General features: G+C 69.4%; 64 protein-coding genes, 1 pseudogene and 1 riboswitch (2 of these 66 only partly in view). Of the genes and pseudogenes, 26 read left to right on the forward strand and 39 right to left on the reverse strand.

What is annotated here, in order from left to right; translation table 11 throughout:
- A protein-coding gene (locus BST38_RS17955; protein WP_083144779.1) for an alpha/beta fold hydrolase crosses the window boundary here: on the reverse strand, positions 1-440 show its 5' portion. Its footprint begins 343 nt before the window's first position; only the first 440 of its 783 coding nucleotides appear in the window; its start codon is at positions 438-440; its stop codon lies off the left edge, out of view.
- Between the two features lie 116 nt (positions 441-556).
- On the opposite strand from BST38_RS17955, the gene BST38_RS17960 reads away from it, so the two are divergent.
- Complete coding sequence (locus BST38_RS17960; protein WP_083144780.1) at positions 557-1,417, forward strand: PDDEXK-like endonuclease domain-containing protein; 861 nt, start codon at positions 557-559, stop codon at positions 1,415-1,417.
- Here the strand turns inward: BST38_RS17960 and BST38_RS17965 are convergent.
- From BST38_RS17965 to BST38_RS18065, 21 genes and pseudogenes are all read right to left on the reverse strand, one after another.
- Complete coding sequence (locus BST38_RS17965) at positions 1,404-2,144, reverse strand: DJ-1/PfpI family protein (RefSeq protein WP_083144782.1); 741 nt, start codon at positions 2,142-2,144, stop codon at positions 1,404-1,406. The genes BST38_RS17960 and BST38_RS17965 overlap by 14 nt on opposite strands.
- An 18-nt stretch (positions 2,145-2,162) precedes the next feature.
- A pseudogene (locus BST38_RS17970) lies at positions 2,163-3,063 on the reverse strand (GlxA family transcriptional regulator).
- A 53-nt stretch (positions 3,064-3,116) separates the two neighbouring features.
- Positions 3,117-4,091, reverse strand: coding sequence for an o-succinylbenzoate synthase (locus BST38_RS17975; RefSeq protein WP_272818854.1), 975 nt, complete (start codon positions 4,089-4,091; stop codon positions 3,117-3,119).
- Positions 4,088-4,432, reverse strand: a complete 345-nt coding sequence (locus BST38_RS17980; RefSeq protein WP_083144785.1) for a DMT family transporter — start codon at positions 4,430-4,432, stop codon at positions 4,088-4,090. The genes BST38_RS17975 and BST38_RS17980 overlap by 4 nt, the downstream gene beginning before the upstream one ends.
- A 1-nt stretch (position 4,433) precedes the next feature.
- On the reverse strand, positions 4,434-4,748 hold the full coding sequence (locus BST38_RS17985) for a DMT family transporter (RefSeq protein WP_083144787.1): 315 nt from the start codon (positions 4,746-4,748) through the stop codon (positions 4,434-4,436).
- Positions 4,749-4,758: 10 nt separating this feature from the next.
- Positions 4,759-4,824: riboswitch (guanidine-III (ykkC-III) riboswitch) on the reverse strand.
- Between the two features lie 141 nt (positions 4,825-4,965).
- Entirely contained in the window at positions 4,966-6,528 is a 1,563-nt protein-coding gene (locus BST38_RS17990; RefSeq protein ID WP_083144788.1) for a long-chain-fatty-acid--CoA ligase, read from the reverse strand.
- Positions 6,529-6,579: 51 nt separating this feature from the next.
- On the reverse strand, positions 6,580-7,167 hold the full coding sequence (locus tag BST38_RS17995; protein ID WP_083144790.1) for a TetR/AcrR family transcriptional regulator: 588 nt from the start codon (positions 7,165-7,167) through the stop codon (positions 6,580-6,582).
- A gap of 3 nt (positions 7,168-7,170) precedes the next feature.
- The gene (locus tag BST38_RS18000) at positions 7,171-8,130 is read right to left on the reverse strand and encodes an oxygenase MpaB family protein (RefSeq protein ID WP_083144792.1); all 960 of its coding nucleotides are present in this window, start codon (positions 8,128-8,130) and stop codon (positions 7,171-7,173) included.
- An 83-nt stretch (positions 8,131-8,213) separates the two neighbouring features.
- Positions 8,214-8,795: a hypothetical protein gene (locus BST38_RS18005; protein ID WP_083144794.1), complete on the reverse strand. Its 582-nt coding sequence runs from the start codon at positions 8,793-8,795 to the stop codon at positions 8,214-8,216.
- Between the two features lie 2 nt (positions 8,796-8,797).
- Positions 8,798-9,604 carry a DUF3298 domain-containing protein gene (locus BST38_RS18010; protein WP_110781783.1) on the reverse strand — a complete coding sequence of 269 codons (807 nt, stop codon included), beginning with the start codon at positions 9,602-9,604 and terminating at the stop codon, positions 8,798-8,800.
- On the reverse strand, positions 9,604-10,227 hold the full coding sequence (locus BST38_RS18015) for an Rv1363c family protein (protein ID WP_083144896.1): 624 nt from the start codon (positions 10,225-10,227) through the stop codon (positions 9,604-9,606). Before BST38_RS18015 ends, BST38_RS18010 begins: the two co-directional genes overlap by 1 nt.
- Positions 10,228-10,252: 25 nt before the next feature.
- Positions 10,253-11,503 carry an MlaD family protein gene (locus tag BST38_RS18020; protein WP_083144796.1) on the reverse strand — a complete coding sequence of 417 codons (1,251 nt, stop codon included), beginning with the start codon at positions 11,501-11,503 and terminating at the stop codon, positions 10,253-10,255.
- On the reverse strand, positions 11,500-12,714 hold the full coding sequence (locus BST38_RS18025) for an MCE family protein (RefSeq protein ID WP_083144798.1): 1,215 nt from the start codon (positions 12,712-12,714) through the stop codon (positions 11,500-11,502). The genes BST38_RS18020 and BST38_RS18025 overlap by 4 nt, the downstream gene beginning before the upstream one ends.
- A complete protein-coding gene (locus BST38_RS18030; RefSeq protein WP_083144800.1) occupies positions 12,714-13,838 on the reverse strand; it encodes an MCE family protein in 1,125 nt (374 codons plus the stop codon). Before BST38_RS18030 ends, BST38_RS18025 begins: the two co-directional genes overlap by 1 nt.
- The gene (locus tag BST38_RS18035) at positions 13,835-14,881 is read right to left on the reverse strand and encodes an MlaD family protein (protein ID WP_083144802.1); all 1,047 of its coding nucleotides are present in this window, start codon (positions 14,879-14,881) and stop codon (positions 13,835-13,837) included. The genes BST38_RS18030 and BST38_RS18035 overlap by 4 nt, the downstream gene beginning before the upstream one ends.
- Positions 14,874-15,929: an MlaD family protein gene (locus BST38_RS18040; protein WP_083144804.1), complete on the reverse strand. Its 1,056-nt coding sequence runs from the start codon at positions 15,927-15,929 to the stop codon at positions 14,874-14,876. Before BST38_RS18040 ends, BST38_RS18035 begins: the two co-directional genes overlap by 8 nt.
- Entirely contained in the window at positions 15,926-17,581 is a 1,656-nt protein-coding gene (locus BST38_RS18045; RefSeq protein WP_083144806.1) for an MlaD family protein, read from the reverse strand. Before BST38_RS18045 ends, BST38_RS18040 begins: the two co-directional genes overlap by 4 nt.
- Positions 17,582-18,436 carry an ABC transporter permease gene (locus tag BST38_RS18050; RefSeq protein ID WP_083144807.1) on the reverse strand — a complete coding sequence of 285 codons (855 nt, stop codon included), beginning with the start codon at positions 18,434-18,436 and terminating at the stop codon, positions 17,582-17,584.
- A gap of 1 nt (position 18,437) precedes the next feature.
- Entirely contained in the window at positions 18,438-19,295 is an 858-nt protein-coding gene (locus tag BST38_RS18055; protein ID WP_083144809.1) for an MlaE family ABC transporter permease, read from the reverse strand.
- A gap of 268 nt (positions 19,296-19,563) precedes the next feature.
- Positions 19,564-20,787, reverse strand: coding sequence for a TetR/AcrR family transcriptional regulator (locus BST38_RS18060; RefSeq protein WP_083144811.1), 1,224 nt, complete (start codon positions 20,785-20,787; stop codon positions 19,564-19,566).
- Positions 20,788-20,904: 117 nt separating this feature from the next.
- A complete protein-coding gene (locus tag BST38_RS18065) occupies positions 20,905-21,840 on the reverse strand; it encodes an oxygenase MpaB family protein (RefSeq protein ID WP_083144813.1) in 936 nt (311 codons plus the stop codon).
- A 91-nt stretch (positions 21,841-21,931) separates the two neighbouring features.
- Between BST38_RS18065 and BST38_RS18070 the strand changes: the two genes are divergently transcribed.
- From BST38_RS18070 to fadD8, 3 genes are all read left to right on the forward strand, one after another.
- The gene (locus tag BST38_RS18070; protein ID WP_181791999.1) at positions 21,932-22,582 is read left to right on the forward strand and encodes a TetR/AcrR family transcriptional regulator; all 651 of its coding nucleotides are present in this window, start codon (positions 21,932-21,934) and stop codon (positions 22,580-22,582) included.
- Between the two features lie 4 nt (positions 22,583-22,586).
- Complete coding sequence (locus tag BST38_RS18075) at positions 22,587-22,880, forward strand: hypothetical protein (RefSeq protein WP_083144816.1); 294 nt, start codon at positions 22,587-22,589, stop codon at positions 22,878-22,880.
- Positions 22,881-22,944: 64 nt separating this feature from the next.
- Entirely contained in the window at positions 22,945-24,753 is a 1,809-nt protein-coding gene (gene fadD8 / locus BST38_RS18080) for a fatty-acid--CoA ligase FadD8 (protein WP_237160830.1), read from the forward strand.
- Between the two features lie 93 nt (positions 24,754-24,846).
- Here fadD8 and BST38_RS18085 read toward each other — a convergent pair whose 3' ends face one another.
- A complete protein-coding gene (locus BST38_RS18085) occupies positions 24,847-25,515 on the reverse strand; it encodes a FadR/GntR family transcriptional regulator (protein ID WP_083144818.1) in 669 nt (222 codons plus the stop codon).
- Between the two features lie 47 nt (positions 25,516-25,562).
- Between BST38_RS18085 and BST38_RS18090 the strand changes: the two genes are divergently transcribed.
- Together BST38_RS18090 and BST38_RS18095 are read left to right on the forward strand one after the other, a co-directional pair.
- Positions 25,563-26,786 carry a CynX/NimT family MFS transporter gene (locus BST38_RS18090; protein ID WP_083144820.1) on the forward strand — a complete coding sequence of 408 codons (1,224 nt, stop codon included), beginning with the start codon at positions 25,563-25,565 and terminating at the stop codon, positions 26,784-26,786.
- Positions 26,787-26,810: 24 nt separating this feature from the next.
- A complete protein-coding gene (locus tag BST38_RS18095) occupies positions 26,811-28,061 on the forward strand; it encodes a hypothetical protein (RefSeq protein ID WP_083144822.1) in 1,251 nt (416 codons plus the stop codon).
- 7 nt (positions 28,062-28,068) lie between these two features.
- Here the strand turns inward: BST38_RS18095 and BST38_RS18100 are convergent, their stop codons facing one another.
- From BST38_RS18100 to BST38_RS18115, 4 genes are read right to left on the reverse strand one after another with little or no spacing between them, the layout of a single operon-like run.
- Positions 28,069-28,656, reverse strand: a complete 588-nt coding sequence (locus BST38_RS18100) for a class I SAM-dependent methyltransferase (RefSeq protein ID WP_083144824.1) — start codon at positions 28,654-28,656, stop codon at positions 28,069-28,071.
- 32 nt (positions 28,657-28,688) lie between these two features.
- On the reverse strand, positions 28,689-29,441 hold the full coding sequence (locus tag BST38_RS18105; protein WP_083144826.1) for a PIG-L deacetylase family protein: 753 nt from the start codon (positions 29,439-29,441) through the stop codon (positions 28,689-28,691).
- Entirely contained in the window at positions 29,438-30,379 is a 942-nt protein-coding gene (locus BST38_RS18110; protein ID WP_083144829.1) for an acyl-CoA dehydrogenase family protein, read from the reverse strand. Before BST38_RS18110 ends, BST38_RS18105 begins: the two co-directional genes overlap by 4 nt.
- On the reverse strand, positions 30,376-31,092 hold the full coding sequence (locus tag BST38_RS18115; protein ID WP_083144830.1) for a glycosyltransferase family 2 protein: 717 nt from the start codon (positions 31,090-31,092) through the stop codon (positions 30,376-30,378). Before BST38_RS18115 ends, BST38_RS18110 begins: the two co-directional genes overlap by 4 nt.
- 53 nt (positions 31,093-31,145) lie before the next feature.
- Here BST38_RS18115 and BST38_RS18120 point away from each other — a divergent pair, with 53 nt between their 5' ends.
- From BST38_RS18120 to BST38_RS18130, 3 genes are read left to right on the forward strand one after another with little or no spacing between them, the layout of a single operon-like run.
- On the forward strand, positions 31,146-31,832 hold the full coding sequence (locus BST38_RS18120; RefSeq protein ID WP_083144898.1) for an HAD family hydrolase: 687 nt from the start codon (positions 31,146-31,148) through the stop codon (positions 31,830-31,832).
- Between the two features lie 10 nt (positions 31,833-31,842).
- Complete coding sequence (locus BST38_RS18125) at positions 31,843-32,292, forward strand: nitroreductase family deazaflavin-dependent oxidoreductase (protein WP_083144832.1); 450 nt, start codon at positions 31,843-31,845, stop codon at positions 32,290-32,292.
- Positions 32,293-32,295: 3 nt separating this feature from the next.
- A complete protein-coding gene (locus BST38_RS18130; RefSeq protein ID WP_083144834.1) occupies positions 32,296-33,207 on the forward strand; it encodes a 1,4-dihydroxy-2-naphthoyl-CoA synthase in 912 nt (303 codons plus the stop codon).
- A gap of 38 nt (positions 33,208-33,245) precedes the next feature.
- Here the strand turns inward: BST38_RS18130 and BST38_RS18135 are convergent, their stop codons facing one another.
- Positions 33,246-34,187 carry an AraC family transcriptional regulator gene (locus BST38_RS18135; protein WP_083144836.1) on the reverse strand — a complete coding sequence of 314 codons (942 nt, stop codon included), beginning with the start codon at positions 34,185-34,187 and terminating at the stop codon, positions 33,246-33,248.
- Positions 34,188-34,242: 55 nt separating this feature from the next.
- Here BST38_RS18135 and BST38_RS18140 point away from each other — a divergent pair, with 55 nt between their 5' ends.
- The 4 genes from BST38_RS18140 to BST38_RS18155 all read left to right on the forward strand — a co-directional run bounded on the left by BST38_RS18140 (position 34,243) and on the right by BST38_RS18155 (position 37,666).
- Positions 34,243-34,746, forward strand: a complete 504-nt coding sequence (locus BST38_RS18140; RefSeq protein ID WP_083144838.1) for an SDR family NAD(P)-dependent oxidoreductase — start codon at positions 34,243-34,245, stop codon at positions 34,744-34,746.
- An 85-nt stretch (positions 34,747-34,831) separates the two neighbouring features.
- Positions 34,832-35,713: an SDR family oxidoreductase gene (locus tag BST38_RS18145; RefSeq protein WP_083144840.1), complete on the forward strand. Its 882-nt coding sequence runs from the start codon at positions 34,832-34,834 to the stop codon at positions 35,711-35,713.
- A gap of 6 nt (positions 35,714-35,719) precedes the next feature.
- Positions 35,720-37,255 (forward strand): long-chain-fatty-acid--CoA ligase, encoded by a 1,536-nt coding sequence (locus BST38_RS18150; protein WP_083144842.1) that lies wholly within the window; start codon positions 35,720-35,722, stop codon positions 37,253-37,255.
- 24 nt (positions 37,256-37,279) lie between these two features.
- Positions 37,280-37,666 carry a VOC family protein gene (locus BST38_RS18155; RefSeq protein ID WP_083144843.1) on the forward strand — a complete coding sequence of 129 codons (387 nt, stop codon included), beginning with the start codon at positions 37,280-37,282 and terminating at the stop codon, positions 37,664-37,666.
- 20 nt (positions 37,667-37,686) lie between these two features.
- Here the strand turns inward: BST38_RS18155 and BST38_RS18160 are convergent, their stop codons facing one another.
- The 3 genes from BST38_RS18160 to BST38_RS18170 are packed head-to-tail and all read right to left on the reverse strand — an operon-like array spanning position 37,687 to position 39,578.
- Entirely contained in the window at positions 37,687-37,986 is a 300-nt protein-coding gene (locus BST38_RS18160) for a DUF3349 domain-containing protein (protein WP_083144845.1), read from the reverse strand.
- Between the two features lie 9 nt (positions 37,987-37,995).
- Positions 37,996-38,283, reverse strand: coding sequence for a hypothetical protein (locus tag BST38_RS18165; RefSeq protein WP_083144847.1), 288 nt, complete (start codon positions 38,281-38,283; stop codon positions 37,996-37,998).
- A gap of 23 nt (positions 38,284-38,306) precedes the next feature.
- Positions 38,307-39,578, reverse strand: a complete 1,272-nt coding sequence (locus tag BST38_RS18170) for an inorganic phosphate transporter (RefSeq protein WP_083144849.1) — start codon at positions 39,576-39,578, stop codon at positions 38,307-38,309.
- Between the two features lie 225 nt (positions 39,579-39,803).
- On the opposite strand from BST38_RS18170, the gene BST38_RS18175 reads away from it, so the two are divergent.
- The 5 genes from BST38_RS18175 (at position 39,804) to BST38_RS18195 (ending at position 43,723) form a co-directional block, all read left to right on the forward strand.
- Positions 39,804-40,127 (forward strand): DUF3349 domain-containing protein, encoded by a 324-nt coding sequence (locus BST38_RS18175; RefSeq protein ID WP_083144852.1) that lies wholly within the window; start codon positions 39,804-39,806, stop codon positions 40,125-40,127.
- 50 nt (positions 40,128-40,177) lie between these two features.
- A complete protein-coding gene (gene menE / locus BST38_RS18180) occupies positions 40,178-41,281 on the forward strand; it encodes an o-succinylbenzoate--CoA ligase (RefSeq protein ID WP_083144854.1) in 1,104 nt (367 codons plus the stop codon).
- Between the two features lie 43 nt (positions 41,282-41,324).
- Positions 41,325-41,939, forward strand: a complete 615-nt coding sequence (locus BST38_RS18185; protein ID WP_083144899.1) for a pyridoxamine 5'-phosphate oxidase family protein — start codon at positions 41,325-41,327, stop codon at positions 41,937-41,939.
- Between the two features lie 67 nt (positions 41,940-42,006).
- On the forward strand, positions 42,007-42,714 hold the full coding sequence (locus BST38_RS18190) for a response regulator transcription factor (protein ID WP_181791998.1): 708 nt from the start codon (positions 42,007-42,009) through the stop codon (positions 42,712-42,714).
- Positions 42,701-43,723, forward strand: a complete 1,023-nt coding sequence (locus tag BST38_RS18195) for a sensor histidine kinase (RefSeq protein WP_083144858.1) — start codon at positions 42,701-42,703, stop codon at positions 43,721-43,723. Before BST38_RS18190 ends, BST38_RS18195 begins: the two co-directional genes overlap by 14 nt.
- A gap of 98 nt (positions 43,724-43,821) precedes the next feature.
- Here BST38_RS18195 and BST38_RS18200 read toward each other — a convergent pair whose 3' ends face one another.
- From BST38_RS18200 to BST38_RS18210, 3 genes are read right to left on the reverse strand one after another with little or no spacing between them, the layout of a single operon-like run.
- Complete coding sequence (locus tag BST38_RS18200) at positions 43,822-44,952, reverse strand: NAD(P)H-dependent flavin oxidoreductase (protein WP_083144859.1); 1,131 nt, start codon at positions 44,950-44,952, stop codon at positions 43,822-43,824.
- Between the two features lie 51 nt (positions 44,953-45,003).
- The gene (locus BST38_RS18205) at positions 45,004-45,780 is read right to left on the reverse strand and encodes an S-methyl-5'-thioadenosine phosphorylase (protein ID WP_083144860.1); all 777 of its coding nucleotides are present in this window, start codon (positions 45,778-45,780) and stop codon (positions 45,004-45,006) included.
- Positions 45,781-45,783: 3 nt separating this feature from the next.
- Positions 45,784-45,996 carry a hypothetical protein gene (locus BST38_RS18210; protein WP_083144861.1) on the reverse strand — a complete coding sequence of 71 codons (213 nt, stop codon included), beginning with the start codon at positions 45,994-45,996 and terminating at the stop codon, positions 45,784-45,786.
- Positions 45,997-46,038: 42 nt separating this feature from the next.
- On the opposite strand from BST38_RS18210, the gene BST38_RS18215 reads away from it, so the two are divergent.
- Positions 46,039-46,908, forward strand: coding sequence for a 1,4-dihydroxy-2-naphthoate polyprenyltransferase (locus BST38_RS18215; RefSeq protein ID WP_083144862.1), 870 nt, complete (start codon positions 46,039-46,041; stop codon positions 46,906-46,908).
- Positions 46,909-46,918: 10 nt separating this feature from the next.
- Here BST38_RS18215 and BST38_RS18220 read toward each other — a convergent pair whose 3' ends face one another.
- Positions 46,919-47,473, reverse strand: a complete 555-nt coding sequence (locus tag BST38_RS18220) for a Clp protease N-terminal domain-containing protein (protein ID WP_083144863.1) — start codon at positions 47,471-47,473, stop codon at positions 46,919-46,921.
- Positions 47,474-47,475: 2 nt separating this feature from the next.
- Positions 47,476-47,685, reverse strand: coding sequence for a helix-turn-helix domain-containing protein (locus tag BST38_RS18225; RefSeq protein WP_083144864.1), 210 nt, complete (start codon positions 47,683-47,685; stop codon positions 47,476-47,478).
- A gap of 125 nt (positions 47,686-47,810) precedes the next feature.
- Here BST38_RS18225 and BST38_RS18230 point away from each other — a divergent pair, with 125 nt between their 5' ends.
- The 6 genes from BST38_RS18230 to BST38_RS18255 are packed head-to-tail and all read left to right on the forward strand — an operon-like array spanning position 47,811 to position 52,728.
- A complete protein-coding gene (locus BST38_RS18230) occupies positions 47,811-48,812 on the forward strand; it encodes an AAA family ATPase (protein WP_083144865.1) in 1,002 nt (333 codons plus the stop codon).
- A 10-nt stretch (positions 48,813-48,822) separates the two neighbouring features.
- The gene (locus tag BST38_RS18235; protein ID WP_083144866.1) at positions 48,823-49,683 is read left to right on the forward strand and encodes a DUF58 domain-containing protein; all 861 of its coding nucleotides are present in this window, start codon (positions 48,823-48,825) and stop codon (positions 49,681-49,683) included.
- Positions 49,673-50,146, forward strand: a complete 474-nt coding sequence (locus BST38_RS18240; RefSeq protein ID WP_083144867.1) for a hypothetical protein — start codon at positions 49,673-49,675, stop codon at positions 50,144-50,146. Before BST38_RS18235 ends, BST38_RS18240 begins: the two co-directional genes overlap by 11 nt.
- Positions 50,137-51,093, forward strand: a complete 957-nt coding sequence (locus tag BST38_RS18245; RefSeq protein WP_083144868.1) for a hypothetical protein — start codon at positions 50,137-50,139, stop codon at positions 51,091-51,093. The genes BST38_RS18240 and BST38_RS18245 overlap by 10 nt, the downstream gene beginning before the upstream one ends.
- Positions 51,090-51,995 carry a vWA domain-containing protein gene (locus tag BST38_RS18250; RefSeq protein WP_083144869.1) on the forward strand — a complete coding sequence of 302 codons (906 nt, stop codon included), beginning with the start codon at positions 51,090-51,092 and terminating at the stop codon, positions 51,993-51,995. Before BST38_RS18245 ends, BST38_RS18250 begins: the two co-directional genes overlap by 4 nt.
- A 22-nt stretch (positions 51,996-52,017) precedes the next feature.
- The gene (locus tag BST38_RS18255) at positions 52,018-52,728 is read left to right on the forward strand and encodes a hypothetical protein (RefSeq protein ID WP_083144870.1); all 711 of its coding nucleotides are present in this window, start codon (positions 52,018-52,020) and stop codon (positions 52,726-52,728) included.
- On the opposite strand, the gene BST38_RS18260 is transcribed toward BST38_RS18255, so the two are convergent.
- Positions 52,725-53,138: an ester cyclase gene (locus BST38_RS18260; RefSeq protein ID WP_083144871.1), complete on the reverse strand. Its 414-nt coding sequence runs from the start codon at positions 53,136-53,138 to the stop codon at positions 52,725-52,727. The genes BST38_RS18255 and BST38_RS18260 overlap by 4 nt on opposite strands.
- A gap of 62 nt (positions 53,139-53,200) precedes the next feature.
- Entirely contained in the window at positions 53,201-53,542 is a 342-nt protein-coding gene (locus BST38_RS18265; protein WP_083144872.1) for a DUF4229 domain-containing protein, read from the reverse strand.
- Between the two features lie 48 nt (positions 53,543-53,590).
- On the opposite strand from BST38_RS18265, the gene BST38_RS29675 reads away from it, so the two are divergent.
- On the forward strand, positions 53,591-53,755 hold the full coding sequence (locus BST38_RS29675; RefSeq protein ID WP_104861890.1) for a hypothetical protein: 165 nt from the start codon (positions 53,591-53,593) through the stop codon (positions 53,753-53,755).
- Between the two features lie 24 nt (positions 53,756-53,779).
- Here BST38_RS29675 and BST38_RS18270 read toward each other — a convergent pair whose 3' ends face one another.
- Positions 53,780-54,112, reverse strand: partial view of a MinD/ParA family ATP-binding protein gene (locus BST38_RS18270; protein WP_083144873.1) — the end only. Its footprint extends 732 nt past the window's final position; 333 of the gene's 1,065 nt are visible here — the last part of the coding sequence; its start codon lies beyond the right edge, outside the window — the gene reads right to left on this strand; the stop codon is at positions 53,780-53,782.

Raw genomic sequence — 54,112 nt, forward strand, 5'->3', positions numbered from 1 at the left:
AGCAAACGCACTTTGGCGTCGAACTCGGCGGGCAGGTCGATACCGGAGTCGGCCAGCGCCCGCTCTCCCTGCCAGAAGAACTCGCGGGTGCGGTCGTGGCGGCCACGGGTGGCCATCAGCACCGCCGAGCGCACCAGCTCGGGGCGGGCGACCATCAGTTCCTGCGCGATGAACGATCCCATCGACACCCCGACGATGCGCACCGGCGCCAGGTCGAGCTTCTCGATCAGCGCGGCGGTGTCGGCGACCATCGTCTCGGTGGTGAACCCGTCGGCGTTCTCGGTGGCGCCGATGCCCCGGTTGTCGAACGTCACACATCGGTAGCCGGCGCGGGCGAACACCGGCACCTGGTGCAGGTGCCAGGTGCGTCCCGCACCCCCACGACCTGCGATGAAGAGCACCGGATCGCCGGTACCGCGCTCGTCGTATGCCAAATTCACCCCGCCGACGGTACTCAGTTGTGAATCGGGCGCGCTAATCCACCCTGAACGTCGCTTTGCGCGCCGAATCCGCAGGGGATGGAACCGTGGGGCCCGTTCACTGCGTCCGAACGGACATGATGAACGACTATCTGCGGCACCAGGACGGCGTGATCACGCTTGACCAGGCTCGTGCCTCGGGCTTGAGCGCACGCGCCGTGCAACTGCGGGTGCGCTCAGGTCAGTGGAAGCGCTGCGGGCGGGGTGTGTACTTCGCCGACGACCGACTCTTCACCGACGAGGCCCGGATCCGGGCGACCGTATGGAGTTACGGGGTGCACGCGGCTGCCAGCGGGCTGACCGCGGCCCGGTGGCACGGGTTGACGCAATTCACTCCGGAAGTGCTGGAGGTGACAGTGCCTCGCGACAGCCACGGGCGCCGGCACCCCGGCAGCCGAGTGCGCCGGCGCGACCTCGACCCAGTCGACGTCGTGGAGAAGCGCGGGGTGCGCGTGACGGCGATGCCACTGACCGTCGTCGAGGCTTCCGCGCGGTCCCAGAGCGGGATGAAACTCATGGACAACGCGTTGCAACGACACGTCGACCTGAACAGCCTGTGGTGGTCTCATCTGCGAAACAAGGGACGCACGGGTGCCCCACGTGCGCGGCGGCTGCTCCAGACGGCCTCCGGCGGCGCCCGCTCACACGCCGAGCGATTGCTGCACAAACTCCTGCGCGAGGCGGGCATCACCGGCTGGAAAAGCAACTATCGGGTTGCTGGTTATCGCGTCGACGTTGGGTTCCCGGGCCCGCGAGTCGCCATCGAGGTCGACGGGTACGCGTTCCACAGTGGCGCGGAAGCATTCCAGATCGACCGCGAGCGCCAGAACGCAATCGTGATCCGCGACTGGCAGGTCCTGCGATTCACCTGGCTGGACCTCACCGAGTACCCCGAACGGGTGATCGCGGTAGTCCGCGCGGCAATTACGGCGCGCTAAGCGACGCGTGACGTCGTTTTCCGCGCCGGATCCGCTTCAGGGCGGCATCCCACAGCAGGCCCCCCGACGCGGCCAGCGCGCTCGGATTGGCCAGTTCCTTGCCCATCATCGCGGTGGCCAGCGCTTTCGTGCTCGCCGACGCCTTGGACAGGTGGCCGGAGTCGAACGGCGGCTGCGGGTCGTACTCGATGGACAGCTGGATGGCTTTCGCCTTGGCTTCTCCGGCGATGCGCCCGGCCAGCCACAGCCCGAGGTCGATACCCGCCGACACTCCGGCCGCGGTCACCGTCTTCGGGTCGGCCTCGACGATGCGCTGGTCGGCGACCGGGATCGCGCCGAGCGTCTTGAGAACGGGCAGCGCCGCCCAGTGCGAGGTCGCGCGCTTGCCGTCCAGCACGCCCGCGGCGGCGAGGATCACCGATCCCGAGCACACCGACGTCGTCCACGTCGACGTCTCGTGTGCCCGGCGCACCCAGTCGAGCACCTTCTCGTCACGCGAGTGCTCGATGGTCGCGAAGCCGCCCGGAATCAGGATGATGTCCGGCGACGGCGTCTCGTCGAACGAGTGCGTGGCCCCGATGAGCAGCACGTGCGAGTCGGCCGCGATCGGTCCCGGCTCGTGCCACACGAACCGGACCTCGGCGTCGGGCAGCCACCGCAGGCTCTCGTAGGGGCCGATGAAGTCCAGCGCGGTGAACCCCGGGTAGAGCATGATCGCGACCTGCATGGTGAATCCTCCTGTGTGTCACGCGAACGTCTTGCGGTAGTGGTCGGGTGAGACGCCGAGACGGCGAACGAAGTTGCGGCGCAACGTCTCCGCCGAACCGAATCCGCACCGCGCAGCGATCACGGTGACGGTGTCGTCGGTCTCCTCCAGCTGGCGCCGCGCCGCCTCGGTCCGGACCCGCTCGACGTACGCGCCGGGCCAGCTCCGGGATGCTGTGCGCACCACCGGGTTCGGCTTCGATGGCCTCCTGCACATCCCGGATCGGGGTACGCCGGGCGCGTGGCATCCACACCGGTGCGGCGAACTGGGTCTGCCCGCCGGGCCTGCGCAGGTACATCACGAGGTGGCGGGCCACCGTCTGCGCGACGTCGGTGCCGTGGTCGTCCTCGACCAGCGCCAGCGCCAGATCGATACCCGCGGTGACACCCGCGGCGGTCCACACCTTCTCCGAGCTGCGGACGAAGATCGGTTCCGGGTCGACGGTCACCGCGGGGAAGTCGGCGGCCATCCGCGCCGCGAACGACCAGTGCGTGGTCGCGACGCACCCGTCGAGCAGCCCCGCCTCGGCGGCCAGCACCGCCCCGCTGCACACGCTGACGACGCGGCGGGCCCGCGGCGCGACGTCGCGGATCCAGTCGATCAGCGTCGGGTCGTTGCGGGCGGTCTCGGTGCCGAAGCCTCCGGGCAGCACGACGGTGTCGACGTCCTCGCCGGGGCCGGGCAGCGCGTCGGCCATCAGGGTCAGCCCGGTGCCGGTGTCGACGGGCGCGGCCGCGGCCGACACGACGCGCACCCGGTATCCGGCGCCGTAGCCCCGCGCGGCGAGCACCATCGACGCGCCGCTGAACACGTCGGCGGGCCCGACCACGTCGAGGGCCTGCACGCCCGCGAAGCCGGCGATCAGCACCGTGCGCACCATGGACTCAGTGTTGGCGACGCCCGCGATGGCGTCTAGGTCATGGACCCCACAGATCAGGACAGCAGCGGGTGGCAGGCCCGGACGCGGTCGATCCACCACTGCCGGCGATCCGGCGGCGCGGCCAACGCGGCGATCCGCACCGGATCCGGCGTCACCGGCGCCGCCGGCAGCGTGCCGTCCACCGGGGTCAGAGGTTCGGCGACATCGTCGACGAACAACCCGCCGGTGCCGAGCCCGCAGGCATGCTCCAGCCGGGGCAGCGCACCGGCCGCGACCAGCCCGGCACCGATACCGACGGCGGTGTCCAGCGCGCTGGACACCACCACCGGGATGTCGATCTGGGCGGCGATGGCGAGCATCGTCTGCACCCCGCCCAGCGGGGCCACCTTGAGCACCGCCACGTCGGCCGCGCCTGCGCGCACGACGTGCAGCGGGTCCTCGGCCTTGCGGATGCTCTCGTCGGCGGCGACGGGGACGTCGACGCGGCGCCGGACCTCGGCCAGTTCGGCGACGGTGCGGCAGGGCTGTTCGAGGTATTCGACCGGGCCGTCGGCGGTCAGGGCCCGCGCCGCGGCGACCGCCTGCTGGACGGTCCAGCCGCCGTTGGCGTCGACCCGGACGGCCAGCCCGGCGGCACGGACGGCGTCGACGCGGGCGACGTCGTCATCGAGGGTCTGGCCGGGTTCGGCGACCTTGACCTTCGCGGTGCGCGCGCCCGGGAACCGGGTGAGCACCTCGGCGACGGCACCGGCCGGGACGGCGGGCACGGTGGCGTTGATCGGGATCCGGGTGCGCCGCACGTCGGGCAGCGGGTGATAGGCGGCCGCGAGCGCGGAGGCCAGCCAGTGCGCGGCCTCCGGCGGTTCGTACTCGACGAAGGCGCCGAACTCGCCCCAGCCGGCGGGGCCGTCGATCAGCGCGACCTCGCGGGTGGTGATGCCGCGGAAGCGCACCCGCATCGGCAGGGCGACCACGTGCAGCCGGTCCAGGATGTCGGCGAGTTCGGGCACGCCCTTATCGTGCGTCAGCGGTCGGCGTCGGCGCGCTCCGGGGCGTCCGGCAGCAGCTTGAGCCCGGCGACGGAGACGATGATGCCTGTCAGGAACACCGCCTTGCCGACCGACGCGTCCTCGTCGCCGCTGAGCATCGCGTAGCCGACGGTCAGCGCGGCGCCGAGGCCGGTCCACACCGCATAGGCCGAGCCGATCGGGATGTGTTTGACGGCCCAGCCCAGGCCGGCGAGGCTGGCCAGCATCGCGACCACGAACACCGCGGTCGGTACCGGCGCGGTGAAGCCGTCGGTCTTGCCGAGCGCGGTGGCCCAGACCGCTTCCAGCACGGCGCTGCAGATCAGCACGAACCACGGCATATCAGCTCACCACCTTCAGTCCCACGACACTGCCCACCAGGACGCACAGCAGCACCACCCGGGCGGTGCTGGCGGCTTCTCTCTTGGTGGCGATCGCCCACACCACGGTCAGCGTCGCGCCGATGCCGACCCAGACCGCGTACGCGGTGCCGGTGGGCAGTTCGGTCATCGCATAGGCCAGCCCGGCCAGGCTGGTGATCATCGCGACGACGAACACCGCGGTGGGCCGCCATCGCCGGAAGTTGTCGGACATGCCGAGCGCGGTGGCCCAGACGGCTTCGAGGACGCCGCTGAGCACCAGGATCAGCCACGCCACAAGACCCTCCTGCGAGTCAGTCTTGTCCTGGCGGGTACTGCTCCCTCGTCCGCCGACGCCCAGAATCGGACGCCGCACCAGCCACGTTACACACGAGTTTCAGGTTGGTCATGTCGCGGAAACATGTGGCGACCGGGCTCTCCATACGACGAATGCACGCTTTCTGACGAGAAGCGCGGGGCTTTTCGTCAGAAAGCGTGCATTCGTTGTCGCGGGGCTAGACGGTCGCGCGGTCGCGGCCCTCCCAGTGCGGCTTGCGCAGCTCCTTCTTCAGGATCTTGCCGGTCGGGTTGCGGGGCAGTTCGTCGGCGATGTCGACGGTCTTCGGGCACTTGTAGGCGGCCAGCCGTTCCCGCGCGAACGCGATGATGTCGGCTTCGGTCACCTCACCCTCGACCACGACGACGGCCTTGACGACCTCGCCCCATTTCTCGTCGGGCACGCCGATCACCGCGACCTCGACGACGGCGTCGTGCTCGGCGAGCACCCGTTCGACCTCGATCGAGTAGATGTTCTCCCCGCCCGAGATGATCATGTCCTTGAGCCGGTCCTCGACGAAGATGTAGCCGCCGTCGTCGACGCGGCCGATGTCACCGGTGCGGAACCAGCCGTCCTCGGTGATCGCCTCGGCGGTGGCCTCCGGCTTGTTGTGGTAGCCCTTCATCAATTGCGGTGAGCGGAACCACAATTCGCCCTGCTCGCCGGGAGCGACGTCCTGCAGCGTGTCCGGGTCGACGACGCGGATCTCGGCGTTGGGTACCAGCGTGCCGGCGCTGGAGAGTCGCTCCTCGCGGCCCGGGTCGCGGTGCGCCTCCGGCAGCAGGTGGCTGATCACACCGCACAGCTCGGTCAGGCCGTACGCCTGCATGAAATCGGTGTTGGGCCAGGCCTTCAGCGCCTGCCGCAGCAGTGGCAGCGGCATCGGCGACGCGCCGTAGGCGAACGTCTTGAGCGAGCCGAACAGCTTCACCGCATCCTCGCCGGCCTCGAGCACCTTGGCCAGCACCGCGGGTACCAGGAAGGTGCGGTTGGCACCCTTGAGGATCGCGCCGGCCAACGTCATGCCGTCCACGTCGCGGGTCATCACACTCGGGAACCCGTCGTGAATCCCGAACTGCACGTATGACGATCCGCCGACATGGAACAGCGGCATCGACACCATGTTCTTGTCACCCTCGTCGAACTCGAAGCCCTCGTGCGCGTTCATGGTGTGCGCGATGACGTTCGCCTGGGTCAGCTCCACGCCTTTGGGGCGGCCGGTGGTGCCCGACGAGTACATGATGATGCACACGTCGTCGGGCTCGACGTCGGCGGAACGGTCCACCGGTGACGCGGCCGCCAGCAGCGCCTCGTACTCGTCGTCGCCCTCCGGTTTGGCGGTGATCACGGTGTCGACCTCGGTCAGCTTGTCGCGGATCTTCGCGATGCCGTCGGCGAACTCGGCGCCGACGATGATCAGCTTGGCCCCGGAATCGTTGAGCACGTAGTCGAGTTCGTCGGCGGCCAGCCGGAAGTTGATGATCGCGTTTGCCGCGCCCAGCGATGCGGCGGCGAAGGTCAGCTCGACACAGGCCGGGTGGTTCTTGTCCAGGAACGCGACGACGTCGCCGCGGCCGATGCCCCTCTCCGTGAGCGCGCCGGCCAGCCGGCGGACCCGGTCGTTCCACTGCGACCAGGTCCAGGACCGATCGAGGTAGTCCATCGCTTCGCCGTCAGGGTTGACGGCGGCCCAGTGGGCCAGTCGCTCGTCGAGGAATCGGGGTGCGCTGCGCTCGGCCATGCCTACAGAGCGTGCCACGATCTGCGCTGCGGCTGACCGGATTTGCTCAACTCACCGCACGAACGGCGCGAGGTAGGTGCGGGCGTAGTGGGCGACGGCATCATCGTCGGTGACGTCGAGAACGCCGGTGCCGACCTGAACCAGGGATGCGGCGAGCCGGATGTGCAGTTCGGCGACGGCGAGCAGGTCGGCGTCGGGCATCGTCGCACCGGCCGCGCGCAGCGCCTTGGCCATCGCGGTCGCGGCGCTGACCAGGAACAGCCTCGCCTCGGCGACCATCTCGGTGGTCGCGGTGAATTCGCCGTCGAGTTGCAGGAATCGGCGCATCACCGGCTCGCCGGTTAGCAGCCGCACGCCCTCCCGGAACGCCGCGACCGCCGCCTGCTGCGGGCCGTCGTCGATCGCGACCGTCTGCAGCCGCGCCATCGCGAAGTCGAAGGTCTGCCGGCCGAGTTCGGTGATCAGCGCGTCGCGGCTCGGGAACCGGCGGTACAGAGTGCTGCGGCTGACGCCGGCCTGGCGCGCCACCACGTCCATGCTGAGCCTGCCGACCCCGACGAGCGCGACCTCCTCGGCAGCAGCCTTCAGGATCGCCGACTCCTGCTGGGTGGGGCTGTCGGTGTTGCGGTTGCGGCGCATCCGCTACCCCACCGGGCAGCGGCCGGCGGGCGGCGCGAACGAGTCCAGCGCCACCGAACGGTGCAGTCGCACCAACTTCTCGTATTCGATCCTGTTCCGCGCCAACGGGATCAGCAGCACCCGGTCGGGCAGCGTGCGCCAGGCCAGCTGCAGCAGGCGTGAGTAGAGCGCGAACTCGACGTCGTGGCGCGGCTCCCACCGGAACCCGGTCAGCTCCCGCACCCCCGGGTGCAGGATGCCGAACGAACACACCGTCAGCACCCGCCCGGCGAGCGGGCGCAGCGCGACCCAGCCCGGCGTCAGCGCCGCCCGCAGTGCGGGCGGCAGTACCAGCGTCGGCAGAGGCAGCTTCGTCAGGTCCCGGGTGACGCGGCGCAGGAACGGATTCGTCGCGAGCTCGTTGTCGACCATGTCGTCGTAGTACTCGACCGCATCGGCATAGGTGGCAGGCAGTTTCGCGTTCTTACCGGGTAGCTCGAGGGCGCGGAAGGCCTCGAGGAGCTGCTGGTAGGCGGCCTCGCGTTCGTCGTCGTTGAGGGTGATGCCGGTGCACGGGGTGAACGAGTTCAGCACCACGAACAGCCCGCTGACCGCGATCCAGTTCCACAGCTTGGGGTCCAGCGCGCTGTAGCGCACATCGGCGAAGTCCCCGGCACCGCGTCCGCGCACCTCGCGGTGCATGGTCTTCAGACGCTGCCCCTCGGCTTCACGGTCGGTGGCGTCCCCCCAGATCGCCAGCAGCGCCGAAAAGCCGCTGCGCACACCGCGGTCGGCGAAGTTGGCGGCGAACCTGCCGGTCTTGTCGACGGCCGCGGCGACCGGCACCAGCGCGACCTCGTCGAACGCGGCCGCCCCGAAGAGACCGCCGAGCACGCTGCCGGAGTGTCGACGGAATTCGTAGAGGACCTTCGGACGGACGTTCGTGGTGACGGAGTCGGTGGACTCCGCGGCGGTCGCGACCATTGCGCCTCCCGACATCGTCGTTGAAACAAAGACTAGCTGTTTGTGTCAACATGTCAACGGGGTGTGCGCCGGCGGCGTCGAGGTCAGGCTCCGCGGCAGACGCCGGAGTCGCGGATCACGGTGCCGTACACGTTGGCCGTGGCGATGTTCGCGTTGATCACCCCGGACGGCATCCGCTGCTTGATCTTGTCGCTGATCTGGGTGAACTGATACCACAGCCGGTAGATCGAATCACCGTGGAACAGTGGCGAATACTCGCTCTGGTCGGGATAGTTGACGATGAACAGTGTGTGGGCCCGCGGATCCAGGAACGCCGCGGACTGGTCCAGGTTCGCGGCGACGATGTCGCCGGCCTCGGTGACGCCGGGGCGCGTCCAGTAGTCGCCCTGCTCGGCGAGGAAGTGCTGGAAGCCGTACACCTGATCCATCAACGGCTGGTATTGGGCGTTGATCCACTGGCAGGCCTCGCGTTCGGCGGTGATCATCTCCGGGGTGACCCTCGACTGCCACAGGTTGTACGGGAACGGGCGGTAGTCGGGCTGCCAGTTCGACGGGTACGGCGTGAACACCGGAAGCGTCGGGGTGGCCGGCTCGGCGTGGCCCACCGGGGCGAGACCCAGCAGGGCGGCCAGTCCGAGCGCGGTCGTCACCGCCCACCGGAACATGGTCAGGCGCCGCCGAATTCGGGACGCAGCACCGGCGCCAACGCCGCGAGCGGGATATGGGCCTGCACGGTTCCGCCGTCCATCGACCACTGCATGAGCCCCGGCGTGAAGTCCGTCGGGCGGTCCCGGCCCACCGGGTAGTCCGGCATGTAGATCACCAGCTCGTCGGGCGTCAGCGCCCACGCCTTGTACGCCCCGGAGTACACCTTGTCCGGGGTCCAGCGGTCCGGGGTGAACGGATAGGTGCCGGGCTGATGCGGCGGTGGTGCCGCATCGAGGGCGGCGACGATGAACGGCCCACCCAGACGCGGGATCTCGGCAAAATGGTCGACGCCGGGCCTGAACAGATCCGCCAGCTGCAACTGCCGCCCGTCGGCGAAGGTGAAAGTGCGGTAGGCGTCGCTGACGATGGGCGCGTTCGGATGCGCCAGGGCGTCGGTACCGACCGTGCCCGAGTACATCTCGTGGAACACGACCGTCATCGCTTCACCATGATGAAAGATCTCGAAGTGCTGCTCGCCGAAGCTGTTCTGCACCATCTTCTTCGCCGCGGTCCGCCAGTTGTTCATCAACGTGGTCAGATACTCCCGAATCACCGGGTTCTCCACGAGGTCGCCGGGCAGTGCCAGTTTGATATCCCGGGTCGCTTTGCGCTCCGACACCACCGATGTCGAACAGAACCGCCCGTCCCACTGCCCGCCCAGCTCGGCGCAGAACGACGGAGCGGACGCCGATACGGGCGATGCGGTGGCCATCGCGACCGTTGCCATCACGGCGACCGCACCGCTGCCGACGACCCGGCGCATCATTACGGGAGCTCGACTTTGCTTGCGCGCCAACGCCCGTCGACGTACTCCATGGTCATCTTGACACGGCTGCGGTCGATCCGCGGGTCGGGCACGTTGGTGTTGGACACCGACTGGTCGACGAACAGCAGCACCACGGCCTTGTCCTTGGACGCCGACTGCACCGCCGACTCCAGCACGACCCCGCGTGCGGTGGCCTTGTTGTCGATCAGCAGCTGGCGCAGCTGCGCGCTCGATTGCGAGTACATGTCCTTGAACTCGCCGGTGGCCCCGTCGAGCACCGCGTCGAAGTTCTCGTCGACCTTCGCCGAGTCGATGCTCGTCAGCACCTGCGCATAACTTTCCGCGGCCTGCCTGGCCTGCTCGCTCGCGTCGGCGATCTGGCGTTCCTGCCACAGCTGCCAGCCCAGGAAACCGACCGCCCCCAGCAGCACCACGAACGCGGTGGCCAGACCCGCGCGCACCGCGATCCGGCCCCGGTTCCGCCCGGCGGGGCGGGCGGGGTCGGCGGCCTCGGACTCGGAAGCCTCGGTGGCAGCCTCGGATTCGGCGGCCTCGGATTCGGTGCCGTCCTCGACCTCCGGCTTGTCGTCGGTGGTCTTGTCGTCGTCGGTGCTCACGGACATCATCATCTCCTAGCGGACATCGGGGTCAGCGGGGCGGCTCGATCGGCAGCGTCGGGCCGCCGTACGGCGTCGGAATCGTGTAGCGCCCCTTCGGGGTCGGATCGGTCTGCCTACCGAGGTCGGCACCCGGCGGCGGGCCTGCGGTGTCGTCGCCGGCCGGCCGTGGCGCGTTCTTGGCCCCGCGCACCAGCACGCCGGGATGCTCGTCGCGGCAGTAGGTGTACATGAACGGCTCGGGGAAGTCCGCCGACGACGGCGGCTGCTTAGGGGTGCCGTAGTCGCAGGTGTAGCGCGGGTAGATCTCTGCGGTGCCCCACAGGCCACCGTCGTGCATCGCGGCGCCGAGCGCGTCGAGCACCGAGGTGCGGTGCGTCGGGAACAGCGCGTTGAGCGCGGGCACCCGCAGGTACAGCAGCCGTGATGTGGTGGTCAGGTTGCCGAGCAACTGCACCATGGTGTCGGAGTTGTCGGCGAACAGGTTGTCGACGTTGCCCAACACGCCCGGGGTCTGGTCGGTGAGCCTGCGGTATCCGTCGCGCATCGTGTTGATGCCGTCGAAGGTCTCGGTGAGATTGTCCGACGCCACGTCGATTCCGGCGTTCTTGTCGGCGACCATCGTGAACACCACCCGGCTGCTGCGCAGCAGCGACGAGGTCTCGGGCAGCACCGAATCCAGGGTTGAGAGCAGGAACGTACCGCCGTCGACGATGTCGGCCAGCTTCTGCGGGCCGGCGTCACTCATGCTCAGCTCCCGGCGCATGATCTCGAGCTTCTCGGTATCGGCCTGCGCCAGCGCCCCGTCGGCGTCGGCCAACAGGGTGGCCAGGCTGACCGGCACGGTGGTGTCGCGCTGACCGATCACCGCACCGTCGGCCAAAAACGGTCCGCCGTCCACTCCGGGGACGAAGTCGATGTACTGTTCACCGGCCGGGGACAGCCCGGACACCCGCACCTCGGACGCCTCCGGGATCTGCACGGTGGACTTCACGTTCACGATCGCATTGACCCCGGACGGGGTGATGTCGAGCCGCTCCACCCGGCCGATCTGCACGCCGCGCAACGTGACGTCCTGATTCGGCAGCAGCCCAGCAGATTCCGGCAGCTCGACGGTGAGTCGGTAACTGGACGCCAGCGGGTTCACCCGCAGCGCCCCGAACAGCAGGTACGCGGTGGCCACCACGAGCACCATGACCAGACCGAGCGCCGAGAGCCAGGCCCGGCGGCGGTAGCCGTACCGGACGATCCCGACGACGCGGTCTGCCGCGGCGCCGATCATCGCGGTGCCTCGGGAAGCGGCGGGACGGGAGCAGGCGGCGGGGCCGGGATGATCGCGCCGGGCTCGGTCGGGCTCGGAATCACCGGTAGCTGCGGCACATCCGGCCCCTTACCGACGACACGCTCCTGCAGACGCCACAGCGTGTACTTCAACGTGCCGACCAACTGGTGCCAGTCGTGTCGCTTCGGCCCGTGCAGACCGGGGTCGCCGGCGAATCCGATGTCCGGGATGGAGCCGAGCACCAGCCGGTCGACGCTGGCGTCGAGCGCGATCGACGTGGAGGTCATGGTCTTGATGAACGGCGGCATCAGCCGGTTCAGCGCGTACAGCGTCGCATCGGGGGCGACCGCGACGTCGTTCCACGCCCTCGCCACGGTGTTCGCGTCGGCGATGACGCTGCGTCCGCTGGTGTCGGTGCCCGCGATCGACGGGAACTTGCGCAGCTGCCCGGAGACGTCGCCGAGTTGCGTTACCAGGTCGGCGATCTGGGTGGTCTGCGACGACAGCGTGTCGGTGGCCGGGCGGGCCTGCGCCATCACGTCGCTGATCACCTGGTTCTTGGCCGAGATCTCCTGCGCCAGCCGCGACGTCTCGTGCATCGCGGTCGAGATCTCCTCCGAGCGCGCGTTGAGCTTGCCGAGGGTGGTGTTCGTCTTGTTGATCAGATTGCCGAATGCCTCGCCCTGGTCGCCGGTCGCCTTGCCGAGCCCGTTGATGAGGTTGGTGAAGTTACGGACCGCGCCGCCGTTGACCAGGATCGCCGCCGAGCCGAGGACCGATTCCACCGTCGCCGCGGCGGTCGTCGATTCCAGCCCTATCGTGTCGCCGTCCCGGAGCAGCGGGGTGCCCGGCGCGGCGTCGGGCGGCGGTTTGATCGCGACGAACACGTCACCCAGCGGGGTGGCGGAACGTAATTCGGCGGTGCTGCCCTGCGGCAGTCGCACTCCGTCCATGATCCGCAGGGTGGTCACGGCGGTGTAGTTGCGGGCCACCATGGACTCCATCTGCCCGACATCGGCGCCGGCCAGTTTGACCTTCGCGTTGGCGGGCAGGTTCAGCGCGTTCGAGAACACCGCGGTCAGCTGGTATCCGCCGGAACCCACACCCGGGGCCGGCAGGGGCAGGCTGGCCAGCCCGTCACTGGCGCAGCCGGATGCGCTCAGGCACACCGTCAGCGCCAGTGCGGCGCCGAATCGTCTGCGCACGGCCATCACTTCTGTCCCATCGCCGCGAGTCCGTCGAGCATGTAGGTCAACCCGAAATCCGGGCCGAAGTCCTGCAATGTTCCGGTGCTGCAACCGAGTTGGCGCAGGCCCATCATGTTGCAGACCTCCTTGATCAACTGGTTGTCGAACAGGACCTTGTCGGTGACGACCTTGACGCGCAGCGCCCCGTTTCTCTGGTCGGCGACGTTGTACAGGTTGTCCAGCGTCATCGGCGCGACGTCGAGCAGTTCCATCAGGTCACGTTCGTGGTCCTTGGCGACGGTGTTCAGCACGATGTCGCCGTTGGCGACCAGCGCCTTGATCGATTCCCGGTGCTTGTCCAGCACCTCGCCGGTGTTGGTCAGCACCTCGTTGATCTTGCGGCCGGTGGTGCCGCTGCCGAGGTCCTCGTCGGCCAGGATCTGGCTCAGCGCCCGCACAGAACTGCCGAACTCGCGCATCAACTCGTCGTTGCGCGCGGCGGCGTCCGACAGCGAGCTGACGTTGCGCACGATGGTGGTCAGCTGGTCCTTGGTGACCGCACCCCGATCGGAGCTGAGCCGCAACGCGTTCGACAGTTCGCCCAGCGCGTCCTTGATCTGCTGGCCTCGGCCGTCGACGACGGCGGCGCCGCCGTCGAGGACGTCGGCGATCGGACCGTTGCCCTTGCCGTCGCCGCGCAGCGACACCGCGAGTTTGTCGAGGGTGTCGAGCACACGGGCGAATTCGACCGGGGTGCGGGTGCGGTTGAGCCCGATGGTGTCGTGGTTCTGCAGTGTCGGGCCGTCCCCCCGGTAGGGCGGTGTCAGCTCGATCTGGCGGTCGGTCAAAATCGAGTTCGAGATGGTGGCGGCCTGGACATCGGCCGGAACCTTCACGTCGCCATCGACGGTGAAGTCGACCTCGACGTAGCCGTTCTTCGGCGTGATCTTGGTGACCTTGCCGACCGGCATCCCGAGCACCGCGACCACGTTGCCCTCGTAAAGCCCTGCTGCACTGTCGAACTGCGCAGTGACCGTGATGGTGTCGAGTTTGTCCTTGGCGTAGCCAACCAGTACGACGGCGGCGACCAGGGCCAGCACCGCGCAGACCGCGGCGGCGGCGATGATCCTTCCCCGGGTGAATGTCATTTGCAGTCCTGGTAGTACTCGATCATCCCCAGCTGTTTTGCGCGGCCGCTGATAGCGCACATCCACGAGTCGACCAGCAGTCCGCTGGAGGCGTTGAAGTCGATCGCGTTGCCGGTTCCGGTGATGTTGGTCAGGTTGCGCAGCGCGATCGGCGCGGTCTGCAGGATGCTGCGCACCATGCCGTCGTTGTTGCCGAGCAGGGTCGAGAGCTCCCGCAGGTTGGTCAGCAGCTCCTCCAGCTGTGGACGGTCGTCGATGACGATGTCGCTCAACGTCTCAACCAGATTGGTCAGCGCGTCCATCATCGCGTGGAAGGTCGCCCGCCGGGCGACGAACTCACCGAGCAGCGAATTGCCCTGATCCACCAGGCTTCCGATGGTGGCCTGCTGGCGCCGCAGTGTGGTGCTGACCATGTCGGTGGTCTCGAGAAGTTCGCCGAGCTGGTCGCGGCGCTGGGCGATGATCGTCGAGAGCGTGTGGGTGTTCTCCAGCGCCTGCGGGACCACCGGCGGCAGCGTGTCGAGCTGTTTTCCGAGGATCGCCAGCGTCTTGGCGAACTGGTCGGAGTCGACCTGCTCGAAGGTCGTGGTGACGTCGGTCAGCGCCTCCTGGAGGTCGTAGGGCACCTCGGTGTGGCTCAGGTCGAAGGTGTTGTCCGGCAACGATCCCGGGCCGTCGGGGTACAGCGCGAGATAGCGCGAACCCAGGATCGTGGTGATCTTGATGGTGGCCCTGGAGTCCTCGCCGAGGACGACGTCGTCGCGGACCTTCAGCCGCGCCTCGACGTGGTCGCCCATCAGCTTCATGCTCGCGACCTCGCCGACCGGGATGCCGGCGACGGTGATCGGATTACCGGGTTGAAGGGCGGCGGCCTGAAGGAATTTCGCGGTGTAGTGCCGGTACCCGAAATCGGCGACCCGGACCAGCAGCAGCGCACCGACGAGCACCGCGACAACCGCCACCGCGATGACGCCGAGCCAGGTCATGTTGTAGTTCTCCAGCGGACGCCGCCTGCGCCGGAGCTTCGGTGTGGGATCAGCCATTGGCCATGTTCCTGCACTTGGGGGTGTGGCGCGCCTTGTTGCCGGGGGTGGCGGCCGCGACGACGATCGGGGTCACGTCGTTGAGGCCCGGGAAGAACGCGGTGCCGTCGAGTTCGCACGCGTACGCGTTGGCGTAGGTGCCCTCCCCGGTGATGCGCGCGAAGCCCTTGAGCATCAGCGGCAGGTTGGCGCCGACGAACGCCAACTGCGGTTCGATCTTGACCATGTGCGCCGCGAATCCCGGTTCGCGGCGCACCAGTTCGTTCAGCGACGGGTACACCTCGTCGGACACCGTGGACAGTTGGCGGACCACCTTCGCGATCGAGCCCATCGACTCGATCAGCTCGGGCCTGCGCGCGTCGAAGGTCGACACCACCGACCGGGCCTGCCCGATGATGTGGTCCAGATCGTCGTTGTGCTGGGCGAGGTTGCCCACCACGGTGTTCAGATCGGTGATCACGCCGCCGAGTTCCTCGTCGCGGCCGGCGAACGATTCGGTCAGCTGCGCGGTCTGGTCGACCAGCGCGGTGATCGACGCCTCGTCGCCCTGCAGCGACTGGATGACGCCCTTGGTCAGGTTGTCGGCGTGCTTGGGGTCCAGGATGCTGAACAGCGGCTCGTAACCGTTGAGCAGCGTGCCGACGTCGAATGACGGATCGGTCTGCTCGACGGGGATCACGCTGCCCGCCGGAAGCGGCCGCGGCTCACCGAGATTGCCGAGCGAGAGGCCGAGATAGCGCTGCCCGACGATGTTCTGGTAGGTCACCGACGCGACCGTGGTGCCCAGCACCTGCTGGTCGGACTGCACCACGAACGACACCTTCGCCTGCGCGCCCTCCAGTTCGATCTTCTCCACCCGGCCGACGCGCACGCCGGCCATCCGCACGTCGTCGCCCTCGCGAAGCCCGAACACGTCGGTGAACACCGCCGCGTACGGCACCGTCGAGCCGGCCACGTCCCGGCGCAACGTGACGTACACCAGCCAGGTCAGCGTCAACGCCACCACCATGAACAGCGCCAGGCCGATCGCGGGACCGCGTGTCTTCATCGGGCCCCCTCTCCCCCGGCGGGTTCGGCCGGCGACACCGTGGTGCCGCGGGCCACCGGTCCGAGTAGCAGTTGGGTTGCCGTGGAGACGGGTTGGCCGGTGATGGTGCTCAGCACCGCGCGCTCATAGGGGCTGCCGACGGGGCCGACGTTCCCGCCGAAGGCCGGCGAGACAGCGGAGGCGGGGGCCGCTTCGGCGGCGCCGGCGGGCGGGCCCGGTGCCGGACCGACCGGCGGCGGCGGCACATAACGCGGTGAATCCTCGCGCTTCGGTGCGACCGGGGCCAGCGGGGACTGGTTGACCGGCGGCGGCGGGATCGGGACCAGGGCCTCGTTGGCCGTCCCGGGCACCGGGGGCGCCGGCGACATCCACGTCGGCAGAGGAGGATTCGGATCGGCGAGGTTCGGATTCGGGTTGACCAGCGGCGGGCCGACGGCGACCAGGTTGCCGTTCTCCCCGAGTACCGTGCCCCGCGGCGGCGCCAGATCCTTGGGCGGCTGGTAGTTCTGCGGCAGCAGCGCCTCGGGCAGTGCGGGGCGGGTCACCACCAGCGGCGCGGTGTAGCAACTCGGGCCGAGCAGCTCGCCGTACCGCGGGCAGTCGGCCCGGGTGTAGGTGTAGGTCGGGGTCAGCGACAAGTTCATCCGCATGTTGCCGACGTCGCGCTCCGGGCGCCAGACCTCGTCGAAGAACTTGTCGGACAACCCGTTCAGCTTCACGAACGCCGGCAGCCAGTGGTGCGAGGTATCGGCGAGGTTCCCGATCACCGGGGTCAGCTCGCCGGTGATGGTGACCAGCCGGTCGGTGTGGTTGTTGAGCGCCGTGAGGGTGGTACCGGTGGTGTGCAGACCGCCGCTGACCAGAGAGTCGAGCTGCGCGCGCTGCGCCACCAGGGTTTGCATCGGCTGTACCGCGGTGTGCAGCGCGTCGAGCAGTTCCGGTGCGGTGGAGCGCAGTCCACGCGTCGCATCGATAAGAGCGGATACCGTCGTCGGCCCCGGATCGGTGGCCACGATCGAGTCGATCTCGTCGATCATCCGGTTCAATTGCGCACCCGCGCCGAGCAGTTCGGTGCGCCGGTTCTCGGTGGCCGCGTTCAGCGCGGCGAGAATGCCGACCGTGTTGTCCTCACGGCCACGGCCGGTCGCGGCCAGGATGTCGCGCAGCTTGCTGATCGTGGTCTGGAACAGCACGGTGGGCAACTCGGTGTCCTCGGGGATCTGGGTGCCCTCGCTGATCGGCGGCCCTGAGCTCGCACCATTCGGCGGCCCGCCGCGGTCCACGAGTTGCACCGACGACACCGCGAACACGTTGCTCGGCACCACCCGTGCGGTGACGGTGGCCGGTATCGCGCGCGCGTAGTGCGGGTCGAGGTTGATGTGGACGAGGTTCGGCTGCCCGTGCGCGGCCGGGGTCACGCCGTCGACAGCGCCGACGAGCACCCCGTGATACTTCACGTCGGATCGCTGCGGCAGGCCGTCACCGACGTTAACCAGGTTGGCCACGACGCGCACGAACGGGTCCAGCCGACCGGTCGCCTTCACCAACAGAATTCCCGAGACCAGCGACAGCACGAGGATCACCGCGATGCCGCAGCCGAGCAGCTGTCGATCGCTGGGCCCACGGCCGTCGAGATCGAAGGAATTCGCCACCTAGCCTCCGAACCTTGCACCGGAGTCGACGCTCCACAGCGCCATGGTGAGCAGCATGTTCACGATGATCACGACGGTGATGCTGGCCCGCATCGCGTGCCCGGCGGCGACCCCGACCCCTTCGGGACCACCGCTGGCGTAGAAGCCGTAGTAGCACTGGATCGTCGTGGCGATCCAGACGAAGATGATCGCCTTCAGCAGTGAATACAGGATGTCCTGCCCGGACAGCATCAGGGTGAAGTAGTGCATGTACGAACCCGTCGCACCACCGCTGATGGCCATCACCACCAGCTGGGTGGTCAGGTAGCTGACGGCGAGGCACACCACGTAGAGCGGGATCACCGCGACCACCGAGGCCATCAGCCGGGTGGTCACCAGGTACGGGATCGGCCGGATCGCAAGGGAATCCAGCGCGTCGATCTCCTCGGCGATGCGCATCGAGCCCAGCTGGGCGGTGAATCGGCACCCGGCCTGGGTCGCGAACGCCAGCGACAACGCAATCGGCGCGAGCTCGCGGGTGTTCACCAGCGAGCTGATGATGCCGGTCGCCGGACCCAGCCCCAGCAGGTCGAGGAAGTTGTACCCCTCGATGCCGACCAGCGCACCGACGGTGACACCCAGCACGATCGCCACCCCGGCGGTGCCGCCGCCGACGACCAGAGAACCGTTGCCCCAGGCGATGTCGGAGAGCAGGCGGACGAACTCGGCGCGATAGTGGCGCAGCGCCAACGGGATCGCCAGCAGCGCGCGCACGAAGAAGACCAGCATGTGGCCCAGTCGGGCGACCGGCGGTGTGCTCTTGCGGTACAGCCGGACGAACGGCGCCAGCGGCCGCGGTACGTAGGTCGCCGCCATATCAGAGGCCCACCCGGGGGAACAGCATGATGTAGAGCTGACTGATCGCGACGTTGACGACCATCAGGATCAAGATCGACTCGACCACGGCGGCGTTCACCGAATTCGCGACGCCGGTGGGGCCGCCCTTGGTGGACAACCCCTTCTGGCAGGACACCACCGCGACGATCGCGCCGAAGATGACAGCCTTGATCATCGCGACGGTCATGTCTCCGGTGGTGGTGAACGAGGCGAAAGTCGCGACGAAGCTGCCGGGCGCACCGTTCTGGAAGTAGACGTTGAACAGGTAGCTCGCCAGGAAGCCGACGAAGCACACCACTCCGGTCAGCGCGACGCCGATCAGGATCGCCGCGGCGAACCGGGGCACCACGAGGCGCCGGATCACCGAAACGCCCATCACCTCCATCGCGTCGGTCTCCTCGCGCATCTTGCGGGAACCGAGATCGGCGGTGATCGCCGAACCGACGGCGGCGGCCATCAGGATCGCCGCGGTCAGCGAAGCGGCCTGCCGGATGACGGCGAGCCCACTGGCGGCGCCGGCCAGCGACGTCGCGCCGACCTGACCGGCCAGCAGCGCGAACTGGATCGACAGGGTTACCCCGATCGGCAACGCCACCAGCACCGTCGGCAGCACCGCGGTGCCGGCCATGAACGCGCCCTGCCGGACGAACTCACCCCATTTGAACTTGCCGGTGAACAGATCGATGAAGAAGTACTGCAATGTCCGGACGGCGAGGACGAACTGTTCTCCGACCGTCGCCAGCGAGGCGAGCGGGTGGCGGCGGAGGTAGCCGCCGGCCCAGTCTTGGACGACGTGGACGGAATCATCGCGGCGAACCGGCTGATCCGCTGTCGTCATCCCTGAAGCCCGCTCCGCCACAGCGCATCCGGAGCCGGAACCGGAACAACCTCACCGCGTGGGCGGGCCGCTGAGGCGCATGGCCGATTCACGTTCCGCGCCTCCCGATTTCGATGACCCACCCGCCTGGAGCAACCTAGGTAACCAGGTTCTGGATGGTCGTCACCGTATGACCGCAGCGATGATTGCGTCAAGGTTTCGCCAATCTTTCATTAACTTATTAGGCGGAGCCAGCAGCCCGACCCCAAGATTGACGGACGTGCAGATTCTATCGGGATTCGGGGATCAACAGCACCCGTAGCAGTCCTCCGACGAGTTGGCGCGACGACTCGGTGTTGGCGTGGCGCTCGAGCCGTCCGATGTCGACGACGAGACCGAGGGCTGCATGCACAGCGAATCTGGCCTGCTGAACCGTCAGCCCGTCACGAGCGGCGACCACCTGACGGGCCCACGACTCGACGATGGCGCGCTGGATGTTGTGCAGTGCGGCCCGGTCCTCGGCCGGCACGTTGATCTGTTCGGCGTAGTACACATAGGCCAGTTCCGGCTCGGCGAACGACCGCCACACATACGCGTCGATCAACTGGCCGACGGCCGTACGCTCGTCCGGCGCCATCGCCAGGATCGTGCTCATGTCGCTGGAGACCCGATCGGCGGCGCGCCGGTAGATCGCGCTCAGGATGGCTGCCTTACCGCTGAAGAACCGGTAGATCGTCGACGTGGGCAGCCCGATGGCCGACGCGATGTCGTCCATCCCGGTCTCGCGGTATCCGTGTTTGTTGAACAGCCGCAGCGCGGTGGCAAGGATGGCCTCGTACTCCCCGGCGGGACCGATCGCCGGATCGGGGCGTCGTTGCGGCTTGTCGCGGGGTGGTATCGGGGGAAGGTCGGCGTCGCGCAGTTGGCGCGCCAACTCCGCCAGCAATCGACGGATCTCGTTGGCCGGGAGCTTGGCCCGGTGGTCGCAGATGCTGCCGACGGCACTGAGCACCGCGGCGGTCACGGTCCAGCGCTGTCTGCTGTCGAGCTCGGGGCGCAGCGCCGACAACGGCCGCTGGAGGCGCCGGTTGACCACCTGGATCTGCTCGTTGGAGGTTGCCTGATCCTCCGGTTGCAGGTACCTCGCCTCCCAGCGGTACAGCGCACCGCTGGGGCGGGCTTTGACGGCGACGTCGATCAATGCCGCGACGATGCGCTCCCACTGCTCCTCGGGCGTGGCTCCGGCCTCGCTGCCGGTGTCGTCATCGGCGAACGTCGTCGCCGAGACCAACTGCTCACCGAGTCCGAGCACGGCCGCCCGGAACAGGTCGTACTTGCCCGAGTAGTGGCGGTACAGCGACGCGGCCGTGACACCCACCCGCGAAGCGATGTCCTCCATGCTGACGGCGTGATAGCCAAGTTCACTGAACGCTTCCGCTGACGCGCGCGCGATCTGCTGCTTACGATCTTTGGGGCGCCTGCGCGCATCGCGAACGTCCGCGGTGGCTGCCATACGGCACACCCTAACGCCGTGGTCCCCGCCGCGGGAAAAATCGCCCGTTCTGGCGAACAGCGATTTACTTCTTTGCCGTTTCGCCCAGCCCTGCCACGCGTCGGCGGTGCGGCGCGCTCACCCGCGCGCACCCCCGCCGGCGGCGAAAGTCCGCGGTACCCAACCCTGTTCACGCAGCCACCCCTTCCGCGCCTCCGGATACCACTTCAGCGCCGCAGGCACCGCGGGCCATCCGGTACGGATCGCCGCCCGGATGGTGCGGTAGGCGGACTCGTCGGCGCGGGTCCAACGGATGTCGAAGCGCTGCCGAACCAGCGGCGGCAGTCCGCCGAAGATCACCAGGCGCATGGGTGGAGCCAGAGCCGTGCGTACCGGCAACGTCGGCAGCAGCAGGTCGGTCAGCGGTTTGAGCCGCGGATGCGTCGGATAATCCGGCGACGCGCTCATATCGGGGATCGCGCTGCGCTTGATGAACTCGATGAGGTAGTCCGAGGCCGGGTTCGGCTGCAGCACTTCCCGGCAGTACCGGTCGAATTCGCGGTCGAACTCCACGCGGTTGGGTGGCATCACGGAGTCGCTCATCGCGTAGCGCCGATACCACTCGCAGCCGTCGGCGTAGAGCTCCTCGCTCTGCTGTGCGGTGAGCCGATGCCGGTCCCAGTGGATCGCGATGCGATCCACCATGCGCTGGAACGTCGCATGCGCCCACCAGAACGTCTCGGGATTCAGCGCGTGGTAGCGACTTCCGTCGCCGAGTCGGCCCTTGATGTCGCGGTGGAAGTCGCGCACCTGTAGCCCTGTCGCGTCGGCCCGCGGACCGTCGTAGACGGTGCCCAGGATTCCGGGCAGGGACCGGAAGACACGGTCGACGGGATCGTCGAAAAAGTCGGAGTGGTCGATCAGACCCTGACCGATGGCCGGATGCATGGTCTGCAGCAGTCCCGCGGTGCCGCCTTCGAAGGCGATCCGCATGTCACCGGCCCAGCGCCACAACAGCGACCGCGCGCCGAGAGGACGCCGGACCGCACCTGCCGCGCCGGCCGAATCGGTCACCGAACGCCAACCGCTGCCGCGGCACCGCCGTGGTGTGCCATCATGCCCTCATGGTCACACGAGCGATCACTCGCATTCAATTCGCGTTTCGATGACCGTGGACCCGGCACCGGCCACCCGGCGGCGCACACCGCGTCAGCAGCGATCGCGAGAAATGGTGGAGCGCATTCTCGATGCGGGACAACAGGTGCTGATCACGCACGGCTACGACGGCGCCTCGACCAACCGCATCGCCGAAACCGCGGGAATCAGCCCCGGGTCGCTCTACCAGTACTTTCCGAACAAGGACGCCATCGCCGGCGCCGTCATCGACCGCTACAGCGACCAGTTGGCCGCACAGGTCGCCGCCAACGTCACCGAACGACTGACCCAGCCGGCACCCGACTACGTCCGCGAGTCGATCGCGGCGCTGCTGGACGCGCTCGACGTCCACCCCGAATTCCTGCGCGCGGTGATGGAACAGACGCCGAGACTGGGCGGCGCAGGCAAGCTGCTCGCGTTCGAACAACGCATCGGCGAGTTGACGCTGGCCTACCTGACCATCAACAACAAACAGGTCCGCGAGGACGCACCGCTGCACACCGCTTCGTGGATGCTGGTACGCATGGTCGAACACCTCTGTGTCCGCTACATCCTCGACCGTCCACCCATTCCCCGTGAACGCTTCCTCGACGAGATCACCCTGATGTCTCTGAACTACCTGCGGCCGTGGGCGACGCCGCCGCACGACTGTTTCGCGTAGCGCCATGGCCGACGACGAATCCGACGGCGGGCGATTCCGATTCCTGCGCGCCTACCGGCGCGGCGGCGGCGCCGCGTCGCTTGCCGACCGCGCACTGCTCGTCGCGTTGGGCTACACCGCGCTCGGCGCGGTCTATCTCGGTTTCAACGTCCCCGTGCTGGATCGTCTCGAGTCGTTGTTCAGCGCCCAGTTCACGGTATTCGCCGATCTGATCGCGATCGCGGCAGCCGTCGTGCTGTGGCCGCTGCTGCTGATCACCGCGTGGGCGTGCGGCACGGCCGGTTGCGGCGTGCTGTAGACGCGCGCCCGGCACCAATTCCCGAACCTTTCGCTGAAACTGGAACACGTTCTAGTCTGTAGTCATGACCGCAACCGATGACTCCTCGCGCGAGCGCTCGTCAGGAACCGATGGCTCCTCGCGCGAGCGCTCGTCAGGAACCGATGGCTCCTCGCGCGAGCGCTCGTCAGGAACCGATGGCTCCTCGCGCGAGCGCTCGTCAGGAACCGATGGCTCCTCGCGCGAGCGCTCGTCAGGAACCGATGGCTCCTCGCGCGAGCGCTCGTCAGACCCGCAGCTCCGCCCCTTCCTTCACTCCGGCCACCTCACCGTCGGCGCGCTGAAGCGCCACAAGGACAAGCCGGTGCTGTTCCTCGGCGACACCACGCTGACCGGCGGTGAGCTCGCCGACCGGATCAGCCAGTACATCCAGGCGTTCGAAGCGCTCGGCGCCGGGACCGGCGCGGCCGTCGGCCTGCTGTCGCTGAACCGGCCCGAGGTGCTGATGATCATCGGCGCCGGGCAGACGCAGGGCTACCGCCGCACCGCTCTACACCCACTCGGCTCACTCGATGATCACGCCTACGTGCTCTCCGACGCCGAGGTCACGTCGCTGATCATCGACCCGCAGCCGATGTTCGTCGAGCGGGCGCTGGGCCTGGTGGAGAAGGTGCCGTCGCTCAAGCAGGTGCTCACGATCGGGCCGGTGCCGTCCGAGCTTGCGGCCGCGGGCGTCACGGCGGTGGACCTGACCGCCGAGGCGGCGAAGTACCCGGCCAAGCCGCTGGCCGCCGCGGACCTGCCGCCCGATCACATCGGCGGCCTGACCTACACCGGCGGCACCACAGGTAAGCCGAAGGGCGTCATCGGCACCACGCAGTCGATCACCACGATGACGACCGTGCAGCTCGCCGAGTGGGAATGGCCGGAGAACCCGCGCTTTTTGATGTGCACGCCGCTGTCGCACGCCGGCGCCGCGTTCTTCACGCCCGTCATCGTCAAGGGCGGTGAGCTGATCGTGCTGACCAAGTTCGATCCGGCCGAGGTGCTGCGCGTGATCGAGGAGCAGAAGATCACCGCGACGATGCTGGTGCCCTCGATGATCTACGCGCTGATGGACCACCCCGACTCGCACACCCGCGACCTGTCCTCGCTGGAGACCGTGTACTACGGCGCCTCGGCGATGAACCCGGTGCGCCTGGCGGAGGCGATCCGGCGGTTCGGGCCGATCTTCGCGCAGTACTACGGCCAGTCCGAGGCGCCGATGGTCATCACGTACCTGTCCAAGAAGGAGCACGACGACAAGCGTCTGACCTCATGCGGTCGGCCGACGCTGTTCGCGAAGGTGGCGCTGCTCGGCGAGGACGGCACGCCCGTCCCCCAAGGTGAGGTCGGCGAGATCTGTGTGTCGGGTCCGCTGCTGTCGGGCGGCTACTGGAATCTGCCGGAGGCGACGGCCGAAACGTTCCGCGACGGCTGGATGCACACCGGCGATCTGGCCCGCGAGGACGAGGACGGTTTCTACTTCATCGTCGACCGCACCAAGGACATGATCGTCACCGGTGGATTCAACGTCTTCCCGCGTGAGGTGGAAGACGTTGTGGCCGAACATCCGTCGATCGCGCAGGTGTGCGTGATCGGCACGCCCGACGAGAAGTGGGGCGAGGCGGTGACCGCGGTGGTGGTGCTGCGTCCCGACGCGGATTCGGGCGCCGCGGCCGTCGAGACCATGATCGCCGAGATCCAGGCGTCGGTGAAGGAACGCAAGGGTTCGGTGCACGTCCCCAAGCAGGTCGTGGTCACCGACTCGGTGCCGATCACCGCGCTGGGTAAGCCGGACAAGAAGGCCGTGCGGAAGCAGTTCTGGGACGGCGCGGAGCGTTCAGTCGGCTGAGCCGACAGGGCGCGTGCCGAGTGCACGCTTTCTGACCGATCTACTCGGTGGACGCGTCAGAAAGCGTGCGTTCGGCGCTGCGTGATCGTCGGGTCAGCAGGCGCCGATGCCGGCGAGGATCCGGTCGAGCAGTTCGCCGGCCATCCGGGCGGCTTCGTCGACGTCGCCGTCGGCGATCCGGTCCAGCAGCACGCCGTGGTCGACCATCTCCACCGGGACGTGACGTGCGGTCGCGACGCTGGCGGTGACGGTCTCGATCAGCCCGCGGTAGAGCTCGGTCAGGATCTTGTTGCCTGACGTGCGCACCACGGCCAGGTGGAACTCGGCGTCCGCGCGGGCGAACGCCTCGGTGTCGTCACCGTCCGCGCACGCGTCGCTGCGTGCCAGCAGGGTCCGCAGTTCCGCGATGTCGTCGGGCGTGCGGTTCGCGGCCGCGAGGCGGGCGCCCTCCACTTCGAGCGCGCGACGGACCTGAAGCACCTCACGCAGTTCCGCGCCGCAGAGCCGGCGCAACGCCCCGGACACCTCGCTCGTCGCGCGCACGTAGGTGCCGTCGCCCTGCCGGACCTCCAGGATCCCGGCGTGGGCGAGGGCCCGGACCGCCTCACGAACGGTGTTGCGGCCGACGCCGAGAGATTCGACGAGCACCGTCTCATTGGGTATCCGCTGCCCTAACGCCCATTCACCGGTGGCGACGGCGTGCCTGAGCTGCTCGATCACCTGCTCGACCAGGCCGGTGCGGCGTGCTGTGCTCAGCGGCACACAAAACCCCTTTCATCCAATCATGGGATGTATGGCACCGTAGCAAGATGCGCACCCCACGGCAGGACATCCGCGAGCCGAGGATCGGGGACACCGCCCCGGCCCCGAACCGCGGGACCGCCGGCGTCCTGCTCGCGGTCGCGGTGGTGCTGACGGCACTGAACCTGCGCCCGGCGGTCACCAGCATCGCGACCGTGCTGGGCGACATCCGCACCGAGATGTCGACGTCGGCGACCTGGGCCGGCCTGTTGACGACGGTGCCCGCGCTCTGTTTCGCCGCGGCCGGACTGGCGGCGCCGTGGATCGCGAGCCGCATCGGTCTCGGCCGGACGATCTCGGTGTCGATGGTGGCGCTCACCGCGGGCCTGGCGCTGCGCGTCGCCGGCGGGCCCCAACTGGTCATCGGCGCCACCCTGATCGCGTGCGCGGGAATCGCATTGGCCAACGTGCTGATCCCGGTCGTGATCAAGGGCTCGTTCCCGGCCCGCATCGGCCTGATGACCGGCATCTACACCGCCGCGCTGCAGGGCGGCGGGGCGCTCGGCTCGGCGCTGACCCCCGGGCTGCTGGACCCGCTCGGTGGCTGGCGTGAGGCGCTCGCGATCTGGGCGCTGGTGTCCTTCCTGGCTCTGGCGCTGTGGATCCCGGCCAGCCGCAGCCATCGTGGGGCGTGGGCCGCGCACACCCGGCGCACCGCGGGTCGGCGGTCGCTGCTGCGTAGCCCGCTGGCCTGGACGGTCACCCTGTTCTTCGGCACCCAGTCGTTCATGGCGTACATCGCGATGGGCTGGCTGCCCGAGGTGTTCATCGACAACGGCATCGACAAGGTGCACGCGGGCCTGCTGGTGGGGCTGATGTCGCTGGTCGGGGTTCCGCTGTCGCTGTTCATCGCGCCGATGGCGGCGCGTAGGCCCAGCCAGAGCGGCTGGATTCTCGCCGTCGGGCTGTTCGGGGTCGCCGGCACGATCGGCATGATGGTCGCCCCTGCCGCGCAGCCGCTGTTGTGGAGCGTGCTGATCGGAATCGGGATGAGTGCGTTCTCGATGGCGTTGGCGGTATTGGGACTTCGCGCCCGCACCCCGGAGGACACCGGGCAACTGTCCGGGATGGCGCAAGGGCTGGGATATCTGTTCGCGGGCACCGGGCCGTTCCTGTTCGGACTGCTGCACGACGTGTCCCACGGCTGGACGGTGCCGTGGATCATGTACCTGGGCGTGTACGTCGTGCAGATCGTCGCCGGTGTGCTGGCCGGACGCGCCCGCTACGTGTGACGCCCGGCCGGGCAGAATCACCGCATGCGTACGTGCCCCGGTGATCACCTCGGCCTCGACTTCCCGGCCGACGCCGCGACACTCGCCGACGCCGGCCCGCAATTCCTGACCGAAGCCTTCCGGCGCTCCGGCGTGCTCGGCGCTGACGACGCGGTCGCCGCTGTCGACGAGCTTCGCGAATTCCGCGGCGGCAGCACCGGACGCAAGGCGCTGCTGTCGGTGTCCTACCGCACCCCGGGCGGGCAGCCGGGTGAGCTGTTCGTGAAGTTCTCCCGCGACTTCGACGATCCGGCACGGGATCTGAGCCGCACCCAGATGGCGCTCGAGGTCCGGTTCGCGCTACTGACGCGCGATCCCGGATTCCCGATCGCGGTGCCGCGCTGCCTCTACGCCGACTACCACACCGCGTCGGGCAGCGGGATCCTGATCACCGAGCGGATCCCGTTCGGACGCAATGGGATCGAACGGCAGTACGACAAATGCGCCGATCACGAGATGCCGGACGCGCTGGAGCACTACCTGGCGTTGTTCAGCGCGCTGGGCCGGCTTGCGGGCACCGAGAAAGCCGGCAGGATCGGTGCCGAAGCGGATTTCGGTGTGGACATCAGGACGCTGTCGGTCGGTGAGCGCGCACCGTACACCGCCGACCAGCTGAGCCGGCGTGTCGACCTGCTGGCCGAGCTCGCGGTGCGGCAGCCCGCACTGCTGCCGGCGAATCTCGTTACCCCGGAGTTCATCTCACGGCTGCGCGACGATGTGGCCGTCATACCCGGCCGGGTCGACGCATTGTGGGGTCGCCTCGGCGCCGACCCGGATCACATCGCGCTGTGTCACTGGAACGCGAACGTCGACAACGCGTGGTTCTGGCGCGACGGCGACCGGCTGCGGTGCGGCCTGCTGGACTGGGGATGCGTCGGACGGATGAACCTCGCGATGGCGCTCTGGGGTGCGTTGTGCAGCGCGGAGACCTCGATGTGGGATGCGCACTTCGACACTCTCCTCCAGCATTTCGCCGGCGAGTATGCCGCCGCGGGCGGGCCGGAGCTCGACATCGCCGCGCTGCGCGACCACCTGCTCGCCTACGTCGCGATCATGGGCACGGCGTGGCTGCTCGACGTACCGGGCTATCTGCTGAAGCTGCTGCCCGAGCCCGTCGCCGACCGGTTCGATCCGCGCATCGCCGGCAGCGAGCAGGCTCGCAGCCGGTTGCTGATGATGACGAACTTCCTGAACCTGTGGCAGCGGTCGGATACCGCGCGCGTGCTGACTCGGTGACGACGGATCAGGCGCCGGGGACGTGGGTGCGGGCCGCCACCGAGGCGCCGCCGGCGGTGTCGTACACGTCGATCGCCACGTCGCCGTCGCGGTAGCCGGCGAGCTGGTGCAGACCCTCGGTGGCGCCGATGATGTCGTTGGCGTGGTCACCGGTCATCGGATATTCGGCGACGGGATGGCGCCAATGTGCGGCCACCACCGTCGTGTTCGGGGCCAGCCGCGGCACCTCGCGATCCAGCACCTCGCGCAGCGTCGCCGGCTGCAGGTAGTAGCACACCTCGGAGAGCACGACGAGGTCGAAAGGTTGCGCGGGCCAGGGCTGGTCGAGCGAGCCGTGCAGCAGTGTCGCCCGCTGCCGCAGCCCACGCGCGTGGAGGCGCTGAGCCGCACGATCCAGCGCCGCGACGCTGACGTCGGCGCTGACCACGTGATCGCAGCGCGCCAGCAGCGCCTCGGTGAGCACCCCGATCGAGCAGCCGGGTTCGAACGCGAGCCGATAGCGCGCATACGGCAGCAGTGCGGTGGTGATCGCGTACTTGCGCTGTTCGTACCAGCGGGATTCCAGCTGCCAGGGATCGGCCGCCTGGGCGTACATGCGGTCGAAGAAGCTGTCGGGAAGCCGGCCGTTCAGCGGAAGATCACCTCGCCGACGCTCAGCAGGCGGGGCAGGAAGTACGCGGGCAGTACCGGTTCGCCGCCGGGTTCGGGTGGGGTGAACTGGCTGCGAAAGTGAGCTGCCGCGGCGGTCTTTCGCGTGATGGCCGCCGATGTGGCCGGCACCGCGAAGGCCCGCGACCACGGCACGGCGCCATCCCCCGGGCTCGCCCAGTGCCACATCCACACCGGGTACTCCACCAGCACCGCACCGGTGACGTCCGCGGCGTGGGCGGCGGCCCTGCCGACGGCCTCGTGGTCGGGATGTCCGTCACCGCGCCAGGTGGCCGCGCACCATGTGCCCGCCGGCCGGCCTGCCAGGATCTCGACGAGCACGTCGGTGAGGTGCCGCTCGTGCTGTGCGATCTCCCCGTCCGGCAGGCCGAGGCTGATCGGGGTCGAGACCCCGAGCTCGTCTGCCGCCGCGTGCAACTCGGCCCGGCGGGTCTGTTCCAGCGTGTGGCGCTGTCGCGGTGTCGCGTCCGGGAACGCGGCACCGCCGTCACTGGCCGACACCACCTGCACCCGCACCCCGGCGTCGGCCAGCATCGTCATCGCGACACCGAAACCCAGGGTCTCGTCATCGGGGTGCGCACCGACCACGACGAGGTCCGGGCAGGTCGACAGTTCCAGCGCCGGGAGGTCGAGTCCCGCAGCAGCCCAGACGGTTTCAGGTGTGCCGCCGTCCCGCAGCGGCGCCGCGGCCAGTCGTCCGGAGTTGCTCACGGCGTCCCCGCCGCCAGCGCACCGAGGCGTTCGAGATCGCGTTCGGCGTGGCTCTGCCGCACGTAGATCGACAGGTCGGCCACCCGCCGGGCGTGCTCGGCGTCCATCGCCAGCGGCGCGGGACCGAGGGCGCGTGCGGTGCGGGTCAACGTCTCGTCGACGGCGGCCTCCACGACCGCGCGGGCCCGGCGCGCGTGCAGTTCCGCTGCGCCCCCGCGATTGTCGGGATCGGCGTCGAATTCGTGGGCCACCGCCGTCAGCGTCGCGTCCGCGCCGGCCAGTGCGGCGTCCACCGCACCGAGGTGGGCCAGCGTGTGCGCGTCAGCGCGGCTCGAGGACGCCCGCTGGTACAGCGCGGCGGCGACGGCGCGGGCTCCGCCGAGCCAGCATGCGGCCACCCCGGCGGCGCCGTGCCAGAACCCCGTCCTGCTCAGATACTCACCGGGCGCACCGGCCGGCCGCGCCGGTACCGCGTCGAATTGCACCGAGCGGGTGTCGGATTCGGCCATGCCGGCGTTGCTCCAGCGGTCCGGAAGTGCCCGCACACCCGGTGTCGCGAGGTCGACCGCGAACAGCCCCCGCTCCCCCGAGGCCAGCCGCGCGGTGACCAGCGCGTGCGTGCACAGACCAGCGCCCGAACACCACGGTTTGGTGCCGTCGAGCAGCACCCCCGCGCCGTCCTCGCGCGCACTCAGCGCCGCCTCACCGGACTCGGCCGCCCACACCCCCCACCACTGGCCCGGGCCAGGACCGCTGCCGGTCAGCTCGACCAGGATCGCGACGGCATCGACGTGCGCTTCGGCGAGACGGCCTGCGACCACGTCGATCTCGGACAGGGCGGCCAGCCGTCGCCAACGCTGCGCGGTGTCGCCGCGGCCCGGCAGCGGAAGGTCGAGTTCTCCGGACCCCAGCCACTGCCGGACCAGGCCTGCGGTCACGGGATCACTTCCGCGGACCGTCCACTGACGGTCTGGGCGATGTCGCGCAGATGCTGCGCGAAGCCGCCGGGGGCGCGGCCCTCGCTGCGGTCCGACGTCGCGACCGACAGGCCGCGGTCGCGGTGGATGGACAACGCGGCGGCTTCGAAGCGGCGCACCAGGTCGACATCCTCACTGCTCGCCAACGCGCGGAACCCGCCGACATGCCAGTACGCGTCGGCGCGGAAACCCATGTTGGCGCCGTGGATGTGGCGGTGGCTGGTGCCGTGTGTGCGGTAGCCGGCCAGGTAGCGCCGCGCCACCGCGGGCGAGAAGTTCCGCCACGCCGGGATGCGCACCACCCCGAGCACCATGTCGGCGTCCGCGGCGATCATCCGCACCAGCCAGTCGGCGTCGACCGCGCTGTCGGCATCCGTGGTGGCGTACCAGGTGCGGGCCGGGTCCACGTCGGCGTGCAACGTCCTGGCGTACTCGAAACCCGCGGCCCGCGCGGCGCCGACGTTGCCCGCCTCGACGGAGACGAAGTGCACGTCCGGCCCGAAAGCGCCGGCGTGTGCCTCGCTGCCGTCGTCGCAGGAATCCAGCACCACGACCGTCGTGACGCCGATCGGCAGGCACAGCGCCGCGGTCGTCAACGCCCGCAGGCAGTCCGGGAGGTGGTCGTTCTCGTTGTGCGCCGGCACCACGACGACAGCCTTCGCGATGTCGGTCATGCCTGACTATTTAGCCAAAACGCCGATTTTCCACACCTGGCACGATGGACGGGATGAGTGACTTCGACGCGGTGCTGTTCGATTTCTCCGGCACGCTGTTCCGGCTGGAAGAGGACGAGAGCTGGTTTCGGGGCATGGAACTCGACACCGAGGACAAGGGCGAGGTCGACGCGCACGTGCAGGCCGAGCTGATGCGCCGGCTGACCCAGCCGACCGGACGATCGGTGTCGATGACGCCGCAGGCGCTCGACGCGTGGATGAAACGCGACCTCGAACCGCACCTGCACCGTGAGGCCTACCTGCACGTGCTGCGCGAGTCCGGGCTGGCCCGCCACCACGCCGAGGCGCTGTACTCCCACGCGATCGACCCGGCCTGCTGGACGCCGTACCCGGACACCCCCACCGTTCTCGACGGCCTGCGCCGCCGCGGCATCAAGACCGCAGTGGTGTCCAACATCGCGTTCGACCTGCGGCCCGCATTCGCCGGGGTCGGGACGGTCGACGAGTTCGTGCTGTCCTTCGAGGTCGGCGCGGTGAAACCGGACCCGGCGATCTTCCAGACCGCGCTCGACCGGCTGGGCGTCACCGCGGCGCGCACGCTGATGGTCGGCGACAGCGACGAAGCCGACGGGGGCGCCCGCACGCTCGGCTGCGCGTTCGCGCTCGTCGACCCGTTGCCCACCCGCGAACGGCGGGACGGCCTGATCGCGGCACTGTGGGCGCACGGGATCCCGCTGTAGCGTCGAATCCATGGCGAGTAGCGAGCGGATCCGGCCGCCGTGGTGGCTGAAGTACGTGAACAAGGTGATGATCGCGCTGAACCGGACGGGTCTGTTCACCAACGGCCCGGCGGTGCTGATCGTCACCGGACGCAAGTCCGGGAAACCGCGGCCGACGCCGGTCACGCCGTTCGAGGTGGACGGTCGGCGTTATGTGGTGGGCGGCCTGCCCGGCTCGGACTGGGTGCGCAATCTGCAGGCCAACCCGGAGGCGGTGCTGGCGCGCGGGAAGAGCCGCCAGACCGTGCGGATGGTCGAGCTGCCGGTCGAGCAGGCCCGGCCGCTGCTACGCCAGTTCCCGGTGCTGGTACCGACCGGAGTGGACTTCATGAAGAACGCCGGGCTGGTCACCGGGGCCAACCCCGACGAGTTCGAGGCACTGGCCGGGCGCTGCCCGGTATTCCGCTTCGATACGGTCTAAGCCGTGAGCAACCCGTTCGACGCCAGCCTCTGGGAGCCGGTGTCCGGCTTCGACGACCTGACCGACATCACCTACCACCGCCACGTCGCCGACGGTGAACGCCGTCCGACCGTGCGGATCGCGTTCGACCGTCCGGAGGTGCGCAACGCGTTCCGCCCGCACACCGTCGACGAGCTGTACCGCGTGCTCGACCACGCACGGATGTCCTCGGACGTCGGCGTGGTGCTGCTGACCGGCAACGGCCCTTCCCCGAAGGACGGCGGCTGGGCGTTCTGCTCCGGCGGCGATCAGCGCATCCGCGGCCGCAGCGGCTACCAGTACGCGTCCGGGGAGACGGCCGAGACCGTCGACCCGGCCCGCGCGGGCCGGCTGCACATCCTGGAGGTGCAGCGGCTGATCCGCTTCATGCCCAAGCCGGTGATCTGTCTGGTCAACGGGTGGGCCGCCGGCGGCGGGCATTCGCTGCACGTGGTGTGCGACCTGACGCTGGCCTCGCGCGAACACGCCCGCTTCAAGCAGACCGACGCCGACGTCGGCTCCTTCGACGCCGGCTACGGGTCGGCGTACCTGGCCAGCCAGGTCGGGCAGAAGTTCGCCCGCGAGATCTTCTTCCTGGGCCGTCCCTACACCGCCGAGCAGATGCACGCGATGGGCGCGGTCAACGAAGTGGTCGACCATGCCGATTTGGAAACTGTTGCGCTGCAGTGGGCTTCGGAGATCAATGGCAAGTCGCCGCAAGCCATCCGGATGCTGAAGTACGCGTTCAACCTTCCGGAGGACGGCCTGGTGGGCCAGCAGCTGTTCGCCGGGGAGGCGACGCGGCTGGCGTACATGACCGACGAGGCCGTCGAGGGCCGCGACGCGTTCCTGGAGAAGCGCGACCCAGACTGGACGCCGTTCCCCCGCTACTTCTGAGCGATTTCGGTGTAGTTGGTCACGCTGAGGTTGACCAACTACACCGAAATCGCCTGGGCGGCGCGGTAGCGCAACGGCGACATCCCGACCTGGCGTTTGAACGCGTTGCTGAACGCGCTCTCCGACGCGTAGCCCAATCGGGCCGCCAGCGGCGCCACCCGGGCCTCGCTGTCGCGCAACGCGTTGCGGGCCAGCTGCATCCGCCAGGTGTTCAGGTAGGTCAGCGGCGGCACGCCGGCCACCGACCGGAAGCGTTCGGCGAACGAGGTCCGCGACATCGCCGAGATGCGGGCGAGTTCCTCCAGCCGCCAAGGCTTTCCGGGTTCGTCGTGCATGGCCGCGACGGCCGCCCGCAGCCTTTCGTCACTGAGCAGGCGCAACCAGCCCGGGGGCAGCTCGTCGGTCTGGGCGATGAACGCGCGCAGCACCTCCAGCAGCAGCAGTTGGCCCTGCTGATGCACGGCGAACGCGGAACCGACCCTGTTGCCCCGCACTTCGTCGATGACCTTGGCGAGGATCGCGTGCAGGTTGGGCGCCTGTTCGGCGGACGCGCGCACATGGCTGACGGGCGGCAGCGCCTGGGCCAGCAGCGCTTCACCGATCGGGTTCACGTCGACGTGGCCGCCGAGGATCACGTCGGCCTCGCCGCACTCGATTTCCCCGCGCGCGAATGCCTGCTCCGCGACCGCGATGTCGAGTTCTGCCGGCGGGCCCAGACGCGGCCCGCCCTCGATCGTCATCGTCGTGCGGTGATTGAGGATCGCGACATCGCCGGGCCCCAACTCGATCGGGGCGCACCCGTCGGCGGTCGCCCGCAGCCGCCCGCAGACCACCGCCACCATCTTCAGCGGGTGCGCCAGGTCGAACGTCGCGCGCCAGTCCCCGCGCACCGACAGCCCGCCGGTGAGCAGTCCCCTGACCTCGATGAGATCGAAGACGTCGGAGAGCTGATCGCGAATCACGTTCGTACTATCACGCATGTTTTCCGAACTTTCAACTATTCAAAGTACGAGATCGCCGACGCACAGTGGTGTCATGACCAACAAACAACACCCCATCGGAACCGGATTCGGACCCGCGTCGACCACCACGGACGTCCTCGCAGGCATCGACCTGACCGGACGCAACGCCATCGTCACGGCCGGACACGTCGGCCTCGGACTCGAGACCACCCGCGCCCTGGCCGACGCTGGTGCCAACGTCGTGGTGGCCAGCCGTAATCCCGGAACCGCCGCGGCCGCGCTCGCGGGCGTCGACCGGGTGCGGATCGCGCAGCTCGACCTGATGGATCCCGCATCCGTCGACCGGTTCGTCGCCGAGCACACCGACACTCCGCTGCACATGCTGATCAACAACGCCGGCATCATGGGCGGCGACCTCGTCGACGCCGACATCGCGCCGCTCGAGCCCGATGTTCGTCCCGTCAGCATCGAGATGGGTTCCGGACCGCTGACGCTCACGCCGGGTGTCACCGGCTACGCCGTGGATCCCGAATCGGCCGAGAAACTGTGGGAGCTCAGCGAGAAGCTGCTCGCCTGACCCGCCGAGATTGCGTTCCAGCAGGAAAGTTGCGAGTGAGGTCCTGCTGGAATGCAATTTCGGCACCGGAAATAGACTCCGCTGCGTGACGAGGAACCCGCTGCGGCGGCTGGCCGACCAGGTGGTGCTGACCAGCATGCGGCCGCCGATCCTGCCCGCGCTGCTGAACCGGCCCACCCGCGAGACCATCGAGCTGCGCGGCAAGCGGGTGCTGATGACCGGCGCGTCGTCGGGCATCGGCGAGGCGGCCGCCGAGAAGCTGGCGCGCCGCGGCGCGACGGTTGTCGTGGTCGCGCGGCGCGGAGAGCTGCTCGACGCGCTGGTCACCCGGATCACCGACGCCGGCGGGGACGCCCGCGCGCACGCGTGCGACCTGTCCGATCTCGACGCGGTCGACGCGCTGGTCGCGACCGTCGAGAAGGAGCTGGGCGGCATCGACATCCTGGTCAACAACGCCGGGCGCTCCATCCGCCGCCCGCTGGAGGAGTCGCTGGAGCGCTGGCACGACGTCGAGCGGACGATGACGCTGAACTACTACGGCCCGCTGAGGCTGATCCGCGGTCTGGCGCCGGGCATGCTGGAGCGCGGGGACGGCCACATCATCAACGTGTCCACCTGGGGCGTGAAGACCGAGAGCCCGCCGCTGTTCGGGGTGTACAACGCGTCCAAGGCGGCGCTGAGCTCGATCAGCCGCATCATCGAGACCGAGTGGTCCGACCGCGGCGTGCACGCGACCACGCTGTACTACCCGCTGGTGAAGACCCCGATGATCGCGCCGACCCGCGCCTACGACGGGCTGCCCGGGCTGTCGGCCGACGAGGCCGCCGGGTGGATCATCACCGCCGCGCGGCACCGCCCGGTCAGCATCGCGCCCCGCATCGCGGTCACCGCGCACGCGATCAACAGCGTCGCCCCGGCCGCGGTCGACACCATCATGAAACGCCAGCGCATGCAGCCCAAGGACTGAAAAGCGTTGTTCGCCAACCTCGCCGACATCGTCCGCGGTCACGCCCGGGAACGGCCCGGCGCACCCGCGCTGATCGTCGGCGACCGCGTCATCAGCTACGCCGAACTCGACGACCGGTCCAGCCGTGCGGCGCAAGCGTTCTCACAGGCCGGTGTGGGGTTCGGTGACCGAGTCGCGTTCGTCGAGCGCAACGGCGCCGAATACTTCGACGTCGCGTTCGGTCTGGCCAAGCTCGGCGCGGTGGCGGTGCCGGTGAACTGGCGGCTGACCGCCCCCGAGATCCGGCACGTCCTCACCGACGCCGCCGTGTCGGTGGTGGTGGTCGGACAGGAGTTCGTCGACCGGGTCGAGGAGATCGAGGACGACATCGACGCCGGCATCGTCGTCGTCGGAAACCACGACCGCTGGCCGGATTTCGCCGGCTTCGTCGGTCAGGCGCCCGCGGTGGATCCGGGCGTCGTCACCGGCCCGGACGATCTGGTGTTCCTGATGTACACCTCGGGCACCACCGGGGCGCCCAAGGGGGTGATGCTCAGCAACACCAATTTCGTGTGCAAGACCGCCGGTGTCGCGGGGCCGTGGCAGTTCGACGCGGACGCGGTCAGCCTCGCGGTGATGCCGCTGTTCCACATGGCCGGGTTCGGATGGGCGCTGGCCGGGCTGTGGCAGGGCGCGGCGACGGTGGTGCTGCGCGATGTCGACCACGCCGCGATCCTCGACGCGATCGGCCGACACCGCGTCACCAACATGCTGCTGGTGCCCGCCGTCATCCAATCCCTGCTCGACACACCGGGTCTCGACGGCATGGACTTCTCCGGGCTGCGGATCGTGGTGTACGGGGCCTCCCCGATCACCGACGACGTGCTGGTGCGCGGCATGGACCGGTTCGGCGGCATCTTCGCCCAGGTGTACGGCATGACCGAGTCGACGGGGTCGATCACCCAACTCGACGGCGACGAGCACCTGCCGACGCTGCTGCGCTCCTGCGGGACGCCGTATCCGTGGGTGCAGATCCGCATCGTCGACGCGTCCGGAGCCGACGTCGCACCGGGCGCCGTCGGCGAGGTGTGGACCCGATCGCAGCAGAACATGCTGGGCTACTGGAACAACCCGGACGCGACTGCGGCGACGCTGACCGCGGACGGCTGGCTGAGGACCGGTGACGCCGGATACGTCGACGCCGACGGCTACCTGTACCTGCACGACCGGATCAAGGACATGATCGTCTCCGGCGCGGAGAACGTGTATCCCGCCGAGGTGGAGAACGTGTTGATGACGCACCCGGGCGTCGCCGACGTCGCCGTCATCGGGGTACCGGATCCGCGGTGGGGCGAGGCGGTCAAGGCCATTGTCGTTCGGGCGCGCGGCGCGACACCCACCGAGGCCGAGCTGATCGCCCACGCCCGGCACCGGCTGGCCGGGTTCAAACTGCCGAAGTCGGTGGACTTCGTCGACGCACTGCCCCGCAATCCGAGCGGCAAGCTGCTCAAACGCGCGCTGCGCGAACCGTACTGGACCGGCACGGACCGCCACATCGGGTGATGCGGCCGTGGTAGACACACAGCCATGGAGATCCTGGCCAGCCGGGTGTTGTTCCGTCCGAAGGACTATGCGCGCTCGGTCGCGTTCTACCGCGACGGCATCGGGTTGGCCATCGCCAGGGAGTACAGCGGCGGCACGGTCTTCTACGCCGGCCAGTCGCTGATCGAGATCGCCGGCCACGGCGCGCCCGCCGAGGATGCGCCGCCGTTCCCCGGGGCGTTGTGGCTTCAGGTGCGCGACCTGGCCGCCGCGCAGGAACAGCTGCGGCAGCGCGGCGTCGAGATCGCGCGGGAGGCCCGCCAGGAGCCGTGGGGACTGCACGAGATGCACGTCACCGACCCCGACGGCGTCACGCTGATCTTCGTGCAGGTGCCCGAGGATCACCCGATCCGGCGGGACACTCGCGGCTAATCCACGACAGCCGCGAGCGGCTAATCCACAGGAGCGGCGAGCGGCCAGCCGACCGACGCGAGGCGCGCGGCGACCTGGTGCATCTCTTCCGGGTTGGGTTCCTTGGCCGTGATCCGGTGGATCGCGGAGTGGATCTGGGCGGGCGTGACGGTGTCGGCGTCGGTGGAGCGCAGCACCGTCTGGGCCACTTTGACCACCTGATCTTCGGTCAGGGTGCGCCGCAACAGGGCCAGCAGCGGAAAGTAGTCCTTCTGCGGCACGCCGTGCGGATAGCCCTCGTGCAGCCAGGCCAGCACGTTGTCGAAAGCCTTCTGCGCCATGCGATCAGCTCATTTCCTTGGCAGGAACGGGAACAGGTCGATTCCGGTGTTGTGGATGATGGTCGCGCGGGTGATCCACAGCACCGCGGTCAGGATGACCCAGCCGACGAACACGAACAGCGCCACGCCGGCGTACTTGGCCAGCGGCTTCGGTGCCGTGACCGCGGATCCGTCGCTGCCGTCGGATCCGGTGCCGCGCGAGTACGCGACCAGCCCGAGGGCGAAGATCGCGGGCAGGCCCGCGCCGAGCAGCAGCCCGATCCCGAGCACCTTGGAAATGCTCTCGAAGTACGTCATCTGATGTCCTCTGTGCTGTCCGGTCAGACGGACGTCGGGGCGGACTTGGGTGCCGGTGCGGTCTGGGGGTCCTGGGCAGCCGGGGCGCGCAGTTCGGCGGGGATCACCGAGTTGGTGGAGTCGTCCCAGTCGGCGTTGACGTTGCTGTGGTCGACCTTCTGATGCTGGGCGCGCCACCACATGTAGAACGACAGCCCGCACAGCAGCGCGAAGATCACGCCGTCACCGATGAGGTCGGATCCGGTCAGCGACTTCACACCGTGCGACAGCCAGTACGACAGGGCGCCGACGAGGCCGGCGGCGGGCAGGGTGATGAGCCACGCGACGGCCATCCGGCCGGCGACGGCCCAGCGGACCTCGGCGCCGGGCTTGCCGACACCACTGCCGAGAATCGAACCCGTCGCGACGTGGGTGGTCGACAGCGCCATCCCCGCGGCCGAGGAGCTCAGGATGATCGCCGCCGACGACGCCTCGGCGGCCAGACCCTGCGGGGACTCGATCTCGACCAGGCCCTTGCCGAGGGTGCGGATCACCCGCCAGCCGCCCAGGTAGGTGCCGAGGCCGATGGCCAGCGCGCAGGACGCGATGATCCAGAACGGGAGACCCTGTTCCTTGACGTCGCCGCCGAGGTTGCCGGTGGTGATCAGCGCGAGCGCGATGACGCCCATCGTCTTCTGCGCGTCGTTGGTGCCGTGCGACAGCGCGACCAGCGAGGCGGTCGCGATCTGCCCCCAACGGAAGCCGGCCTCACGCTGCTTCTTGCTGACGTTGCGCGTGATCCTGTAGACCAGCCAGGTGCCGCAGCCGGCGACCAGGCACGCGATCAGCGGTGCGGCGACGGCCGGGATCAGCACCTTCTGGCTCACCCCGGCCCAGTTGACGCCGCCGAGGCCGATCGCGGCGAGCCCCGCCCCGATCAGGCCGCCGAACAGCGCGTGCGACGAGCTGGACGGGATGCCGAACAGCCAGGTGAGCAGGTTCCACAGGATGCCGCCGATGAGGCCGGCGAAGATGATCGTCAAGCCGGTCGACGCGTCGATCGACGGGATCAGCTGACCGGTCCCGGCGTCCTGGATGTTGAGCACCGAGGTGGTCACCGTGATCGCGACCTCGACGGACAGGAACGCACCGACCAGGTTCAGCACACCCGCGAGCAGCACCGCCGTCTTCGGCTTCAGCGCGCCGGTCGCGATGGACGTGGCCATCGCATTCCCGGTGTCGTGAAAGCCGTTGGTGAAGTCGAATGCCAGGGCGGTGGCAATCAACAGCACCAAGATGATCAGCTCTGGGCTCATGTCTTTGATTCTGCTGCCTGGCCGGGAGTTTTAACGAATTTTCACCTACTCGCGTCGGGCCCGCGACGTGCGGATTCTCCGGCCCTGGGCAGCTGTTCATCTACTGTTCATCTTCTGTGGTGCCGGCGTTCGCCGGCCCCGATTCTCGACCCGTTCCCGACAGCCTTCGCGTCTACTATCGGAAGGCCTGAGTCCGTATTCCAGGGCTGTGTCGGAAGTGAGCTCGTGACCAATTTTCTCGCCAGGATCGTGGCGTGGATCGTGGCCGGATACCCCGAGGGTGTGCCGGGTCCCGACCGCGTGCCGCTGCTGGCGTTGCTGCGTCGCCGGCTCAGCGACGACGAGGTCAAAGCGGTCGCCGTCGAGCTGCTCACCCGCGCCGAGATCCACGGCACCGCCGAGTTCGACGGCGTCGACATCGGCGTGCTGATCACCCAGGTCACCGACAACCTGCCCACCCCCGAGGACGTCGAACGTGTCCGCGTCCGGCTGGCCGCGCAGGGCTGGCCGCTCGACGATCCCCGCGATGACGCGGAGGAGGGCCGATAGCCGTTCTGCGGGCGGTCGGGTTCGGCTCCGGGGCCGCCGCGCTGACCCAGCTGCCCGCCGTCGAGGACGTCCTCGACGGCCGCGCCGCGGTGCTGCCGGTGCCCGCCGACGACGCCGAGCAGAGCGCCGCGCTGGCGACGGCGTTGCGTGTCGGTGAAGAGATCGACGACGCGGTCGGCGCGGTGCTGTCGACGTCCGGAACCACGGGCGCGCCGAAGGGCGCGATGCTGACCGTCTCGGCGCTGGTGGCCAGTGCGGACGCGACCCACCAGCGTCTCGGCGGGCCGGGACGGTGGCTGCTCGCGCTGCCCGCCTATCACGTCGCGGGATTCCAGGTGTTGGTGCGCAGCGTGCTGGCGGGCACCCGGCCGGTGGCCGTCGCGGCGTCGTTCGACCCGGCCGAACTCACGCCCGCGGTCGCGCAGATGGGATCCGGGCGCCGGTACGCGTCGCTGGTCGCGGTGCAACTGGACAAGGCGCTGCGCGACCCGGAGGCCACCGCCGCGCTCGCGGCGCTGGACGCGGTGCTGATCGGCGGCGGCCCGATGCCCGCCGCGGTCGCCGAGAAGGCTTCGGCGGCAGGGATTTCGGTGATCCGGACGTACGGGATGAGCGAGACGGCCGGCGGCTGCGTGTACGACGGCGTGCCGCTGCGCGGCGTTGAGATCAGGATCGACGACGGCGGACCGACCGGCGGCCGCATCCGGCTGGGTGGGCCCACCGTCGCGGCCGGATACCGCAACCCCGTCACCCCGGATCCGTTCGCCGAGCCGGGATGGTTCCGCACCGACGACATCGGCGTGCTGGCCGACGGCACGCTGCGGGTGTTGGGCCGCGCCGACGACGCGATCAGTACCGGCGGCTTGACCGTGCTGCCCGGAATGGTCGAGGCCGCGCTCGCGACGCATCCGGCCGTCGCCGAGTGCGCGGTGTTCGGGGTCGCCGACGAACGGCTGGGCCAGCGGGTGGTGGTCGCCGTCGTTCCGGCACCCGGAGCGTCGGTGACGTTGGCGCAGTTACGTTCTCACGTCTGCGAGACCCTGCCGGCGACTGCGGCACCGCGGCAGCTGCATGTCCTCGGCGAACTTCCCCTCCGCGGCATCGGCAAGATCGACCGCCGCGCCCTGGTGCGCCGGTTCGGCGGCGCGACCTGACGGAGCGCCCTGCCGCGGGCGGCCGGCCCGCATGATGGACAGCATGAGCCGCCAAGTGAGCACCGTCGACGAACTGCGCGCGATCGTCGGGCATCCGCACGAGGCCGTCGCGAACAAGGTCGGGCCCCGGCTGCTGCCGATCATGCGGGACTGGCTGACGCACTGCCCGCTGGCGTTCGTCGCGACCACCGACGCCGCGGGCCGCGTCGACGTCTCCCCGAAGGGCGACCCGCCGGGGTTCGTGCACGTCATCGACGACACCACGATCGCGATCCCGGAACGGCCCGGCAACAAACGCGTCGACGGCTACCTCAATGTGCTGGAGCGCCCCGGCGTCGGGACGCTGTTCGTCATCCCCGGCCGCGGCGACACCCTGCGGGTCAACGGCACCGGCCGCATCATGGCCGACGCCGACTACTTCGACGCGATGACGGTCCAGGGCCGCCGCCCGATCCTGGCGCTGGAGATCGCCGTCGAGGAGGTCTTCTTCCACTGCGCCAAAGCGTTCCTGCGCTCCGATGCGTGGGATCCGCAGAGCTGGGACCCGGGCGCGCTGCCGAGCGCGGCGCAGCTGGCCAAGGCGATGTTCGCCGACGCCGACCTCGACGAGATGCGCCGCCGGCTCGACGAGGACAACATGCGAAAAGTGCTGTACTGAGGCGCCGCGGGTGACGAAATCCTGACGTCGGCCCTGGTAGTGGACGGGCCGCGCTAACCTCGATGTGGTGACCCGAGTGCTGATCGCCGACGACGACGATGTCGTCCGCGATGTCGTCCGCCGCTACCTCGAGCGGGACGGCCTCGAGGTGTCCACCGCCCACGACGGAAACGAGGCGCTGCGGCTGCTGAGCTCGCAACGCATCGACGTCGCGGTGCTCGACGTGATGATGCCCGGCCCGGACGGGCTGTCGCTGTGCCGGCGGCTGCGCCAGAACGGCAGCTATGCGATGCCGGTGATCCTGCTGACCGCCCTCGGCGAGGAGGACGACCGTATCGCGGGCCTGGAGGCCGGCGCCGACGACTACCTGACCAAACCGTTCAGCCCGCGCGAGCTGGCGCTGCGGGTCCGGTCGGTGCTGCGGCGGGCGCCTGTGGGCGCCGGCGCGCACGCGATGGACATCACCGCCGGCGACCTCACCGTCGCGACGGCGTCGCGCACCGTGACCGTCGCCGGAAGACCCGTCAGCCTGACCAACCGTGAGTTCGACCTGCTGCTGTTCTTCCTGACCCATCCGGGCGCCGTCTTCACCCGGGAGGATCTGCTCAAGCAGGTGTGGCACTGGGACTTCGGTGATCTGTCCACGGTGACGGTGCACGTCAAGCGGCTGCGCGCGAAGCTCGGCGACCGGCACCGGGTGCAGACCGTGTGGGGCCGCGGCTACATGTGGGCGGCCGAGGAGCCGCCCGCAGGGCGGCCGGATGCAGACGACTGATTTCTGGGAGATCGCCGGTTGGGCGCTGACCTGCTCGGTGCCGGTGGTGCTTCTCGGCGCCGCGGTGGTCCGGCTGGCGCGGACGTGGTCGCTGGCGGCGAGCATGGTGGCGCTGGTGCTGATCCCGGTGCTGGCCACCCTCGCCGGCGTGGTCGGCGCGAGCGGGTTCATGATCACGCAGACGTTCGAGCGGACCGCGGTGGTGCTGCTGGTGGTGTCCATCGTGACGATCCCGGCGGCGGTGATGCTCGGCCGCTATCAGGCGCGACGCACGGTGTGGGAAGCCGAGATCCGCGACTCCGAACACGCCGCCGAACAGTCGCGTCGCCGTCTGGTCGCGTTCGTCAGCCACGACCTGCGCACCCCGCTGGCCGGGATCCGCGCGCTGTCGGAGGCCATCGCCGACGGCGTCGTCCCCGACGACGAGGTCCAGGTATACGCCAAACACATTGAGAACGAATCGATCCGGCTCTCCGAGATGGTCGACGACCTGTTCGAGATGTCGAAGATCAACGCCGGCGCGCTGACCCCGATGTTCGACAGGGTCGCCCTCGACGAGGTGGTCGACGATGTGCTCGCCACGCACCGCATCACCGCCGAACGCGCCGGGGTGCGGCTGACGGCGAACCTGCCGGAACAACCCGTGCGGGTGATCGGCAGCGACCGCGCGCTGGTGCGGGTGCTGTCGAATCTGGTGGCGAACGCGATCGCGCACACCCCGCCCGGCGGCAGTGTCACCCTCGGCCTCGGCGCCGACGAGAACAGCGCGTGGGCACGCGTCGACGACACCGGCGTCGGCATCGACGAGGCCGACCTGCCGCGGGTGTTCGACGTCGCCTACCGCGGATCGAACTCCCGTGTGCCGCGCAAGGATTCGTCGCTGCCGAGCGGATCCGGGCTGGGTCTGGCGATCGCGGCCGGGCTGGTGCACGCGCACCGCGGCACGGTGTCGGCGCACAACCTGCCGACCGGTGCGCGCTTCGAAGTGCGGCTCCCGCTGGCCGACTGAGGCGCCGCCGTTTCGCGAGACCACCCCCACCCGCGAAATATCATTCCGGGTCCTATTTTCGGGCCTGGTCGCAGCCCGGAATGATATTTCGCGGCGAGTCAGCCGGGGAGTGAGTTGCTGAGGCGTTCGGCGGCGGCCAGGTAGTCCTCGATGAACTCGCGCACCACCTCGCGGGCCGGCTTGACCTTGTTCATCAGCCCGACGCCCTGCCCGACGAAGTAGGTCGCGAGCGCCTGCGCACCTTCGTGGCCCTGCGAGGCCAGCACGTCGATCCGGCGGATGACCGGCTCGCACAGCATCGACTGCAGTGGAAGCGGGAGCGGCTGCCGGCCGTCCTTGGCGGGCAGCCACGCGTCGGTCCACTCCGAGCGCAGCTGCCGCGACGGCTTGCCGGTACGCCCGGCCGAACGCACGGTGTCGCGCGACGACGCGGCCAGCATCTTCGCGACGGTGTGCGGTGCGGTCTCGGCCTCCTCGGTGGTCAGCCACACCGAGCCCGTCCATGCACCTGCCGCGCCGATGGCGACCATGCCCGCCATCTGGCGCCCCGTCACGATGCCGCCCGCGGCCAGCACCGGGGTGGAAACGCCAAGCGCGGCCAACCCTTCCAAGACCTCAGGCACCACGACCAGCGTGCTGACCTCGCCGCAGTGCCCGCCGGCCTCGGCGCCCTGAGCGACGATCAGATCCACGCCGGCGGCGGCCTGCTTGACCGCGTGCTCCTTGGCGCCGACCAGCGCGGCCACCGGGATGCCGCGTTCCTTGCCCGCCTCGATCATGTAGTCCGGCGGCACACCGAGGGCGTTGGCGATCAGCTTCACCGGGTGCGTCAGCGCCACGTCGAGCAGCTCGCGGCCGGTGTTGCCGGACAGCATCGGCTTGCCGAGACGCCGCTCGGGCTCCGGCTCGATGTCATGGGCGCGCAGCAGGTCGTCGACGAGGGTCTTGTATTCCTGCGGGATACGCGAGGCCAGGTCGGTGCTGGACAGCTTCTCGCCCTTGCCCTCGAACTTGGCGGGCACGATCAGGTCGACGCCGTAGGGCTTGCCCGCGACGGCCTCGTCGATCCAGGCCAGCTCCTGGTCGAGCTGCTCGGGTGAGTAGGCGGTGGCCCCGAGTACGCCGAACCCGCCGGCGTTGGTCACCGCGGCCACCACGTCGCGGCAGTGGCTGAACGCGAAGAGCGGGAAGTCGATGCCGAACTGTTCACACAGCGCTGTGGACGTCATGGTGCACAGTATGACTTGACGGGTGTCAATAAGGTAGAGCGGGGTGGCGCCTCAGGGCAGGTCGAACGGCAGCTCGACGCCCTCGTGGGCCAGACAGTGCGTGCACTCGCGTTCGGCGCCGACGCTCTCCAGCGCGTCCTGGACCAGCTTCTTGAACGGCACCAGGTTGCGCTGGAACTCGGCGAAGATGTCCACCGCCCGCACGCCCTGGCCCGCCTCCACGCCTGCGTCCACGTCAGTCACCAGAGCTACTGCGGCATAACACATCTCAAGTTCACGGGCGAGGACCGACTCCGGGTAGCCGGTCATGTTGACCAGCCGGAACCCCTGCGCGGCGAACCACTGGCTTTCGGCACGCGTCGAGAACCGCGGCCCCTGGATGACCACCATCGCCCCGCCGTCGACCACCCCGGGGCGCCCGGTCACCGCGGCGCGCAGCGTGGGGCAATACGGGTCGGCGAAGCTGACGTGGATGCCCCCGGAATCGAAATAGGTGTCGGCGCGGCCCGACGTGCGGTCGACGAGCTGATCGGGTACGACGACTGCGCCGGGGCCGAGGGCAGGGTCGAGGCTGCCGACCGCGCACGGGGCGAAGATGCGGCGCACCCCCAGCGAGCGCAACGCCCACATGTTCGCTCGGTACGGCACGGTGTGCGGCGAGAACTCGTGTGCGACACCGTGTCTGGGAAGGAAAGCGACTTCGTGGCCGCCGACGGTACCGATCGTGATCGCCGCGCTCGGCGCGCCGTAGGGGGTGTCGACGGCGACCGACGAGGCGTCGGGCCCGAAGAACGAATAGAACCCGCTGCCCCCGATGACGCCTAACACCGGCTACGCGTCGTCGTCGCCGAGCTGCTGCGACGCGCGGCGGGCGCCGTCACGGATCTCGAACACGTCGGTGGCGAATCCGCCGATCGCGTTCGCGACGTCCCTGACCGCGGTGGTGATGATCGAGGTCACCTCGCCGACCGCCGATGCGCCGGCGGCGACGATCTCCTGCACCGCGTCCTTGCCGATCTCGGACTTGCTCAGCCGGTCGTCCATGCGCTCAGTCTGCCACGGTCGGCACCTGCAAGACTGACCGTCGTGGCCAGTTTCGCCCAGTGGGTCGAGGGTGCGCGTCCGCGGACGCTGCCCAACGCCGTCGCACCCGTCATCGCCGGAACCGGTGCCGCCGCCTGGCTGGACGCGGTGTCGTGGCCGAAGGCGGTGCTCGCGCTCGTGGTCGCCGTCGCGCTGATCATCGGCGTGAATTTCGCCAACGACTACTCCGACGGCATCCGCGGCACCGACGATGTGCGCTCAGGGCCGCTGCGGCTGGTCGGGTCCAAGTTGGCGTCGCCGAAATCGGTGCTGACCGCGGCGATCGTGAGCCTGACCGTCGGCGCCGTGGCGGGCCTGGTGCTGGCCTGGTGGTCGGCGCCGTGGCTGATCGCGGTCGGGGCGGTGTGCATCGCCGGGGCGTGGCTCTACACCGGCGGCAAGAAACCCTACGGGTATCTGGGACTCGGCGAGGTCGCGGTGTTCGTGTTCTTCGGCCTGGTCGCGGTGCTCGGCACGCAGTACACCCAGGCGCTGCGGGTGGACTGGGTCGGGGTGACGCTGGCCGTCGCGATCGGAGCCCTGTCGTCGGCGGTGCTGGTCGCCAACAACCTGCGCGACATCCCGACCGACGCCGAGTCGGGCAAGATCACCCTCGCGGTGCGTCTCGGCGACCCGAAGACACGGGTGCTGTTCCAGGCGCTCGTGGCGCTGCCGTTCCTGCTCACGCTGGCGCTGGTCACCGCGACGCCGTGGTGCGCGGTGGGTCTGGTCGCGCTGCCGCTCGCGGTGCGGGCCGCGAAACCGGTGCGTGCCGGGGCCGGGGGCAAGGACCTGATCCCGGTTCTGCGGGACACCGGCCTGACGATGCTGGTGTGGGCGGTCGCGGTGAGCGCGCCGCTGTTCGTCGGCTGACGAGCGCGCGTCACGCCGCGGCGTCGAGCAACGCGTCGACGCGCCGGCGCAGTTCGGCGGGGTCGACGTACTCGGCCAGCAGGGCCGTCGCCTCGGTGTCGCCGCCACGCAGCAGGCCCAGCAGGATGTGCTCGCAGCCGAGCCAGTTCTGCTTGTGCCGCACCGCTTCCCGCAGCGCCAGCTCGAGGGTCTTCTTCGAGGCCGTCGAGAACGGAATGCGCCGGCGCCGCCTCCCGCCGCCGCCCGGCCGCAGCGCCTCGTCGAAGGCCCCGGGGCCGAAGTCGCGGTCGACGTTGCGCCGCACCGCGGACAGATCGATGCCGAGCGGACGCAACGCGTCGGCGTCCTCGTCGAACGGATCGCCCCGACCGTCGGCGATCCGGTGCCGGATTTCTTCGAGGGTGACCCCGAAGTCCGCCAGCGTCGCCGACAGATCTCGCCCCGCGCTCTGCACCACCGCGACCAGCAGGTGCTCGGGACCGATCCGCTCATCACCGAGTTCCCACGCGGTCTGCTGCGCGAGGACGACGGCCGCGCGGGCGTTTCTGCTGAAGCGTTCGAACATGGTCAACTCCTGCGGTTGTACTTCTTGTGCACGGCCTGCCTGCTGACGCCGAGCTCGTCGGCGATCGCCTGCCACGTCCAGCCCTGTTCGCGCGCCCTGGCGACGTGCAGCGCTTCCATCCGCTCGTGGAGCCGCTGCAGGGCCCGCACCGAGCGCAGTCCCACCGCGGGATCCGTGCTGCTCAGCGCGTCGAGGGAGTCGAGGTCGGCCATGTCGCCACGGTAGGTCCGCGACGGGCACCTGTCAACCAAAGTTGACAGCAACTTTCCGAATCGGGTGGATTCCGCCACGCCCGGCGTCGGTTTGCGCGCCGGATTCGCGTGGTACTTGCTGCGGGATGACCGCAGCCCCGATGCCCCGCGAGTCCGACGACACCCGTGAAGCGCAGCGGGTGGTCGCGGCGTTGTCCGACGCGTTCTCGGCGAAGGTGGTGGGTCAGGAACACCTGCGCGAGACACTGCTGATCGGTTTGCTGACCGGCGGACACATCCTGCTGGAAAGCGTGCCAGGGCTGGCCAAGACCACCGCGGCACGCGTGATCGCCGAATCGATCGACGGGGAGTTCCGCCGCATCCAGTGCACGCCCGACCTGCTGCCCAGCGACATCATCGGCACGCAGGTCTACGACGCCGCAACCGCGTCGTTCGTGACCCAGCTCGGCCCGGTGCACGCCAACGTCGTGCTGCTCGACGAGATCAACCGTTCCAGCGCCAAGACCCAGAGCGCGATGCTCGAGGCGATGGAGGAACGCCAGACCACGATCGCCGGCACCGTGTACCCGATCCCCGAACCGTTCCTGGTGATCGCCACCCAGAATCCCGTCGACCAGGAGGGCACCTACGCGCTGTCGGAGGCCCAGACCGACCGCTTCCTGCTCAAGGAGATCGTCCGCTACCCGTCGCCCGAACAGGAGGTCGAGGTGATGGCCCGCCGCGACGCCGGCCTCTACGACAAGGAGCGGACCACCCGGCCCGTCGCGAGCCTCGACGACATCCGCCGTCTGCAGCAGATCACCCGCGAGGTGTACATCAGCCGCGACCTGATGCTCTACGCCAGCCGCCTGGTCGCCGTGACCCGCGACCCGGGCAATCATCTGCCGGGCCAGCTGGCCCGGATGATCGAGTACGGCGCCAGCCCGCGCGCCACCATCGCGCTGTGCACCGCCGCGCGTGCGCTGGCGGTGCTGTCCGGCCGCAACCACGTCCTGCCCAGCGACATCGCCGACCTCGCGCACCGGGTCCTGCAGCACCGGCTGATCCTCGGTTTCGAGGCCGCCAGTGCCGGCGTCACCCCCACCCGGGTGATCGACGCCGTGCTGCAGGCCGTGCGGGTTCCCTGACGGCGGCACCGTGGGCACGCACCTGAACCGGGCCAGAGCGCACTTCGGCACCGACACCCGCGGGATGCTCGACGGCGGCCGTCACGCGCTGCTGCACACCCGCACTTTGGAATTCGACGAGCTGCGGCCCTACGTCCCCGGCGACGACGTCCGCGACATCGACTGGAAGGCCTCGGCACGCTCGGCAAGCGTGCTGATCAAACGCTTCGTCTCCGAGAATCACCACAAGGTGCTGCTGGTCGCCGACGCCGGCCGCAACATGCTGGCTGTGACACCCGAACGTGAACGCAAATGCGATGTGGCACTGCATATCTTGGGCGCCATCGGCCTGATCACGCTGGGACGCGCCGATCAGATCGGCATGGTGTACGGGGATGCGCGGGGCAGCCTGCGGGTCCGGCAGAGCCGTGGCGAGAACCACATCGAGAGCATGCTGACCGGCTATCACGGCCACGTCGGCCGGCACGGCAGCAGCGACATCCTGTGCCAGTTGACCTATGTCGCAACGCATTACCGGCATCCCCTGGTGATCGTGGTGGTGTCCGACGAACCCGAGGCCGACAACCGCCTCGACGAGGCGCTGGCGCGGTTGACAGCCCGCCACGACGTGATGTGGGCGATGGTCGCCGACCATCCGGCCGCCGGGGTCTCCGACGGCGGGTACGACGTCGCCACCGGGCGACCGGTGCTCGGCTCCGCGGCTACCGACCCCCGCGTGGTGGCGGCCTATCAGCGTGCCGAACAGCGGCGCCTCGCGCGACTGACCGAGATGCTCGCGCGCCGCGGTATCCCCCATGCGACGGTCTCCGGTTCCGCCGGGGTCCGCCGGGCCGTCGGCGAGATGACCAGGGTGTGGTCTCGTGCCGGATGACCTGCTGGAGTTCGTCAGCGGCCCACCCGGCTATTCGCCGATCTGGCTCTGGTTCGGGATCGCGCTGCTGATCCTCGTGATCGCCTGGTATGCACTGGTGTTCGTCGCGACCATGCCGTCACAGCAGCTACGCCGGCTGCCCGGGGTCGAGCGCGCACATGCCCGAGTGCTGCGGAACCGGTTCGCCGCGACGGTCAGGACGCTGACGCAGCGGCACCGCGCCGGGGAGCTGAGTGCCGAGCAGGCCGGGGCCGCGATCAGCGCGACCCTGCGCAGCTTTCTGTACCAGGCCACCGGAACCCGCGCCCAGTACCTGCAGGTGCGCGCCATCGCTGCCGGTGAACTCGCTGCTGCCGCACCGATTCTGGAGGCGCTGGGCAGCGCACAGTTCGACCGGACCTCCACGGTGGACGTCGGCCGGCTCGGAGAGGCGACCGAAGAGCTGATCCGCTCGTGGACCTGAGGTGGTGGGCCGTCGCGGCCGCCGGCCTCGGTGCCGTGGTGCTCGCGGTCGCGCTGGCGATGCTGCTGCCGGCCGGTGGCCGCCAGGACCGCCAGCTTCCGTTGGCCAATACCGCACGTCTGACCCGGCTGCCCGAATATCGCGCCGTCATCCGCCGCCAGACCCGCGCCGCCGTGGCGGCACTGGCGCTGCTGATCGCACTGTGCGCGGTCGCCGCGGTCACCAGCGCCCGCCCGACCACGACCCAGCGCGACGCGGGAGCGGCCGCGCAGCGTGAGGACATCATGTTGTGCGTCGGCGAGCCCGCCGACGCACCGCCGGTCTCGGAGTTCCTCGGCTATTTCGCCCGGCAGGCGACCGCGTACGGTACCGAGCGGATCGCGCTGACCTCACCGAACCGGCGGCTCATCCCGATGACCCGGGACTACCAGTTCGCCGCGGGCCGGCTCGCGGAGTTCGCCCGAAACGCCCCGACCGCACCCCCTTTCACCGCCGGGGTGGAGTACGCCGACTACACGCCGACGGTCGCCGACGTGCTGGCGCTGTGCCTGACCGGCTTCCCCGGCTTCGAGACCCCGGGCGACACCCACCGCACACTGATCTATCTGGGTCCCGGTGCGCTGCGCGACCCGGACGACACCGGCCCGTCGCTCTCCACCGACGCCGCCGTCGCCGACATGGCCAGGCAGGCCGGGGTGGTGATCAACGCGATCGCCACCCCTGGTCGTGACACCGGCGCGCTGAGCGCAGCCGTGGACGCGACCGGCGGTGAGTTCTTCCGGTTCGAACCGGACGGCCTCGGCGGTGAGCTCGACGCGATCCGCGCCCGATCGGCCGAACAGCGCGAGAACGTCGACGCCCGCATCGACGCCCCGGGACCGGAACTGGTTGTCGCGCTGGCTCTTTCCGCACTACTCGGGGTCGGGATGCTGGCGGTGCGGCGATGACGTTCGAGCCGGTACTGCCCGCAGTCGTGCTCGCCGTCGCCGCGGCGGCGGTGCTCATCCTGCGCGCTGCGGCGTTGCCGGGTGCGGCCAAGGCGGGGCGTCCATCGCTGATCCGCTGGACGGTCACCACCGGCGCGCTGACGCTGATCCTGCTCGCCGCGGCGCGCCCCGTGTCCGGGCCGGCGGCCACCGAATCCGGCCAGCGGCCCCAGGACGGCGCCAACGTCTATTTCGTCGTCGACCGGTCCGCCGACTCCGCAATCGATGATTACGGAGGCGCGCAACGGATGTCGGTGATGCGCGACGACATCGCCCGGTTGGTCGACGAGCACCCCGGCGCGCGGTTCGCCGTCATCGGGTTCGCGTCGCGGCCCTCAGTCGACTGGCCGCTGTCGGCGGACGCCTGGAGCCTGCTTCCCCTCGTGGAATCCCTCAACCCGTACCCGGGCGGCGACGCCGCCGAGGTCAATGCCGGGGCGGCCGCCAACACACTGCGCTACCAGCTCATCTCGGCGGGCCAGCAGTATCCGCACGCCCCGAACCTGGTGTACTACCTGGGATCCGGTGCAGCCGGGTCGACGCTGCCGCAAGGCGTGTTCGACACCCCGCCGGTAGACGGCGGCGCGGTGCTCGGTTACGGCCGCGGCCCCGGCGAGGACAGGCTGCGCGAGATCGCCGGCCAGCTCGGCGTGCCCTACGTCTCCCGTGGCGCCGGTGCGGATCTGCCCGCCGCGGCATCCGGGGAAGACACTTTCGCGCAGGTGACCGCGCCGGCGGCCCGGCGCCTCGAGTACTACTGGGCGCTGACGATGGTGGCCGCACTGCTGCTGCTGGCCGAGATCTTCCTGACCACACGGGATCTGCGCCGCGCCCGGGCCACCCGGCGGGAGGTGCTCACATGACACGGCCACCGGAGGTGCTGCCATGACACGGTCACCGGCCCGGTTGCGGTTGCGGCGCCGGCTTCTGGTGTTCTCGACGCTGCCCGCGCTCGCGGTGGTGCTGCTGGCGGTGAAGCTGATCTCGGTGGTGGTCGTCGGCGGGGCGGCACAACGCCATTTCGAGACCGGTGAGGCCGGCGCCCTCGCCGACGATGTGTCGCTGCTGCAGATCTTCAATGTCGTCGAGCCGACGAACGCCGATCTGGCCGCCGGCGGGCTCGCGGTACTCCAGGACCGCCTCGACGTCGCCGACGCCCGGTTCACCGACGTGCTCGGTCGCACCGCCCTCGACGAATCCTGCGCGGTGCGCGTCGATCTCGAGCTGGTGCGGGAGCGGCGCGCCGACATCGACGCCTGGGAGGCGCGCCTCGACGTCGCGCACCAGCGCTACGAGAGTGCCCTGGCCGTGATCACCGATGCCCCGTCAGGATGCTTCGCCGGCAACGACGACCCCGACCCGCAGCGGCGGACAGTCCGGAACGACGCCGCCGACCGGGTCCGGGCGAAGATCAGCGCGCTGGGGACGGTGGCACCCCTCGCACCACCGTCCCTGCCGCCGGCGGCCGCTCCGGCACCAGCTTCCCCACCGGTGTCGGGACCCGCACCGACCGGCCCGCCGGACGCACGTCGCCTCGATCCGGGCGGTGACCCGTTGGAGGCGTTGCGCACGATCCTGCGCGACGCGGGGGGTTAGGAGCGCGTCGCGCCCGACCAGTACTCGACGATCTTGCCGTCGGCGACCCTCAGCAGATCGTTACCGGTGTAGCGGACCGGGCCGCCCTCGCCGGCCCCCGTGGCGATCCAGCGGGCCGCGATCATGTCCCCGTCGACGACGGGGCCGACCTCGAGTACGAAGGCCAGCTCCTTCAACGCCAGGTGCATCCGGTCGACCTCGGCCTGCAGGCCATCGGGCCCGCGCACGTCGCGGGTGGGCCAGTGCCCGACGAAGTCCGGTGCCACGAGTTCACCGGCGACGCGCCTGCCCGCCCACAGCTCGGTGATCCACCGTTTATAGAGCCGATGGGCTCCGGAGTTCGGTGAGCTACCGGTACTTCGATGGTTGATCAACCCGCGCGGACGGGAGATGACCTGCTGCTTAGTCATTTTTGAGTGTTACCCAGAACACACTTCCGCTATTATCCGGAAAACGAAAAGTACCTGGGCGTTCAAGCACCCGGGGAGTCAGGACCGCCGTCGCGGCGCGGCCTCTCAGCGTCCCCGCGCAACCGTGCCTGCAGTTGCTCGCGGTCACGGCGGCGCCGCTCGTCGATCACCGCGATGCTCGCGGACGCGCGTCGGCGCAGCGGAGCGAACAGCCAGATGCCCAGTGGCAGCGCGATGACGATCGCGAACAGCAGCGCCACCACGACCGGGAAGTCACGGATGCCGATCAGGTGCCCTACGCCGAGGATGACACCGGTCATCACGGCCACCAGCGCCAATCGCGCGGCGATGTAGGCCAACACATCGAGGAACAAACGGGATCCAGATCGCGGGTCGTCGGACACGGATCTGAGCCTAGCGCCGGCGCGTATATTGGACGAAGGAGGTTTTGAGTGGCGTATTTGCTCCTGATTCTTGTCTTGGCCGCCCTGGTGTACGCCGGGTGGCGGGTGATCCAAATGAATGCGAACCGGCCGCGCACCCGGACCATCGGTCCTGATGACGATCCGGAGTTCCTTCGTCGGATCAACCCGCGCGACGACCAGCCCAGGCCCTGACGCGAGGTAGCCGCAAGACCCGACTCACGCAGTCGGGTCGGACTGGCGACGCGCCCCCGGAAATCCGTCGGCCACCACGGCAGCCAGTTCCAACAATGACTCCCGCGTGTCCGCGCGCAACCGGTCCAGGCTGATCTCCGCACCCTCCTCCAGATGCGGGTCGAACGGCACCTCGCAGACCGCTCGGCAGCGCCGCGCGAAATGGTCCACGACCTTGTCCAGATCCACCCTGGTGCTGCGCTTACCCCGTCGCACACCGTTGAGCACAGCGATCGAGTTGCGCACCATGTCCTCGTGGCCGTGCGCGTCGAGCCAGTCCAGCGTCGCCGCGGCGCTGCGTGCCCCGTCCACCGACCC

It is taken from the genome of Mycolicibacterium parafortuitum (assembly GCF_002086815.1).
In the GTDB taxonomy this organism is placed as follows: Bacteria; Actinomycetota; Actinomycetes; order Mycobacteriales; family Mycobacteriaceae; genus Mycobacterium; species Mycobacterium parafortuitum.

What these genes read in the sequence shown, in the direction of transcription:
- BST38_RS18120 (WP_083144898.1), top strand. Translation starts at nt 31,146, where the DNA reads ATGAGTGACTTCGACGCGGTGCTGTTCGATTTCTCCGGCACGCTGTTC.
- BST38_RS18010 (WP_110781783.1), bottom strand. Translation starts at nt 9,604, where the DNA reads ATGATGCGCCGGGTCGTCGGCAGCGGTGCGGTCGCCGTGATGGCAACG.
- BST38_RS18095 (WP_083144822.1), top strand. Translation starts at nt 26,811, where the DNA reads ATGCGTACGTGCCCCGGTGATCACCTCGGCCTCGACTTCCCGGCCGAC.
- BST38_RS17990 (WP_083144788.1), bottom strand. Translation starts at nt 6,528, where the DNA reads ATGGCCGAGCGCAGCGCACCCCGATTCCTCGACGAGCGACTGGCCCAC.
- BST38_RS18135 (WP_083144836.1), bottom strand. Translation starts at nt 34,187, where the DNA reads ATGCGTGATAGTACGAACGTGATTCGCGATCAGCTCTCCGACGTCTTC.
- BST38_RS18185 (WP_083144899.1), top strand. Translation starts at nt 41,325, where the DNA reads ATGAGCCGCCAAGTGAGCACCGTCGACGAACTGCGCGCGATCGTCGGG.
- BST38_RS18260 (WP_083144871.1), bottom strand. Translation starts at nt 53,138, where the DNA reads ATGACTAAGCAGCAGGTCATCTCCCGTCCGCGCGGGTTGATCAACCAT.
- BST38_RS18090 (WP_083144820.1), top strand. Translation starts at nt 25,563, where the DNA reads ATGCGCACCCCACGGCAGGACATCCGCGAGCCGAGGATCGGGGACACC.
- BST38_RS17965 (WP_083144782.1), bottom strand. Translation starts at nt 2,144, where the DNA reads ATGCAGGTCGCGATCATGCTCTACCCGGGGTTCACCGCGCTGGACTTC.
- BST38_RS18165 (WP_083144847.1), bottom strand. Translation starts at nt 38,283, where the DNA reads ATGACGTACTTCGAGAGCATTTCCAAGGTGCTCGGGATCGGGCTGCTG.
- BST38_RS18115 (WP_083144830.1), bottom strand. Translation starts at nt 31,092, where the DNA reads ATGACCGACATCGCGAAGGCTGTCGTCGTGGTGCCGGCGCACAACGAG.
- BST38_RS18155 (WP_083144843.1), top strand. Translation starts at nt 37,280, where the DNA reads ATGGAGATCCTGGCCAGCCGGGTGTTGTTCCGTCCGAAGGACTATGCG.
- BST38_RS18075 (WP_083144816.1), top strand. Translation starts at nt 22,587, where the DNA reads ATGGCCGACGACGAATCCGACGGCGGGCGATTCCGATTCCTGCGCGCC.
- BST38_RS18055 (WP_083144809.1), bottom strand. Translation starts at nt 19,295, where the DNA reads ATGACGACAGCGGATCAGCCGGTTCGCCGCGATGATTCCGTCCACGTC.
- BST38_RS18035 (WP_083144802.1), bottom strand. Translation starts at nt 14,881, where the DNA reads ATGGCTGATCCCACACCGAAGCTCCGGCGCAGGCGGCGTCCGCTGGAG.
- BST38_RS18015 (WP_083144896.1), bottom strand. Translation starts at nt 10,227, where the DNA reads ATGTCCGTGAGCACCGACGACGACAAGACCACCGACGACAAGCCGGAG.
- BST38_RS18030 (WP_083144800.1), bottom strand. Translation starts at nt 13,838, where the DNA reads ATGACATTCACCCGGGGAAGGATCATCGCCGCCGCCGCGGTCTGCGCG.
- BST38_RS18220 (WP_083144863.1), bottom strand. Translation starts at nt 47,473, where the DNA reads ATGTTCGAACGCTTCAGCAGAAACGCCCGCGCGGCCGTCGTCCTCGCG.
- BST38_RS18050 (WP_083144807.1), bottom strand. Translation starts at nt 18,436, where the DNA reads ATGGCGGCGACCTACGTACCGCGGCCGCTGGCGCCGTTCGTCCGGCTG.
- BST38_RS18160 (WP_083144845.1), bottom strand. Translation starts at nt 37,986, where the DNA reads ATGGCGCAGAAGGCTTTCGACAACGTGCTGGCCTGGCTGCACGAGGGC.
- BST38_RS18100 (WP_083144824.1), bottom strand. Translation starts at nt 28,656, where the DNA reads ATGTACGCCCAGGCGGCCGATCCCTGGCAGCTGGAATCCCGCTGGTAC.
- BST38_RS18005 (WP_083144794.1), bottom strand. Translation starts at nt 8,795, where the DNA reads ATGTTCCGGTGGGCGGTGACGACCGCGCTCGGACTGGCCGCCCTGCTG.
- BST38_RS18200 (WP_083144859.1), bottom strand. Translation starts at nt 44,952, where the DNA reads ATGACGTCCACAGCGCTGTGTGAACAGTTCGGCATCGACTTCCCGCTC.
- BST38_RS18255 (WP_083144870.1), top strand. Translation starts at nt 52,018, where the DNA reads ATGACACGGTCACCGGCCCGGTTGCGGTTGCGGCGCCGGCTTCTGGTG.
- BST38_RS18170 (WP_083144849.1), bottom strand. Translation starts at nt 39,578, where the DNA reads ATGAGCCCAGAGCTGATCATCTTGGTGCTGTTGATTGCCACCGCCCTG.
- BST38_RS18125 (WP_083144832.1), top strand. Translation starts at nt 31,843, where the DNA reads ATGGCGAGTAGCGAGCGGATCCGGCCGCCGTGGTGGCTGAAGTACGTG.
- BST38_RS17980 (WP_083144785.1), bottom strand. Translation starts at nt 4,432, where the DNA reads ATGCCGTGGTTCGTGCTGATCTGCAGCGCCGTGCTGGAAGCGGTCTGG.
- BST38_RS18210 (WP_083144861.1), bottom strand. Translation starts at nt 45,996, where the DNA reads ATGGACGACCGGCTGAGCAAGTCCGAGATCGGCAAGGACGCGGTGCAG.
- BST38_RS18140 (WP_083144838.1), top strand. Translation starts at nt 34,243, where the DNA reads ATGACCAACAAACAACACCCCATCGGAACCGGATTCGGACCCGCGTCG.
- BST38_RS18070 (WP_181791999.1), top strand. Translation starts at nt 21,932, where the DNA reads ATGACCGTGGACCCGGCACCGGCCACCCGGCGGCGCACACCGCGTCAG.
- BST38_RS17995 (WP_083144790.1), bottom strand. Translation starts at nt 7,167, where the DNA reads ATGCGCCGCAACCGCAACACCGACAGCCCCACCCAGCAGGAGTCGGCG.
- BST38_RS17960 (WP_083144780.1), top strand. Translation starts at nt 557, where the DNA reads ATGATGAACGACTATCTGCGGCACCAGGACGGCGTGATCACGCTTGAC.
- BST38_RS18230 (WP_083144865.1), top strand. Translation starts at nt 47,811, where the DNA reads ATGACCGCAGCCCCGATGCCCCGCGAGTCCGACGACACCCGTGAAGCG.
- BST38_RS18040 (WP_083144804.1), bottom strand. Translation starts at nt 15,929, where the DNA reads ATGAAGACACGCGGTCCCGCGATCGGCCTGGCGCTGTTCATGGTGGTG.
- BST38_RS18000 (WP_083144792.1), bottom strand. Translation starts at nt 8,130, where the DNA reads ATGGTCGCGACCGCCGCGGAGTCCACCGACTCCGTCACCACGAACGTC.
- BST38_RS18225 (WP_083144864.1), bottom strand. Translation starts at nt 47,685, where the DNA reads ATGGCCGACCTCGACTCCCTCGACGCGCTGAGCAGCACGGATCCCGCG.
- BST38_RS18060 (WP_083144811.1), bottom strand. Translation starts at nt 20,787, where the DNA reads ATGGCAGCCACCGCGGACGTTCGCGATGCGCGCAGGCGCCCCAAAGAT.
- BST38_RS18195 (WP_083144858.1), top strand. Translation starts at nt 42,701, where the DNA reads ATGCAGACGACTGATTTCTGGGAGATCGCCGGTTGGGCGCTGACCTGC.
- BST38_RS18250 (WP_083144869.1), top strand. Translation starts at nt 51,090, where the DNA reads ATGACGTTCGAGCCGGTACTGCCCGCAGTCGTGCTCGCCGTCGCCGCG.
- fadD8 (WP_237160830.1), top strand. Translation starts at nt 22,945, where the DNA reads ATGACCGCAACCGATGACTCCTCGCGCGAGCGCTCGTCAGGAACCGAT.
- BST38_RS18020 (WP_083144796.1), bottom strand. Translation starts at nt 11,503, where the DNA reads ATGATCGGCGCCGCGGCAGACCGCGTCGTCGGGATCGTCCGGTACGGC.
- BST38_RS18025 (WP_083144798.1), bottom strand. Translation starts at nt 12,714, where the DNA reads ATGGCCGTGCGCAGACGATTCGGCGCCGCACTGGCGCTGACGGTGTGC.